This is a genomic window from Bradyrhizobium elkanii WSM2783 (genome assembly GCF_000472865.1).
Lineage (GTDB): Bacteria > Pseudomonadota > Alphaproteobacteria > Rhizobiales > Xanthobacteraceae > Bradyrhizobium > Bradyrhizobium elkanii_A.
This window is the reverse complement of sequence record NZ_AXAP01000002.1, coordinates 1-56,659: the sequence shown is the minus strand read 5'-3', so window position 1 is coordinate 56,659 and position 56,659 is coordinate 1. Positions and strand designations below refer to the sequence as shown.

Genomic DNA, 56,659 nt, shown 5'->3' with positions numbered 1-56,659 from the left:
CGCGCGTCAGTTGCGTGGTATCGATCCTGTTCCAGTACGGAAACTTGTCGTTGCGTACATTGATCGCCATCACGATCTCTTCGAGCGCCGCGTTGCCGGCGCGCTCGCCGATGCCGTTGACGGTGCATTCGACCTGGCGCGCACCGCCGACGATGCCGGCCAGCGAGTTGGCCACGGCCATGCCCAGATCGTTATGGCAGTGGACCGAGAAGATCGCCTTGTCAGAGTTCGGCACACGTTCGATCAGCGTGCGCATGAAGTGGGTGTACTCGTCGGGCGTGGTGTAGCCGACGGTGTCGGGGATGTTCACCGTGGTGGCGCCGGCCTTGATGACGGCTTCCACGATACGGCAGAGGAAATCCATCTCGCTGCGGGTGCCGTCCTCGGCCGACCATTCGACATCGTCGATCTGGTTGCGGGCGCGGCTGACGTTTGCGATCGAGGTCTCGATCACCTGCTCCGGCGTCATGTTCAGCTTGACCCGCATGTGCAGCGGCGAGGTCGCGATGACGGTGTGGACGCGGCCGCGCTTGGCAAATTTCACCGCTTCCGCGCAGCGGTCGATGTCCTTCGGATGGGCGCGGGACAGGCCGGCGATGACGGCATTCTTGGAGCGGCGGGCGATCTCGCTGACCGCCTGGAAGTCGCCCTCCGAGGTGATGGGGAAGCCGGCCTCGATGACGTCGACGCCCATATCGTCGAGCAGTTCGGCGACCTCGAGCTTTTCCTCGAAGGTCATGGTGGCGCCGGGGCACTGCTCGCCGTCACGCAGCGTGGTGTCGAAAATAATTACGCGGTCCTTCTCGGACTTGTTGGCGGTGGTCATCTGCAAAGTTCCTTTGGGTCGATCGCGCTATCTTATCACTGAGCGCTAAAGGGTTTCTGTCGTTCTCACGCAACCCCTGAGTGCCCAGGCGCAACCGCCCAGACGGCCCTCAGGGGCCGATAAGAAGCAGAAGCCCGCCAAGAAGGAGGGTCGGCAGCGACGCAGCCGGAATCGCGGGGGCGACTTGCGCCGTTCCCGTCAGAATTCCATCGATTTCGCTGCGAATCAGCATTGCCAGCACCCTTTGGAGGCCCAAATCCTCGGTCAAAACCATTGATGGTTGGTTGCCGAGGCCACCTCCGCGGGCCGTTTCTAGACGAAGAGAGCGGCCGGCCGCAACGGTAAAAAGATGGTCAGTGGGGCTGACCTAAATACCCGGGCTCCGCCGCCACGCGGCTTCGTAGCCGTCAAGCCATCGTACTCCGTCATGCCCGGCCTTGTGCCGGGCATCCACGTTCTTTGCTGCCACGGCAAGGACGTGGATGGCCGGGACAAGCCCGGCCATGACGGCTGAGACCTACTTCGCCCTGTTTCCTGCCTTCGCCTTCTTCCCCGCCCCGCCCTTGCCTTCCGCCAGCAGGGCCTCGCGGACGCGTTTGAACTCGCTGCGCTCGGACTCGTCGACTTTCGGGAAATGCAGATCGAGCTTCTCGAGTGCGCTGACGATGGTGGAGCCGATCACCACGCGGGCGAACCATTTGTGGTCGGCTGGTACGACGTGCCACGGCGCGGCGCGGGTTGCGGTGTGGCGGATCATGTCCTGGTAGGCGGCCATGTAGCGCGGCCACAGCGCGCGCTCAGTGATGTCGGCCATCGAGAACTTCCAGTTCTTCGACGGCTCCTCCAGCCGCTCCAGGAAGCGCGCGCGCTGCTCCTGCCGGGAGACGTTGAGGAAGAACTTCAAGACCACGATGCCGTTGCGCGAGAGGTAGCGCTCGATCGCCGAGATGTCCTCGAAGCGTTCGCGCCAGATGTTCTTGGTCACCAGCCGCGGCGGAATCTTCTGCTTGGCAAGGATTTCGGAATGCACGCGCACCACCAGGCATTCCTCATAATAGGAGCGGTTGAAGATGCCGATGCGGCCGCGCTCTGGCAGCGCGATCATCGAACGCCACATGAAATCGTGGTCGAGCTCCTTGGACGACGGCTCCTTGAACGAGGTGACCTCGCAGCCCTGCGGATTGACGCCCTCGAACACACTCTTGATCGCGGAATCCTTGCCCGCGGCATCCATACCCTGGAAGATCAGAAGCAGCGACCAGCGGTCCTGGGCGTAGAGCTTCTCCTGGAAATCGTTCAGCCGCCTGCGATTGGCCTCGATGATCTCTTCACCCGCTGCCTTGTCGATGCCGCCCTTCTCATTGGTCTTGAGCGATTTGAGGTGAAACTGCTCCGACCCGTCGATGCGGAACGGTGACACAAAAGGTTTCAGCTCGTCAGCCAGCAGCTTCGATTTCTTGCCCATGGGCCCTTTCTTACCTGCTCAGATGCATCTCGATGAAAGCGGTGACGAAGCGCGGCATCGCGGCAGTGAGGTCGCTAAAATCGCGCACCAGATGGATCGCCGCCAATTCGGGGTCTTCCTGCGAGGCAAGATTGCTTTCAATGCGAGCGCGTAAGGCATCGCCGGGCATGTCGACATAGAGGACCCGCATCATGGCGATGGCGACGCCGGTGAAGACGCAATCCCAATGCGCATCGGGACGATAGTCGGCAGCGGTGAGTCCGGTCTCCTCCTCCACCTCGCGTGCGACGCTGCTGGCAATATCGAGCGTCTCGCCCCTGATGTCATCGAGATCAGGCGTGCCCGACGGGAAGTAGACCCGTCCGGGGTTGGAGGTGTGATGCCCCATTTCGCCAAGCACGAACGCGCCATCGCTTGCCAGCAGCGCGCCCATGCCAAAGCCGTTGAACACGCCCCTATCGGGAAAGCCCCAGTCGCGCCAGGCGAGGAAGCTCGCAAAATCGGTCTCGAAATAGCTCGCGCTCAGGCGCTCGCCTTCGAACGTGGCACTGCGGCCCAGCAGAACACGGCCGTTCCAGAGGTTTGGCCGCTCGCGCTGTGCCTCCGCGAAATGCGCATCGATCTCGGCGCGGCGTTCTTGTGCGAACGGCCACGCCCATGGCTGCACCTTGAGATCGAGCGCGGTAACGCGATGAATGGAAGGTGGCGTCATTGACGAGGGCTTACTTCGCACCCTGCCCTGTGGTCTTCGCCTGCTCGACCAGTCTGTTGGTGTAGGTCTTGCTGACGTCGATATTGGCCTTGGCGACTTCCGGCGACCCCTCGCTGAACACCGCCAGCACCGCGTCGGCGCCCTTCGGATCCATCTTGCCGGTCTCCGAATACATCGGGATCGTGTTCTTCAGCGCGGCGAGATAGAGCGCCTTGTTCTTGCCGACGATCTCGTCGGGCATCTTGGCCATGATGTCTTCCGGCGAATGCGAATGGATCCAGGCGAGCGTGGCCAGGATCGCATTGGTGAGCGCCTGCGCCTCTTTCTCGTGTGACTTGACCCAGGCCGCCGTCGAATAGAGCGCGCCGCCCGGATATTCGCCGCCGAACACCGCAAGCGTATCGTGCTGGGTGCGGGTGTCGCTCAGGATCTTCAGGTCGGCATGGTTGCCCTGCAGCACGGTGACGGAGGGATCGAGCATCACGGCGGCATCGATCTGGCCCTGCTCCATCGCCGCGACCGCTGTCGCGCCCAGGCCGACGCCGATCACGGAGGCGCTGGTGGGATCAAGCCCGTTCTTCTTGAGCAGATATTTCAGGAAGAAGTCAGTCGAGGAGCCGGGCGCGCTGACGCCGATCTTCTTGCCGGCGAGATCCTTGATCGAATTGATCTCTGAGGTGTGCTTGGGCGACACCACCAGCACCAGGCCGGGATAGCGGTCATAGACCACGAAAGCCTGCAATTCCTGCCGCTTGGCGGCGAGATTGACGCAGTGATCGAAATAGCCCGAGACGACGTCGGCGCTGCCGCCGAGCACGGCTTTCAGCGCATCCGAACCGCCCTTGAGATCGACCAGCTCGACCGCAAGCCCCGCCTTCTCATATTCGCCGAGTTGCTTGGCCAGCACCGTCGGCAGATAGCACAGGCAGGCGCCGCCGCCGACCGCGATCGTGACCTTGCTTTGCGCTGCGGCAAGAGATGACGTCAGCACCAGCGCCAGCAGCGCGCCGGTGAGGCGGGCGAACAGTTTCCTCATGATCGACTCCGTTCCGTTGGAAGCAGGATAAAGTAGCGCGCGGGTGTTGAGAAGGCTTCGCCGTCGTTGCGAGGCGCGGCTCCCGTAGGGTGGGCAAAGCGAAGCGTGCCCACCATCCACGGTCGGTGCGAGAAAGGTGGGCACGCTACGCTTTGCCCACCCTACAAGCCTACAATGCGCGTACCGTCGGTCGCCAGACCAGCAGGCGCCGCTCGACCAGCGTCACGGCCATGTCGATCAGGATCACGAAGGCCGACAGCACGAACATGCCCGCGAAGACGCCGGCGACGTCGAACACGCCCTCGGCCTGCTGGATCAGATAGCCGAGGCCGGCAGCGGCGCCGAGATATTCGCCGACGACGGCGCCGACCACCGCAAAGCCGACGGACGTATGCAGCGAGGAGAACATCCACGACAACGCCGACGGCCAATAGACATGCCGCATCAATTGCCGCTCGCTCATGCCGAGCATGCGGCCATTGTCGAGCACGGTCGAGCTCACTTCCTTGACGCCCTGATAGACGTTGAAGAACACGATGAAGAAAACGAGGGTGACGCCGAGCGCGACCTTGGACCAGATGCCGAGGCCGAACCATAGCGCGAAGATCGGCGCCAGCACGACGCGCGGCAGGGCGTTCGTCATCTTCACGTAAGGGTCGAATACCGCGGCGACGCGCGGCTGGCGCGCGAACCAGAAGCCGACCAGAACGCCGAGGGACGAGCCGATCACGAAAGCGAGGATCGATTCCCACAGCGTGATCGCAAGATGCTTCCAGATCACGCCGGTCGAAAACCATTTGACGATCTGGTCGAAGACATCGATGGGATTGGAGAAGAAGAATGGCGGCAGCAGGATGCGGCCGAACAGCGGGACTGTGGTAAAGACCTGCCACAGCGCCAGCGCGACGACAGCGACCAGGACCTGGCAGAGCAGGAGCGCAGCGCGGGACATCACTCGGCTCCCGCAGCTTGCGATGATTGCGCGTAACCCTTCATCACCTCTTCCTTCAGCACGCCCCAGATTTCGCGATGCAGTTCGTGAAACTGCTTGTCCAGCCGCACCTCGAAGATGTCGCGCGGGCGCGGCAGCTCCACGCGCCAGTCGCCGATGATGCGCGAGGAAGGGCCGGCCGACATGATGACGACGCGGTCGGCGAGCGCGATCGCCTCCTCCAGGTCGTGGGTGACGAACAGCACCGCCTTGCGGTCGGCAGTCCAGAGTTCGAGCAGCAGATTGCCCATCACCTGCCGGGTCTGGGCATCGAGCGGGCCGAACGGCTCGTCCATCAGGAGGATCTTTGGATCGCGGATCAGCACCTGCGCAAGGCCGACGCGCTTGCGCTGGCCGCCCGAGAGCATGTGCGGATAGCGGTTTGCGAATGCGCCAAGCCCGACCGAGGTCAGCCAGGCCTGCGCCTGTTCCAGCGCCTTCGCCCGCGGCGTGCCCTTGATCTCGAGCCCGATCGCGACATTGTCGATCGCGGTCTTCCAGGGGAATAGCGCATCGGCCTGGAACAGGTAGCCGGCGTCGCGGTTCAATCCTGTGAGCGGCTGGTCGAAGATCCTGACCGCGCCCGCGGCCGGCTTGAGCAGGCCGGCGGCCACGTTCAGCAAGGTCGACTTGCCGCAGCCGGTGGGACCTACGATCGCGACGAATTCGCCATGGGCGACCGCAAGGCGCGCCTTTTCGACCGCGGTGTAGACGCGGGCATTGGCGAGGCGAAACGCCACCGTCGCATCGTCAAGCGCCACCGCTGTTGGCCTGGCCGTGTCCACCACGTTCCCTCCCTGTTCGGGAGGATGCCTTAGCCTCTCGTGCGGACAAGTTCAACGCAGCATCGCGACATGCTAGTTGATCTGTGATCTCTTAAGGCAGGGCGCAGCGCGAGGTTTGAACGGCATTGTCCAACGGACCACTCATTGCCTACACCAAGGTCGGCAAGACCTTCGCCAATGGCGGCGTGGTCGCGGTCGACGACGTCTCGCTTGATGTCGCCGAGGGCGAGTTCCTCGCCATCGTCGGCGGCTCCGGCTCGGGCAAGACCACCCTGCTGCGGCTCGCCAACCGGCTGATCGAGGCCGACCGCGGCAGCGTCACGGTCGAGGGCGAGGACGTGCGCAATGTCGATCCGATCGGCCTGCGGCGGCGCATCGGCTATGTCTTCCAGAGCGGCGGGCTGTTTCCGCATCTTTCCGTCGGCGCCAATATCGGCATCACGCCGAAGCTGCTCGGCTGGCCGGCGGCGGAGATCGCAGCACGCGTCGACGAACTGCTCGAACTGGTGCAACTCGACGGCGGGCAATATCGGGAGCGGCTGCCGAGCGAACTCTCCGGCGGCCAGCGGCAGCGCGTCGGCGTCGCGCGGGCGCTGGCCGCACGGCCCCGCATCGTGCTGATGGACGAGCCGTTCGGGGCGCTCGACCCCCTCACCCGCGACGCGCTCGGCGATGATTTCCGCGAATTGCATCGCAGGCTCAAATTGACCACGATCATGATCACCCATGACATGACGGAAGCGCTGCTGCTCGCCGACCGCGTCGCTGTCATGCACGAAGGCAGGCTGCTGGCGCAGGGCACCCCAGGGGAGCTTTCCGAAAGCAACGATCCTTACGTCGAAAAACTCCTGCACACGCCGCGGCGGCAGGCGGAACGGCTCGGCAAATTGCTGCCGCGGGACGGCGCCGCATGAACCTGTTTTCCGATCCGCGCTGGAGCGAAGCGCTCGCGCATCTGCCCGATTATCTCGGCAACCATGTGCGCGTAAGCCTCGCCGCGCTCGCGCTCGGGCTGATCGTCAGCCTGCCGCTGGCGATCCTCGCACGCAACCGGCCAGTGCTGCGCGGCGCGCTGCTCGGCTTTGCCTCTATCGTGCAGACCGTGCCGGGGCTGGCGCTGCTGGCGCTGTTCTATCCGCTGCTATTGGTGCTCGCGGCGCTGACGCTGTCCTGGTTCGGCTTCGATTTCTCCGCCTTCGGATTTCTGCCGGCGGTGCTGGCGCTCGCGCTCTATTCGATGCTGCCGGTGCTCCGCAACACCATCACCGGCCTGTCGGGCGTCGACCCGGCGCTGACGGAGGCAGCGCAGGGCGTCGGCATGACGGAACGGCAATCGCTGTTCATGGTGGAGCTGCCGCTGGCGCTGCCGGTGATGATGGCGGGCATCCGCACCGCGGCGGTGTGGGTGATCGGCACCGCGACGCTGTCGACGCCGATCGGGCAGACCAGCCTCGGCAATTACATCTTTGCGGGACTGCAGACCCAGAACTGGGTGTTCGTCGTGTTCGGCTGCCTCGCCGCCGCGGCGCTGGCGCTCGCCGTCGACCAGCTGCTGGCGCTGATCGAGAACGGCCTGCGCCACCGCAGCCGGCTGCGTGCCGCGCTCGGCGGCGTCGGCATCGCGGCGCTTGTCGCAGCGACGCTGGTGCCTGCGATGGCGCGCTCGGCATCGAGCTATGTCGTCGGCGCGAAGACCTTCACCGAGCAATATGTGCTGGCGGCGCTGATCGCGCAGCGGCTGAACGCGGACGGGCTTTCCGCGACCACGCGCGCAGGCCTCGGCTCCAGCGTGATCTTCGATGCGCTCAAGGCCGGCGATATCGACGTCTATGTCGACTATTCCGGCACGCTGTGGGCCAACCAGTTCCACCACACCGACATCCGGCCGCGCGAAGAGCTGCTCGCCGACTTGAAGTCGATCCTGGCGAAACAGGACATCACCCTGCTCGGCGACCTCGGCTTTGCGAACGCCTACGCTCTCATCATGCCGAAGCAGCGCGCGGAAGCGCTCGGCATCCATACCATCGCCGATCTCGCCGCGCTTGCGCCGTCACTGTCGATCGCCGGCGACTACGAATTCTTCTCGCGGCCGGAATGGGCCGGCATCAAGCAGGCCTACGGATTGTCGTTCCGCACGCAGCGGCAGATGCAGCCGGACTTCATGTATGCCGCCGTCGCCTCCGGCGAGGTCGATGTGATCGCGGGCTATACCAGCGACGGGCTGATCGCGAAATACGATCTCATGGTGCTCGGCGATCCCAAGCACGCGATCCCGCCCTATGACGCAGTGATGCTGCTGGCGCCCAAGCGCAAGGATGACACCAAGCTGCGCGCGGCATTGCAGCCACTGCTCGGGCGGATCGACATCGCGACGATGCGGGAAGCGAATCTGCGCGCCGCCGGCAATGATGGCTCGTCCTCGCCGGACGCCGTCGCGCGCTGGCTGTGGGAAAAGATCGGGAAGAAGTGAGGCATTGTAGGGTGGGCAAAGCGCAGCGTGCCCACCATCAAGCACTCCGCTAGGAGTGGTGGGCACGCTTCGCTTTGCCCACCCTACGCGGCTGCGTGCCCTACAACCCCTTGATCACACCCGCGTCGATCAGGAGGCGGTTGAAGCGGCGGGCCTCGGCGCCGTCCTTGCAGGCATAGAACAGGCCGTTGCAGCGGAGCATGATGTGCTTCTGCTCCTCGAACGAGGGATCGAGCGGAATGCCGGCGGCTTCCTGGATCACCAGCGGCAGATAGGCCGCATCGATCGTGTCCATTACGGCCGCTGATTTCACCGGTTCGAAATTGATGGCATCGATCGCGTAATAGGTCGCGAAATAGCGCGGGTCATACGTCTCGAGCTTCTTGCCGATGCCGGCCGCATCGAGGCTCGGGTCGAGAAGATGCGGCGCGAATTCCGGCTGGTGATCGCCGTAGCGAACGATCAGGAACGGCTGCGCCGGAAACTTCTTCTTCAGTCCCGCGACAAAGGCGGCGTAGTCAGTCGCGCTCATCACCTGCCGGCGCAGATATTCATCGATGACGGGCGCGTTGCCGAGCGGGCGCCAGGACGGCGTCAGGTCGGGGCGCAACGCCGTCTTCCACGGGAAATGGTTGGCGGCGAGATAGACGAAGGTGAACTGCGGCGCGCCGGGCGGCTGCTCGGCCATCAGCCGCAGCGCCTTGTCGTAGAAAAAGCGGTCGGGCTCGACATCCTTGGCGCGGAGATCGCGCGCATCGTAGAAGCGCTGGATGCCGGTCGTGGCCTGGAAGCTGCGCGCGCTCATGAACGCGCCGAACGCCGGATAGAGCGAAAGCGTGTTGTAGCCGCAGCGGCGGAGCGCAAGCGGCAGCCCGCGCTCGACGCGGCCGGAGGCGATGCGGGTGACGAAATAGGCGAAACGGCCGAAGGAGCGCGAAGAGAGCCCGGCGAGCACGTTGTATTCGGTGAACCAGCTCGGCCCGCCATTGCTCTCGGCCAGGAATTTTCGCTCGACGCCGTCATAGGACCTGAACTGCGCGCCGTAGCCCGGCGGCACCTTGACGCCTTCGGCCGCGCGGATATCGAAGCTCGATTCATCGTGGATCAGGATGATGTTCGGCCGGCGGCCGGCCGGATGGCAGGAGTCCACCAGCGGAATCTTGAGGTGCTCGCTCGCGACCGCGTCCGACTCCATGAAGCCATAGTTGATGAAATCGGAAGCCGCCGTGACGGCGGAGCGGGCGAATTTCGAGAGATAGCCGTCGTCGTAATAGCCGCGCCAATCCTCGTCCGGCCAGGTGACGGCGTATCCTGCCAGTGCGGCAAGGCACGCCAATTTGCAGGCCAGCGCCGGCAGGCGGCGGACGCGGAACGGATCGAGCCACCACAGCGCATACATCAAGGGCAGCGTGACGGCGCCTGCGCCGATCAACGACCAGCGCAGGTTCGGGAAGATTGTCAGCAGGAAGGACGCGGTGTCGTGGTCGACCACCATCAGGTCGACGAAGTTCGCAGTCATCTGCACGACTTCGTGCTTGAACCGCGAGAGCAGCACCAGCGCCACCACCAGCGTCAGCGACAGCGCCCCCGATAGCGCCGGCCGCCGCAGCAGCGCGATGAAGAAGAAGTTCAGGATGCCCCAGGACAACAGGAAGCAGAGTCGCGAGCCGAAATCGGTCTCGGTCTGCACCATGATCCCGAGCGCCGCCATCTGTGGCGCAGCGACGGCGAGCAGCCGCCAGATGCCGATCGCGGCCAGGCCGCCCGCGATCGCAGCAATCGAAGAGCCTTGATTTGGCGCGGGCGCCATGGTGACGACGCAACATTCCCCGGCGCGGTAGTTCGCCTTGGCTGGAGGTGACCAGGAGGCGGACGACGCAGCCGGAACCCGCGTCGTGTCACAAAACCGTAATGTAAGCGTCATGAATGCGCAATGAATTTGCGGCGACGGCGTGACGCCGCGCGGTTCAGCGCTTCGCGATCCCGTCGATGAAGAGATCGATGATCGCCTCCGCGGTACGTTCGGCATCGTCATCCGCGACGCCCCAGCGCGGGAAATGACCATCGATGTTCATGCGGGCAAAGCCATAGACCAGCGCGCGGCCGGCGATCTGAACCTGCTTCAGGTCGGACGCGCGGAGCTGGCCTTGGACAAAGGCTTCCGCCAGCGTCCGTTCAGTCAGCGCAATCAGCTCGGCATTGTCGCGCGAAACCCCGCCCGACCGGTCATGATCAAAAAAGCGGCGGCTGGAGATGATCTCGAAATGGGCTGGGTTCTTCATCGCCCAGCGCACATAGGCCAATCCGAGCGCGCGAAATCGCGCCAAGGGGTCGCCGGCCGAAGCAGTATGCAGCGCCGCCTGGATCTCGGCCCGGAAACGCCGCTGCGCCTCTTCCGCCACCGCGTTCATCAGCGCGTCGCGGCTCGGGAAATGACGGAACGGAGCGCCCGGCGAGACCCCGGCGCGGCGCGCCGCCTCGCGCACGCTGACGGCGTCCGCCCCGCCCTCGTCCACCAATTGCAGCGCGGCGTGGACCAGCGCGTGCCGGAGGTCGCCGTGGTGATAGGGCTTCGCGACGGCCGCGGACGGATTGCGGCGGCGCGGCTTTGCGGCTGAGGATTTCGTGGCGCGGCGCATGCCTTTCCCTAACATCACCGGCTCGTGAATGTAAGCGGTGATTACACGGATTGACCACATCTCGGCAGGCAATGTAACCAGTGATTACATTAAACAACAGCAGGGAGGCGAAACATGCCGATGGGGCCACGCTGGTTCGAAGGGTGGCGGCTGTTCGCCATCCTCACATCGATCCTGGTCGCGCTCAGCCTCTGGATCGCTGGCATGCGACAGTTCGAGGTCGACGGCGTCAGGATGGTGATCCGCTTCACGGCGCGGACTTCGCTGCTGTTGTTCTGCCTTGCCTTCTCGGCGTCCGCACTGGCCCAGCTCTGGCCGAACGCATGGACGCGCTGGCAGCGCCGCAACCGCCGCGCGCTCGGCGTCAGCTTCACGGCGTCGCACGCCATCCATGCTGCGGCGATCGGCTGCTTCGCGCTGATGGACCCAGCCGGCTATGCGGCTGCGACCTCGGCCGCGTCCTACATCTTCGGCGGCATCGCTTACGCCTTCATCATCGCGATGACGGCAACCTCATTCGACCGCACCGCGGCTGCACTCGGCGCACGCGCCTGGCGGACGCTGCACCTGGTCGGCGGCTATTATCTTCTGGTGCAGTTCACGGTCTCATTCGGCAAGCGGATTCCGGAGATGCCGCTTTATGCGCTGTTCCTGATCCCGCTCATAGCGGTGTTCGGTTTGCGAATGATCGCGATGGCATCAAGGCGGACGCCGCGCGCCCTCGAGACCCCGATAGCTTAAACCACGCTCATAAAGCGTGACGCAACGAAGCTAATGTCCGCTTGCCACTAAAAGCGACGCAGTTGCTGCGCAACAGCGAAATGACGCGATGGGCCGGAAGGCGACATGGCCCCGAGGGCTGGCCTTCTTACCTGCGCCACCAGAAGGGCGGTGACACCGTTTGTCGAAGGCGTCAGATATGGTGATGCGCGCTCTGGGCTATCTGATATTCTCAGCACAGGCCCGTCCCCGACTGCGACGACCAGCATTGGACGGCGTCTGGCACGGGAGGTGATCTTGGTGCGCAACTGGGCAAAGAGTCGAACGCGAGGTCGCAAGCTTCATTCGACCGGCGCGAAGGCGCGCGCCGGTCGAGCTAGCAAAAGCCGCGCCGATCTCGAGCGACAGCTTAAAACATGCAAGCAGGAGATCGCTAACGCGCGGGAGCGCCTAGTCGAGGCTACGAAGCAGCAAACTGCCACCTCCGAGATGCTGCGCATCATCTCGGATTCGCCGCTTCAGTCGGTGCTGGACGCGGTGGCCGAACATGCCGCACGCCTGTGCGACTCGAATAATGCCGAGATCTATCGCCTGGATAACAACGTTCTCCGCTTGGTGGCTTCATACGGAGAACTTCCAGTGCATATTCAAGCCCGTGGGGGATTTCCCGCAAATCGCGACAGGGTGATAGGACGAGCTGTATGTGATCGGCGGTCGGTCCATGTCCACGATCTCGCCGCCGAGGATAGCGAGTACCCGTTGGGCAGCAGTGACGCAAAACGCCAGGGCCATCGCACTACACTCGGAACACCGTTGCTGCGCGAGCGCACCCCCATTGGAGTAATTCTGTTCCGGCGATGGGAGGTCCGACCATTCTCCGACAACCACATCGCGCTTCTCGAGACCTTTGCCGACCAGGCGGCGATCGCGATCGAAAACGTGCGCCTGCTCGAAGCCGAGAAGCAACGCGCACAGGCGCTTGCGCACGCCAACCGCGATCTCGCACAACGCGAAGCGAAGGTACGGCGTCTGGTCGACGCCAACATCATTGGCATCTTCATTTTTGATCTTGAAGGTCGCATTGTGGAGGCCAACGACGCATTCCTACAGATGGTGGGATACGACCAGGAGGATTTCGTCGCGGGTAGCGTTCGCTGGGCGGACCTCACCCCACCGGAATGGCGCGACCGCGATGAGCGGGCGGTGACCGAGCTAAAGAAGACCGGAACGGTCCAACCGTACGAGAGGGAGTATTTCCGCAAGGACGGCAGCCGAGTGCCGATACTGATTGGCTCGGCCGCGTTCGACGAACAACGAGGCCATGGCGTCGCTTTCGTACTCGATCTGACCGAGCGCAAGCAGGCCGAAGCAGAAGCGCGACAAAGTGAACAGAAATACCGCGAGATGCAGACAGAGTTGGCGCACGCCAATCGCGTCGCCACCATGGGCCAACTCGCAGCTTCTATCGCCCATGAAGTGAAGCAACCGGTCGCCGCGATGGTGACCAACGCGCAGGCCGGACTGAGCTGGCTGAGCGCTCAACCGCCAAATCTGGAAAAAGCCTGGCAGACGTTCGGTTATATCGTTAGCGATGGTATGCGGGCGCGCGATGTCGTCGACCGGATCCGGGACATGATCAAGAAAGCGCAACCGAGGAAGCAACTCCTGAACATCAATGATGCAGTCCGCGAGGTCATTGAGCTCGTTCGCGGCGAGACGATGAAGAATGGCATTTCGGTGCACACATTTCTAACAGAAGGCACACCACCGTTGGAAGGCGACCGGGTGCAACTCCAACAAGTGATGCTGAATCTCGTGATGAATGCAGTCGAAGCTATGAATGCTACCAGCGAGGACGCGAGAGAGTTGCTCATCAGCACCCGACAAACGGAACGTGACGTCGTTCTTGTCGAGGTGCGAGATACGGGACCAGGGCTGGCACCAGCGACTCTCAATCAGCTTTTCGACGCCTTCTACACGACGAAGCCCGGCGGTCTTGGACTGGGACTGTCGATTTGTCGCTCGATCATCGAAGCGCATGGGGGCCGATTATCCGCGAAGGCCAATGTGCCTCGCGGCGCGATTTTTGAGTTCAGCCTTCCCGCCGCGCCAGACGTTGCCAAGCAACCAGCTGTCGTGAGTGCAACCTAATCCCGGTGCGGCGATGGCTATCCGCCAAAGCATGGCTGTCCAAACTAGCTCGGAGAGCCGACTCGTCGGTTAGGCAGCTTTGGGGGCATTTTCGACCGATTGAGCGGAGGTAGTCTGCTGGCTGATGTCCCCTCCGGGATTCACTCGCCCCCAACGAGATGGAATCTGCGGCCGAGCTGGTGATGCACGGTGATGACGGCGCGGTCGACGTCGCTGATCAGGCTGTCGCCGAGGACGACGTTCGGAATTTCCCAATTGCGGCCCGCACTCGCATGCGGGCGATTGGAGACGGCGACAACCTGCGCTGTCTCGCAGCCGGGCTGGCTGCGCAGCGCATCATTGGCGATTGCGGTCAGTTCCGCAGGGGTCTTGCCGATAGTGGACATGCAAGCTCTCGTGACGGGCGAATGCGGCAAGGGCATGTCGCCAGCATGCTCACGGTGATGGCATGAGGCCGAGGCGCTTGCCGATGATCCGGTCGAGCGTACGCTTCGGCAGGATTGACGCCACGATATGCTGCATCCGGTCCGGCGCGATCTGGTAACGCACCTTTGGGTTCGGCGCCGTCAGCGCATTAAAGATGATCTCAGCGATCTTCGCCGGCGGCAGGCCGGCATTGTTGACGAGGCCCGCAAGCGTCTCGCCATTCGGCGCGTCGCGAACCTGGCGCGCGGAAGCAAATACCGCAGCCTCATCGGTGACGTCGAAGATCAACGGCATGAAATTGGCCCCGAACTCGGCTGTGAGCCGGTCAGCATCGGCCTGCTTGCGCACGCTGCCGAACACGCGGAAGCCGGGGTCGAGCAGAAACCTGGCCGTCGCCCAGCCGATGCCGGTAGGCACGCCGGTGATCACGACCGATCTCATGACCTGATCTCCCCCGATGTTCCCGGGGACATCTACAGCGTTTTCGAGCGTAGTGGATACCGGCTTCGCGTGAAGAAAACGCTGCATGCTTGATCCAGCCGAGCGGCTGGCACGATCCGGCGATCTTGAGTTGAATTGGTTATGTCTTGCTAACCTTCTCCGCGAGCACAGCCGACGATCGGGTTCCAGCTTAACGCAGGCGTAAGACCACGCTTGCCATCTTCCGGACCAACCAGAGAACCTGCAACAAGAACAATTCCAATGATGGCGCAACAGCCGGCCCACTCGATCATCGCCGAACTCGAGGAAGCCGTGAGAGACGGCTCGTCGGCGAAGCGGATCAAGACCCTTCGGCGGGTGACCGATCTCTTCCTGCACGACGGCGAACGCTTGAGCGACGAACAGGTCAAGGTGTTCGACGACGTCCTGTGCCTCCTGATCACGCGCGTCGAGAGCCGGGCCAAAGCCGAGCTCAGCAAGCGCCTCGCGCCGATCGACTACGCGCCGTTCGAGGTCATCCAGCACCTGGCAAAGGACGACAAGATCGAGGTCGCCGGCGAAGTGCTGGCGCATTCGATCCGCGTCTCGACGGAGACCCTGGTCGAGGTTGCCAGCACCAAGGGGCAGGACCACCTGCTTGCGATCTCCGGCCGCGCGAGCCTCCCCGAGGAGGTCACCGACGTGATCGTCGATCGCGGCGAGGTGCGCGTGATCCGCCGGCTCGCCAACAATGCCGGCGCGCGCTTCTCGGAGGCCGGCTATTCCGGCATCGTCGCGCGCGCGGAAAGCGACGACGAGCTGGTCGAAATCCTGGGACTGCGCATCGATCTTCCGACCAAGTTCCTGCGCGAGCTCTTGCACCGCGCCAAGGACGCCGTGCGCGCACGCCTGCTCTCGGTCGCACCGCCGACGCTGCAGGAGGAGATCCGCGAGGTGCTCGACGAGATCGCGCGCGAGGAGCCTGCGGTGCGGCGCAGCTTCGGCATTGCCGAACAGCTCGTCAAGCTGATGAAGGAGCTGAACGAGCTTGATGACGCGGCGGTATTCAAGTTTGCCGAAGCGGGCAAGTTCGACGAGGTGATCGTCGCGATCGCCCTGCTCAACGACGTCGAGCCCGAGATGATCGCGCGGCTGATGGAGGGGCACCGCTCCGACCTGATCCTGATCCCCTGCCGCGCAGCCAGGCTGAACTGGCCGACGGTGGAGACGATCCTGAGCAACCGGCCGGCCGCGCAACCGATCTCGGCGCAAACCATGGAGCAGGCCCAGCGCGATTTCCGCCGTCTGTCGATCGAGACCGCCCAGCGCACCGTGCGCTTCTGGCAGCTCCACAACCGGATCGAGAAGCCGGCGGAAGGGCGTGCGGCGCCGTAAACCGCAACGGCGCCGTCATTGCGACCGCAGCGAAGCAATCCATCTCACCGCTTGTGGGCATGGATTGCTTCGCTGCGCTCCCAATGACGTGGAGAGGGCACAGAGCACTCGCAGAAGCCGTAGGGTGGGCAAAGCACAGCGTGCCCACCATCACGAGCGGAGTGCTGAAGGTGGGCATACTTGCGTTCTGCCCACCTTACTTCTTGATCGCGGCTTAGTTCTTCGTCTTGTCGACCAGCGCGCCCTTCTTGATCCAGGGCATCATGTCGCGCAGCTTGGCGCCGACTTCCTCAATCGGGTGCTGTGCGAGCTTGGCGCGGGTGGCCTTGAACGAGGTCTGGTTGACCTTGTTCTCCAGCATCCAGTCGCGGGCGAACTTGCCGCCCTGGATGTCGGCGAGAACGCGCTTCATCTCGGCCTTGGTCTCGGCCGTCACGATGCGCGGACCGGTGACGTATTCGCCGTATTCGGCAGTGTTTGAGATCGAGTAGTTCATGTTGGCGATGCCGCCTTCATAGATCAGGTCGACGATCAGCTTCACTTCGTGCAGGCACTCGAAATAGGCCATCTCCGGCGCATAGCCGGCTTCGACCAGCGTCTCGTAGCCGCCCTTGATCAGCTCGACCAGGCCGCCGCAGAGCACCACCTGCTCGCCGAACAAATCGGTCTCGCATTCCTCTTTGAATGTGGTCTCGATGATGCCGGCGCGGCCGCCGCCGATCGCGGAGGCGTAGCTCAGGCCGAGATCATGCGCGTTGCCGGAGACGTCCTTGGCGATCGCGATCAGGCAGGGCACGCCGCCGCCACGCTGATATTCGGAGCGCACGGTGTGGCCGGGGCCCTTCGGGGCAATCATCAGGACGTCGAGATCGGCACGCGGGTCGAGCAGGTTGAAGTGGACGTTGAGGCCGTGCGCGAACACCAGCGCGGCGCCCTTCTTCATGTTGTCGTGCAGGTGCTCGCGATAGATGTCGCCCTGCAATTCGTCGGGGGTGAGCATCATCACGAGGTCGGCCCATTTGGCAGCATCCGCAACGCTCAGCACCTTGAAGCCGGCAGCCTCAGCCTTCTTGGCCGAGGCCGAGCCCGGACGCAGCGCGATCGACACTTCCTTGACGCCGGAATCCTTCAGGTTGAGCGCATGGGCGTGGCCCTGGCTGCCATAGCCGACGATGGCGACCTTCTTGCCCTTGATCAGGTTCAGGTCGGCATCGCGATCGTAATAAACTCGCATCGTAGTTTCCTCTTGAGGGGGCCGAACATCGGCCGATGGATTTGGGCTTGCAGGTGGATCAAGACCGCCGGCGCCCGCGAATTTCCGGCGTGGTCTAGAGCATTTTTCCCGTCAGGGGAAACCCTGTTCTCGCATGGCGCGGTGCGGCATCATGCGTCCATGAAGACCGGGTAGAGCGAGGCGAGCAACAGGATCGCCATCACGATATTGAAAGCGCGGACCGCCTGGCGCGAGGTCAGGATCGGCCGCAGCGCGGTGCCGAACAGCGCCCAGGCGATGCAGGACAAGGTGCCGAGGATCAGGCTCAAGCCGACCTGGATCGCAATATTCCAGGGGAATGCGGCAATCGCCGCATAGGCGGTGATGGTACCGATCACCATCACCCAGCCTTTGGCGTTGACCCATTGGAACATGGCCGCGCCCCAGAAGGTCATCGGGCGGCCGCTTCCGTCACCGGACTCCGGCGAGGATGGCTCGGCCATCGCGATCGCGGCGGCAAGATAGATCAAATAGGCGACGCCGATATATTTCAGGATGGTCTGCAGCGCGGGATAGGCGATGAAGACTGTGCCGAGGCCAAGCCCGACGGCGCCGACCATGAACGCAAATCCGACCGTGATGCCCGCCATATGCGGCACCGTGCGGCGGAAGCCGTAAGTCAATCCCGAGGACAGCAGCATGATGTTGTTCGGCCCCGGCGTGAAGAACATCACCACGGCGAACATCACGAAGGCGATCAGAACCGACTGCGACATGACACCACTCATGCGATCTTCGTCTGGGGTTGCGGACGTCGCGAGAACAGCATGATGGCGATGCCGCCGATGACGGCGGCCATGCCCGCTAGCCGCAGCGGCCCGAACCGTTCGCCGAACACGATGCTGGAGGCGGCGGAGCCGACGAACGGCACCAGGAGCGCGAACGGCACCACCTGCGCCGCCGGATAGTCGCGCAAGAGCCGACCCCACAGCCAATAGGCGATGCTGGTTGAGACGGCGCCGACGAACAGCATGCAGGCGATACCGGCCATCGACATCTGCGACAGCGCCTGCCAGGTCGGCTTCACCCCGAGGGTGACCAGCGACAGCGCGAACAGGGGAACGGCGGCGCAGAGGCACAGCCATGCGAACAGATCGAACATGCGCGCACCCTGCGCGGGCCGCAGCAGGAGATTGCCGACCGCGAAACAGATCGGGGAGATCATCAGGATCGCGAACGCGCCGGCACTGAAATCATGGCCGACGGTGCCGGAGATCATCAAGAGGCCGATCGCGGCAACGCCGATGCCGACCATCTGCATCCGGCTCGGCCATTCGCTGAACACGATAGCGGCGAACGCGATCGTGAACAGCGCCTGGCTCTGCACGATCACGCTGGTGAGCCCGACCGGCATGCCATGCGCAATGGCGATCGACTGCGCCAGGAACTGGCCGAGGAACAGGTTCAGGCTGATGGCGATCAGAAGCGGCCAGGACACTTTCGGCTTGCGCAGGAACAGGCACGGCACCGCCGCGATCCCAAAACGCAGCGCCGTCATCAATTCCGGCGGCAATTCGTCAAGCGCGATCCGGCTGGCGACGAAGGCAAGCCCCCAGATCACCGCGACCATGACGGCGATGCAGACGTCGGCCGGTTTCATTGGCTCGTCTTTTCCAGCTCTTTGGTTCTAGCTCTTCTGTTCCGGCTTCGGCTTGCGCAGGAGATAGGTGCCGTGCAGCGGCGCGTGGTAGTCGGCGGAGACCAGGGTGAAGCCGACCTCGGTCAGCATGCGTTCCATCACCCAACCGAAGGTCGAATATTCGTCGCGCATGTGCGTCACCACGCCCTCGCGCTCGAAATCGTGGTTCTTGATGGAAAAATCGGCCCAGCCCTCGACGTCGCGCTCCACGCCGTCGGGCATGCTGACGAACACGATATCGCGCAGATAGAACTCGCAGCCCGGCTTCAGCGCGTTGAAGATCCGCGACAGCGCCACCGCTTTCCAGAAATCCGGCAAATGATGCAGCGTGAATTCGCTGACGATCAGGTCATAGGAATTCGGCTGATAGGCGAAGCTGAGAAGTCCCGCCGGCTGGGTGCGGATGCGCGCCCTGCGGTCGCGTGCATAGATATTGGCGAGCGTCAGCATCGCCGGCGAGATGTCGATCGCATCGACGTCGGCGCCCATCAGCGCCGCTTCGCAGGCGAGCACACCGTTGCCGCAACCGATATCGGCGACGCGCCAGCCCGGCTTGACGCCGAGCATGTTGAGCGTCTGGCGGGCGCGGACGTCGCTGTCGTCATCGCGGCCATAGATCGAGGCGACCGCGGTATCGATGCCGACCCTACGTCTTTGCGTGTAGTACCAGTCGCGCGCCAACATGGTTCACATCCCTTCCGGCCCGCGTCCGATCGCGGCGACGCCCGTGCGTGACACCTCGACCAGGCCGAGCGGGCGCATCAGGTCGATGAACTGATTGATCTTGGCGGTATTGCCTGTGATCTCGAACACAAAACTCTCGGTGGTGGCATCAATGACCCGTGCCCGGAACGCATCCGCGAGCCGCAGCGCCTCGACGCGGTGGTCGCCGGTACCGCGCACCTTCACCATTGCGAGCTCGCGCTCGATCGAGCGTCCCGACAGCGTCATGTCGACGACGCGGTAGACGGGGATCATGCGGTCGAGCTGATGCTTGATCTGCTCGATCACCATCGGCGTGCCCGTGGTCACGATGGTGATGCGCGAAAGATGTTTCTGGCTCTCGGTCTCGGAGACGGTGAGGCTTTCGATGTTGTAGCCGCGGCCGGAGAACAGCCCGATGACGCGCGCGAGCACGCCCGGCTCGTTCTGCACGAGCACGGAGAGAGTGTGCGACTCGTTCGGATCGTGGCGCTCTTCGAGGAAGTAGGCGGATGCGGGCTGGTTCATGGTCGTCCCCTCAAGGATTGCTCTGTCACGCCATCGCCCGCTCGGCGATGGCGGCGTCCGTCCCGACCCACCGGCGGAACAGGTCGAAATCGATATTGCCGCCGCTCAGGACCAGGCCGACGCGCTTGCCTTGAATCTTGTCCCGCTCCTGCAGCGCGGCCGCGAGCGGCGCGGCGCCGGCGCCTTCGGCGAGGTTGTGCGTATCGGTCCAGTAATAGCGGATGGCGGCGCCGACCTCGTCGTCGCTAACCTGCACGATGCGGGAGGCACCCTTGCGGATCATCGCGAGCGCATCGGCCTCGGGAATCCGAGTCGCCATGCCGTCGGCGCGGGTGTTGGCGGTCTCGGTGGTGACGAGGGCGCCGGCTGCGAACGACAAAGCATAGGACGGTGCCTCCGTCGACTGCACGCCGACGATCTCGGTCTGCAGGCCGAGGAGATCGCGGACACGGATGCAGCCGCAGATGCCGGAGCCCTGCCCGATCGGCACATAGAGCAGGTCGAGGTCCGGTGCGGCCTTGAACAGCTCCAACGCATAGGTCGCAACGCCCAGCACCAGGTCGGAATGGAACGCCGGCACCATGTGCAGGCCCGCGCTCTCGGCGCGCCGCACCGCCTCCTCCCGCGCCGCCTGAAAATCCTCGCCGTGTTCGACCAGCTCGGCGCCGAAGGCGCGCATGGCGCGGTTCTTCTCGACCGAATTGCCATGCGGCACGTAGATCGTCGCAGGGACACTATTACGACGCGCGGCGAAGGCGAGACTCTGGCCGTGATTGCCGCGCGTCGCCGAGATGATCCCTCGCGTATCGGGCTGCTCGCGCTTCAGCCGATCGAGATAGACGACCCCGCCGCGCACCTTGAAGGCGCCGGTCGGCGTGTGGTTCTCATGCTTGACCAGGACATTCGCACCCAGCCGCTCAGCGAGCAGCGGCCAGGCATACACCGGCGTCGGCGGCACCGCCGTGCCGACAATCGCCTGCGCGCGCTCGAGCTGTCCAAGGTCGAACATCAGTCCATCTCACACCAGCGCCTTGCCGCCGGCGAAGGCGGTCGCGGTTGCCTCGTCGGTCGCCTCCTCCGGCAACAACATCTCGTTGTGCGCCTTGCCGGAGGGGATCATCGGGAAGCAGTTCTCGAGCGCGGCGACGCGGCAGTCGAACAGCACCGGGCGCTTGATCGCGATCATCTCCTTGATCGCGCCGTCGAGATCGGCCGGCTTGATCACCTGCAGGCCGACGCCGCCATAGGCCTCCGCGAGCTTGACGAAGTCAGGCAGCGCCTCGGTATAGGAATGCGACAGGCGGTTGCCGTGCAGAAGCTGCTGCCACTGCCGCACCATGCCCATGTACTGGTTGTTCAGGATGAAGATCTTGATCGGCAGCTCGTACTGAACCGCCGTCGACATCTCCTGGATCGTCATCTGCACCGAGGCGTCGCCGGCGATGTCGATGACGAGGCTGTCGGGATGCGCCACCTGCACGCCGACCGCGGCCGGCAGGCCATAGCCCATGGTGCCGAGACCGCCGGAGGTCATCCAGCGGTGCGGCTCCTCGAAGCCGTAGAATTGCGCCGCCCACATCTGGTGCTGGCCGACTTCGGTCGTGATGTAGGTGTCCTTGCCGCGCGTCAGCTCGAACAGGCGCTGGATCGCATATTGCGGCAGGATGATATCGTTGTTCTTGCGGTAGGACAGCGAGTTGCGCGCGCGCCATTGCGCGATCTGCTGCCACCACGCCTTGATGTCCGGCCGCTTCGCTTCGGCCTTGAACGCCTGCAAGAGGTCGCCGAGCACGTTGCCGCAATCGCCGATGATCGGCACGTCGACGCGGATGTTCTTGTTGATCGAGGATGGATCGATGTCGATGTGGATCTTCTTCGAGCCCGGCGAGAACGCGTCGGTGCGGCCGGTGATGCGGTCGTCGAAGCGCGCGCCGACGCACAGCATGACGTCGCAATCATGCATGGTCATGTTGGCCTCATAGGTGCCGTGCATGCCGAGCATGCCGAGCCAGTTCTTGCCCGAGGCCGGATAGGCGCCGAGGCCCATCAAGGTCGAGGTGATCGGGAAGCCGGTGAATTCGACGAGATCGCGCAGCAGCTTGGAGGCCTCAAGGCCGGAATTGATGACGCCGCCGCCCGAATAGATCACCGGCCGCCTGGCGGACGCGAGCAGTGCCACGGCTTTCCGGATCTGGGCCGCATCGCCTTTGACGCGCGGCGCGTAGGAGATGTGAACGTCGGATTTGCGCGGCGGATGATAGGTGCCGACCGCGAACTGCACGTCCTTCGGCACGTCGACCACGACCGGGCCCGGACGGCCGGAGGTCGCCACGTAGAACGCCTCATGCAGGACCTTTGCGAGGTCGTTGACGTTGCGGACCAGCCAATTGTGCTTGGTGCAGGGGCGCGTGATGCCGACCGTGTCGCATTCCTGGAACGCGTCGTTACCGATCAGATGGGTCGGCACCTGGCCGGTGATGCAAACCAGCGGGATCGAATCCATCAGCGCGTCGGTGAGCGCCGTCACCATATTGGTGGCGCCGGGGCCGGAGGTCACCAGCACCACGCCGGGCTTGCCGGTCGAGCGCGCATAGCCCTCGGCCGCGTGGCCGGCGCCCTGCTCGTGCCGCACCAGGATGTGCTCGACCTCGCTCTGCTGGAAGATCTCGTCGTAGATCGGCAGCACCGCGCCACCGGGATAGCCGAAAAGGTGCTGCACGCCATGATCGATCAGCGCGCGGACGATCATCGCGGCTCCCGTCATCTGGTTCGGATCGTGGCTCTTGTCTTTCATGGCTGGCTCCGGATGCGCGGTTTCTTGCGCGGCGTTAGGTCTTTGATTTGGGAAATAAAAAAGGGCCCGAGAGGCCCCATGCACACCGCCTGTCTGTCAGATGGCCGCTAGCCATCCCCGGCGGTGTGCCTGGGTACGACGACGATGAGTTTGGTAATAATGTTACGCATGGACCGGCTCAGGCTTCCCAAAGGTTGCGCGACCATACCGACCAATGCCCGAATGTCAAGGCAGGGACGCGTTCAGCGCGACTTTTCGCAATGTAGCGGGGTTCCTGGCATTCGGCGAGTGCGAAATTGTTGTTCCCAGCCATGCGAGATTGGCCCCACAACGCGGGTGCGCGCAGCGCGAACCCGGAATCTCGAGGTTCCGGATTCGCTCCTTTCAGTCGCGCCCCGGAACGACGCTGTCCACCCATCCCCTCGCCGCTTCCGGCGCGACCCATTCGAATTCCGGCAATTGGTGGCGGAACCAGGTGAATTGGCGCTTGGCGTAATGGCGGGTGTCGGCGCGGCCGATCTCGGATGCCTCCTCGCGGCTGATCTCGCCCTTGAGGTGCCGGATCACGGCCGGCACGCCGTGGGCCTTCATCGCCGGCAGCAAGGGATTGAGATCGCGCGCGGCGAGCTTTGCGACCTCGTCCAGCGCGCCAGCGTTCAGCATCGCCTCGAACCGGGCATCGATCCGGGCATAGAGCTTGTCGCGCTCCGGCGCGAGGAACAGCGCGGAGAACTCGCCCGGCGGCAATAGCGGCGGCAGGCCGTCGCGATGCCAATCGGTCAGCGAGCGGCCGGTCGCCTCTACGACTTCGAGCGCGCGGGCGATGCGGGTGCGGTCCCGCGGCTTCAGGCGCTCGGCATAGGCGGGATCGCGCCGGGAAAGTTCCGCATGCAGCGCCTCGACGCCGTCACGCTCGAGCCGCTCGCGCACAACCTCGCGCACCTCGGCAGCGATCGGCGGCACCGCCGACAGCCCGCGGGTGAGCGCCTTGAAATACAGGCCCGATCCGCCGATGAAGATCGGCAGCCGGTTCTCGGCGCGCACCTCGGAAAGCACCTTCGCGGCATCCGCGACCCAGGCGCCGGCCGAGAAATTTGTAGCTGGGTCGACATGGCCGTAGAGCCGGTGCGCGACCAGCGCCTCCTCCTCGACCGTCGGCCGCGCCGTGATGATGCGGAGGTCGCGATAGACCTGCATCGAGTCGGTGTTGATCACGACGCCGCCGGCTTTTTGCGCGAGATCGAGCGCCAGCGCCGACTTGCCGCTGGCGGTCGGCCCTGCGATAAGCACCGCTCTTGTCCCAGCTTTCGAAGCCGCCGCCATGTCGCTTGTCGCCACCCTCATCTGCAATCCCGCCAATCCGGCGCTCGATTCCACCATTGTCGACGGCGCGCTGGCCGTCCTGCCGTCGCCCGGCGCGGCAGAGTGGCTGTTCGACGAAGTCGCCATCGACATCCCCTTTGACGGCAGCGAGGATATCAAGGCGATCGAAGCCCGCCTGCAAGAGGCGCGCGGCGACCTGCCGATCGATATTGTGGTGCAGCCTCGCGCCTTCAGGCGCAAGAAACTTTTTCTCGCCGACATGGATTCCACCATGATCGGCCAGGAATGCGTCGACGAGCTCGCCGATTTCGCCGGGATGAAGGAGCACGTCTCAAAAATCACCGAACGCGCGATGCGCGGCGAGATCGCCTTCGAGCCGGCGCTGCGCGAGCGCGTCGCGCTATTGAAGGACCTGCCGGTCAGCGTGGTCGACGAGGTCCTGAAGAAGCGCATCACGCCGACGCCGGGCGGCCGCGAACTGGTGATGACCATGCGCGCCAATGGCGCCTGGACCTGCCTGATCTCGGGCGGCTTCACGCTGTTCACGAGCGCCATCGCCGCCAAGATCGGCTTCCAGGAGAACCGCGCCAACGAGCTGATCGCGCAAGGCGGCAAGCTCGTGGGCGAAGTGAAGGAGCCGATCGTCGGCCGCGCCGCCAAGCTCGCCACGCTGATCGAGCTGCGCGAGGCCTTCGACCTCGATGCCATCGACACGCTGGCCGTCGGCGACGGGGCCAACGACCTCGGCATGATCGAGGCCGCCGGCCTCGGCGTCGCCTACCACGCCAAGCCCGCGGTCGCAGCCGCCGCGGCGGCGCGGATCGACTACGGCGACCTCACCGCGCTGCTCTACGCACAGGGCTATCGGCGGGATGAATTCGTGGAGGGGTAGGCTCCTTGACCGTCATGCCCGGGCTTGACCCGGGCATCCATCCACTTGAAAGAAGGCGATGGATTGCCGGGTCAAGCCCGGCAATGACGAGCGCTACTGCACGCTCAGCGCCACGAAGCGCAGTTCGCCGTCGCCGTTGGAGACGAGCAGGAGGACCGACTTCTTGCCGTCCTTCTTCAACTGGTCGACGCGCTTCTTGATGTCGGCGGCGTTGGCGACCGCTTCCTGCGCGACCTCGACGATGACGTCGCCGGCGGACAGGCGCTTTTCGGCGGCATCGGAGGAGCCATCGACGCCGGTGATGATCACGCCCTTCACGCTGTCCTTGATCTTGTACTTGGTGCGGAGATCCTTGTTCAGCGCCGCAAGATCGAGCCCGAGCGCCTTCTGCGTCACCGGCTTCTCCGCCGGCTCATCCTTGGTCTTGGCGTTGGCCTGCTGCACCTTGTCGGTGTCCTCGAGCCGGCCGAGCGTGACCCGCTTGGTCTCCTCATTGCCCTTGCGGATGACGACAACGTCGACTTCCTTGCCGACGGCGGTGTCGGCGACGACGCGCGAGAGATCCTTGGGATCCTTGACGTCCTTACCGTCGAACTTCACCACGACGTCGCCAGGCTCGATGCCCGCGGGTTTCGCCGGCCCCTTGTCGTCGACGCCGGCAACCAGCGCACCACGCGCCGGCTTGATGTTGAGGCTGTCGGCGATCTCGTCGGTGACCTGCTGGATTCGCACGCCGAGCCAGCCGCGGCGCAGCTCGCCAAATTTCTGCAGTTGATCCACGACGGCAGCGACCGTCTTCGACGGCACGGCAAAGCCGAGGCCGATCGAGCCGCCGGTCGGTGAGATGATCAGCGTGTTGACGCCGACCACTTCGCCTTCGAGGTTGAACAGCGGTCCGCCCGAATTGCCGCGGTTGATGGCGGCGTCGGTCTGGATGTAGCTATCATAGGGACCCTGGCTGATGTCGCGGTTGCGCGCCGACACGATGCCGGCGGTCACCGAGCCGCCGAGGCTGAAGGGGTTACCGATCGCGATCACCCATTCGCCGAGCCTGAGCTTGTCGGAATCGCCGAACTTCACCGCGGTCAGCGGCTTCGGCGGCTTGAACTTCAGGACGGCAAGATCCGTCTTCTTGTCGACGCCGACCAGTTCCGCCTTCACCTTGGTGCCGTCGTTCATGATGATGTTGATCTCGTCGGCATCGGCAATCACGTGGTTGTTGGTCACCACGATGCCAGCGGTGTCGACGATGAAGCCGGAGCCGAGCGAGTTGGTCTTGCGCGGCTGAAACTCGCCATTCTTGTCCCCGCCCTTGCCGCCACCGGGGCCACGGCGGTTCTTGAAGAAGTCGTCGAAGAACTCCTCGAAGGGCGAGCCCGGCGGCAGTTGCGGCATGGCGCCGCCGCCCTTGGCCTCCACCGTCTGCGACGTCGAGATGTTCACGACCGCATCGATCACCTTTTCGGCAACGTCGGCAATGCCGTCGGGTCCTCGCGCGAAGGCCGCTGGCACCGAGGCAAACATGCCGGCGGCGCCGATGGCGATCGCGGCTCCCATCAGGCGCAGGCGACGGCTCAAGGCGGGTCTGGCACCGGTCATGTCAGCTTCTCTCCAGGAAGTATAATACAGGGCCACAGTGCGCCCGAACGGGGTGGCCGCGCAAGCATTTGAGACAACCATTTCGGCGAAAAACCGGCGCCTTGCGGCTCACGATCGCGTTGGACCGACAAGTTCCGGGCGGCCAATTTTTTTCGTCATGCCCGGGCTTGTCCCGGCCATCCACGTTCTTCGCCGCTCTCACAAAAGGGCGTGGATGGCCGGGACAAGCCCGGCCATGACGACGCCTGTGTTCGCGGCGATAGCTCCTACATTCGCGGCGACCGCTACCGCCGCACCAGCCAGATCAGGATCAAGCCAGCCACCGCCGATCCGATCCCGACCACGCGCAAGACATTGTCCGGGGTTGCCAGCGCGCTTTTCATCGCGCGCCGCATCCAGGACGGGCTTGCCGCGAACATCAGGCCCTCGAGCACGAACAGAATTCCCACACCGATGAGGAAGTCGGTGAACGCTATGGACCTCATCGGATGGCGACCTCTCGTCCGGGCGTTTCTTCTTGGCTAAGGGGCGAAGCGGATGCCTCGCCCTCGTGATGCGGTTACTGCTGCCTCGGCGCGGCGGCCGCTGCCGACGGACCGACGGTTGGCTGACGGCCGGACGCGCTGCCGAAATATTTGAAGAAATCGGAGTCCGGGCGCAACAGGAAACGGGTGTCGTTGGCGCGCAGGCCGTTCTCATAGGCAGTCATCGAGCGGTAGAAGCTGAAGAAATCCGCGTCCTTGCCATAGGCTTCGGCGAACAGCCGGTTGCGCTCGGCGTCGCCCTCGCCGCGTACCTGCTCCGCGGACGAATTGGCCTCTGCGACGATGACGGTTGCCTCACGATCCGCCTTGGAGCGGATCTCCTGCGCCTTCTGACCGCCCTGGGCGCGGAATTCGGCCGCCTCGCGCTGGCGCTCGGTCTGCATCCGCTGGTAGACCGCCTGGCTGTTCTGCTCCGGGAGGTCGGCGCGGCGGATGCGGACGTCGACGACCTGGATGCCGTAGCCGTCGGCCTCGTGGTCGAGCTGGTCGCGGATCCGCGCCATCAACCTCTCGCGCTCGTCGCGGACGACGTTGATGAAGGTGACCTCGCCGAGCACGCGGCGCAGCGCCGCGTTGAGCAGCGTCGTCAACTGCACGTTGGCCGCCTGGATCGTGCCGACGCTCTGATAGAAGCGCAGCGCGTTCTTGATGCGGTAGCGAGCGAAGGCGTCAACCACCAGTCGCTTCTGGTCGGAGGCGATCACTTCCTGCGACGGGTTTTCCAGGTCGAGGATGCGCTTGTCGATCGAGATCACGGAATCGATGAACGGCGCCTTGAAGTTGAGGCCGGGCTCGGTGACGACGCGGACGGGTTCGCCGAGCCGGACCACCAGGACCTGCTCGGTCTGCTGCACGGTGAAGACCGAGCTGTAGCCGATGATGACCAGCACCAGCAGAATGATCAGCGCGGCAATGCCGGTGACGGGGGACCTCATCGCGTGCCTCCGCCCTGCTGCTGACCGGTGGTGGCGGACGGACGCCGCGGCGTCAGCTCGCTCAGCGGCAAATAAGGCACGATGCTGTTCTGGCCCGACGCGCCGCCGTCATAGACCAGTTTCTCGGAGCCACCGAGGATGCGTTCCATGGTCTCCAGATAAATGCGTTGCCGCGTCACGTCGGGGGCCTTCTTGTACTCGTCATAGACCTTCAGGAAGCGCGCACTCTGGCCCTTGGCCTCCGCCACCGCCTGCTCCTTGTAGCCTTCGGCCGCCTGCACGATCTGGGCAGCGCGGCCGCGCGCCTCCGGGATCACACGGTTGGCATAGGTCTGTGCCTCGTTCTGCAACCGCTCGAGGTCGGCCCGCGCGGCCTGCACGTCGCGGAACGAGTCGATCACCTGCTGCGGCGGATCGACCTTCTGCATTTGCACCTGGGTGATCAGGACGCCGGCGCCGTAGGTATCGAGCGTCTTCTGCATCAATTCCTGCACGTTCTGCTCGGTGGTGGTGCGCGCGCCGGTGAGGATCGGCTGGATCTGCGACCGGCCGATCACCTCGCGCATGGCGCTCTCCGCCACCGCCTTCACGGTGCCCTCGGGATTCTGGATGTTGAACAGGAAGTCGCCGACGCCGTCGGGCTTGATCCGCCACAGCACGGTGAAATCGACGTCGACGATGTTCTCGTCGCCGGTCAGCATCAGGCTCTCTTCCGGAACGTCGCGCATGGTGCGGCCGCGCCGCGCCGGGTCGTCGATCAGGGTCATGCCTATCGAAATGGTGGAGACGCGCAGCGCCTTCGGCAGCAGCACTGTCTCAATCGGATAAGGCAAATGATAGTTCAGGCCCGGCTGCACCGTGCGCACATGCTTACCGAAGCGCAGGACGACGCCGAGTTCTTCCGACTGCACCCGGAAGAAGCCGGACAGGCCCCAGATCGCGAGCGCGCCGACGACGACAAGCGCGATCCCCATGCTGCTGAAATGACCGCCGGGCAGGAGCTGCTGCAGGCGGTCCTGGCCGCGGCGCAGGAGGTCCTCAAGATCCGGCGGGCGCGGTCCGGGCGATTGCGGTCCGGTGCCCCATGGTCCCTTCGGACCCGAGCCCCACGGCCCCCCGCCTTGATTCTTCCACGGCATTAACGCTTCTCCTCGGCAAGCCCGGGATGGATGATGGACGCCCGGCCTCGTCAGTCGCCCGGCTTTATAGGGGACCGGATGGCCCCTTACAACGCAAGCTTCCAAGCTGAACGAGCTATGCCTGCGGACATAATTGTCAATGCAAACATTGGCTAGCGGGGTTAACGCTTGATCCGCCGGCGATATGTCACATAGGAAAAATCGACGCTGTCATGCGGCCCGGCCGGATTTCGCACCCGCGCCACTTCTTCCCATTTCGCCGTGTCAATTGTGGCGAAATACGTATCGCCTTCCGGCCGCGCATGCACTTCGGTGATTTCGAGCCGATCGGCACTTTCGATCCACTGCGCGTAGATCTCGGCGCCGCCGATGACGGCGATCTCGGTGGCGAAACGCCGCAGCGCATCGCCAAGCGCGATCGCGCGGGCGTCCTCGAACGACTGGGTGACGATCGCGCCGGGAGCGCGATAGTTCGCGTCGCGCGTCACCACGATGTTGGTCCGGCCGGGGAGCGGCCTGCGCAGGGACTCGAAGGTCTTGCGTCCCATCACCACCGACCTGTTCATGGTGATGGCCTTGAAGCGCTGCTGGTCGCTCTTCAAGCGCCACGGGATCGCATTGTCGCGCCCGATTACGCCGTTCTCGGCAACCGCTGCGATCAGCACGATCTCCATCAGCGCGCCCCGTCCGCCAGCGCCTGTAGCGCCGGACCGGTGACGCGGCACAGCGTCCATTCGTCCATCATCACGGCGCCGAGCGATTTGTAGAATTCGATCGAGGGCGTGTTCCAGTCGAGAACCGCCCACTGCAATTGCGACCAGCCGTTGGCGACGCATTCGCTGGCAAGATGCACCAGCAGCGCCTTGCCGATGCCCTTGCCGCGCAGCGCCGGGCGGACGAACAGATCCTCGAGATAGATACCGTGGCTTCCAGCGAAGGTGGAGAAATTGACGAACCAGACGGCAAAGCCCGCAGGTTCGCCGTCCCACTCCGCGATATCGCAAATGAGCCGCGGATTGTCGCCGAACAGCGCGCCGGCGATGTCGGCTTCGCTGGCCTTCACCTCGTGCAGCAGCTTCTCGTATTCGGCAAGCTCGCGAACCAACGAATGGACGAGCCCGGCTTCATCGACGCGCGCGCGGCGGATCGTCAGCGACATCCTTAAGCGCTCATACCGCGACTTCCGCTTTGATATGCGGGTGCGGGTCGTAGCCCTCGAGTTTGAAGTCCTCGTAGCGGAAGGCGAAGATGTCCTTCACCTCGGGATTGATCTTCATCACCGGCAGCGGCCGGGTCGGACGCGTGAGCTGCAGCCGCGCCTGCTCGATATGGTTGGAATAGAGATGCGTGTCGCCGAGCGAGTGCACGAAATCGCCGAGCTTCAGTCCCGTCACCTGCGCCACCATCATGGTGAGGAGCGCATAGGACGCGATGTTGAAGGGCACGCCGAGGAAGACGTCGCCGGAGCGCTGGTAGAGCTGGCAGGATAGTTTGCCGCCTGCGACATAGAACTGGAACAGGCAGTGGCAGGGCGGCAGCGCCATCTTGTCGACGTCGGCCGGATTCCAGGCGCTGACGATCAGGCGGCGCGAATCCGGATTGCGCTTGATCATGTCGATCACGTTCGCGATCTGATCAATGCTGCGGCCGTCGGGTGCCGGCCAGGAGCGCCATTGCGAACCGTAGACCGGGCCGAGATCACCATTGGCGTCGGCCCATTCGTCCCAGATGGTGACGCCGTTGTCGCGCAGATATTTGATGTTGGTGTCGCCGGCCAGGAACCAGAGCAGTTCATGCACGATCGCCTTCAGCGGCAACCGCTTGGTCGTCAGCATCGGGAAGCCGGCCGACAGGTTGAAGCGCATCTGGTGGCCGAAGATCGATAGCGTCCCGGTGCCGGTACGGTCGTGCTTCTCCGCGCCATCGGCGAGGATGCGTTCGAGCAGGTCGTGATACTGGTTCATGGCGTGAGCTTCGGGCCTTTCGGGAACGGCGAATGTACCGGCCGCAAACGGCCGTCGACACGGCGATTCGGCCTTCCCTGGCGATTATACCCCGAAAAATGATGGCCCATTCTTAAACGACAAGGGCGGAACCTGCGTTCCGCCACTTGCTTTTCTCGCCGTCATTCCGGGGCGCGCGGAGCGCGAGCTATGATGTGCAATTGCACATCAGAGAATCCATTTCGCCGCCGGCGCATGCCGCCCGATGGATTCCGGGCTCGTCCTTCGGACGCCCCGGAATGACGGCGAGATGTCCCGGGTTGCGCTGCGCTCCACCCGGGTTACGGGGCTCTAGCCGGCCGGCTTGAGCACCGGGGTCCACTTCTTGATCTCGTTGTTGACCAGCGTCCCCAGCGCCTCCGGCGTGCGGTCGGCTGGCTGCGGGATGACGCTGCCGAGTTCGAGCAGGCGCTTGCGGACAGTCTCGTCGTCCAGCGCCTTGACGGCTGCCGCGTTCAATTTGGCAATGATCGGCGCCGGCGTGCCCTTGGGCGCGAAGATCGCGTTCCAGGCCTGGGCCTGGAAGGCCGGCAGACCAGCCTCCGCCGTGGTCGGAACATTCGGCAGCGACGGGTTCCGCTCCGGAGTCGCGATCGCATAGGCCTTGATGGTGCCGGCATTGATCTGCGGCACGGCGTTGACGATCTGGTCGCACATATAGTCGACCTGTCCGGCCACCAGCGCGTTCATCGCCGGGCCCGTGCCGTTGAAGGGCACGCCGACCGGCTCGATGCCGAGGACCGAGTTCAGGAGTTGGCAGGAGACGTGGGAGACCGATCCGACGCCGGCATGCGCCGCGTTGACCTTCTCGGCGTTGGCCTTCACGTAAGTCACGAATTCCTTCAGGTCCTTCGGCGGAAAGTCCTTGCGCGCCAAGATCAGGATCGGCGTGCCGGCCAGGAGCCCCACCGGCTCGAAGCTCTTCTCCGGATGGTAGGCCAGATTGGGATAGAGCGGCACCGAGGCCGCGTGCGTCCCCATGTGCCCCGTGATCAGCGTATAGCCGTCATTGGCGGCGCGCGCCGCGCGTGCGCTCGCCGTGGTGCCGCCAGCTCCAACCACGTTCTCGATGATGATGCTCTGGCCGAGCGTTTGCGCCATATGGCCGGTGACGATGCGCGCGATGACGTCGGTCGGGCCGCCAGCCGCGAACGGCACGATCATGGTGATGCTGCGTGTCGGATAGTCCTGCGCGCGCGCCGGCGCGACAACAGCCGACAGCAAGGCTGCCAGCGCGAGAGAAGCACTCGCAAGCGAGCGACCACACCAATTCATCGTACTCCCCCCTGAGAAGGCTCGTTAAAGAAAATGCCGGCCAACCGGCCGGCATTTCTTTTCATACCGAACTTTGGGGAGTCGATACGACTTCCGCCTGCGACACGCCGACGCAGGCGAACGTCAGCCTTCGGACTCCACGAACACCTCGTCGCGCTTGGCGCGCAGGGTCGGCAACACCGCCAGCACCAGCAGGCCGGCGGCGATCGCCAGCAGCACCGCCGACAGCGGGCGGCTGACGAACACGCTCCAGTCGCCGCGCGAGATCAGGAGCGCCCGGCGCAGGTTCTCCTCCATCAGCGGCCCGAGCACCATTCCGAGCAGCAGCGGCGCCGGCTCGAAATCGTGCTTGATCAGCCAATAGCCGACCAGGCCGAACACGCCGGCCAGGATGACGTCGACCGGGGCGTTGTTCACGGAGTAGATGCCGATCGCGCAGAAGATCACGATCGAGGGGAACATCAGCCGGTACGGCACGCGCAACAGCCGCACCCAGATGCCGACCAGCGGCAGGTTGATGATGACCAGCATCAGATTGCCGATCCACATCGAGGCGATCATGCCCCAGACCAGATCCGGCTGCTTCTGCATCACCTGCGGTCCCGGCACGATGCCGTGGATGGTCATCGCGCCGACCATCAGCGCCATCACCGCGTTGGGCGGGATGCCGAGCGTGAGCAGCGGGATGAAGGAGGTCTGCGCCGCGGCATTGTTGGCGCTCTCCGGCGCCGCCACGCCCTCGATCGCGCCGCGGCCGAACCGCGACGGATTCTTGGCGAGCTTCTTCTCCAGCGTATAGGCGGCGAAGGAGGCAATGACGGCGCCGCCGCCCGGCAGGATGCCGAGGATCGATCCCAGCACCGTGCCGCGTCCGATCGCTGGCGCGGAGTCGATGAGGTCCTTTCTCGTCGGCATCAGGCCGGTGATCTTCTGCTGCACCAGATCGCGGCTCATCTCGGCGCCGTGGTCGAGGTTGCGGATGATCTCCGCGAAGCCGAACACGCCCATCGCCACGGTGGCGAAGCCGAGGCCGTCGGCAAGCTCGGGGATGTTGAAGGCCATGCGGGACGCGCCGGTCTCGATGTCGGAGCCGACCATCGACAGCAGCAGCCCGAACACGATCATCGCGATCGCCTTCAGCACCGAGCCCTTTGCGAGCACCACCGCGAAGATCAGGCCGAGCACCATCAGCGAGAAATATTCGGCCGGCCCGAACGCCAGCGCGAGTTTTGTCAACGGCGCTCCCAGGATGGCAATCAGGACGGTGGCGACGCAGCCGGCGAAGAACGAGCCGATCGCGGCGATCGCCAGCGCCGGGCCGGCGCGGCCCTGTTTCGCCATCTGGTGGCCGTCGAGGGCGGTGACGACCGAGGTCGCCTCGCCCGGGATATTGACCAGGATCGAGGTGGTCGAGCCGCCATATTGGGCGCCGTAATAGATGCCCGCGAGCATGATCAGCGCGCCGACCGGCGGCAAGCCGAACGTGATCGGGAGCAGCATCGCCACCGTGGCGATGGTGCCGATGCCCGGCAACACGCCGACCAGCGTGCCGACAAGCGCACCGATCAGACACATCAACAGATTGATCGGCGAGAAGGCGACGGCAAAACCGTGGGCGAGATTAGCAAAAAGATCGACCATCACGCCCTCACTGGATCAGGAAACGCGGGAACATCGGCATCGGCAGTCCGAGCACATAGGGGAAGAGGAGCGCGCAAGCGAGCGTCAGGCAGGCGCCGACGATGATGGCCTCGACCCATCGCGTCTCATGCGATCCGGTCGCCGCGATCATGAAGCTTGCAAACGCCGACACCACCAAACCGAGTGGACGGATCGCGAGAGCGAAAAAGAGGATTGCGGCCATTACGAACAGCGGTCCGCGCCAGGAATAATGCGCCAATCCCGGTCCCTCGCTGAACAGCCCCGTCACCGCAATGCCGGCGCCGAGCGCAACCAACAGCACGCCGAACATCCGCGGAGCGGTGCCGGCGCCGAAGGAGAAGCCGCGCATGCCCTGCAGGTCGCTTGAAGCCCATAGCGCCAGCAGCGCAAGCGCCATCAGCACGATGCCGCCGATATAATCCTGCGGCGCGCGGATCTTGACGAACAGCGTGACGATCGCAACCGCAAACAACGGATAGGAATAGATCAGCGCCAGCAGCACATCCGAGGAAAAGCCCTTCTTGGCGTCGGCGGCGACCGATCCGAACACCGCGTTGGGTGCGGCGGATAGTAGCGCCCCGCCATGGGCGAGCAGCACCTGTGCCGGCCCGCGGCCGGTACCCAGTCCGAAGATCGTGCCGAGCGACCACACAAGCTCGAAAAGCTGCGGCGCCAGGGCCAGCACGAAAATGCCGATGGCGGCGTTCGTGTTACGTGTGCTTGATGCGGTTTGGCCCATCGTTTCGGCCATGCATGTCTCCTCCGTGCCCGCACCGCGGGCCCTGTTATTCTATCGGCTGGATTTGCAACCTGCCCCGGCCTTGCCTAGCGATTTTCGTCAAATAACGCCAGCGAAACCGAGGACGCCCCCGGCCAGTAGCAGCCAAAAAGGGTTGAGTCGCGTCGCAAAGGCAACAATGGCCGTTATCACCGTCGTCAGAGCGGCAATCCAACTTTGGTCGGAGGTCCGGGCCAAAATGAACCCGCTCGCGGCCATCAGCCCGATCGAAAGCGGAACCAGTGCCGCCTGGATGATCGCCGGCCAGCGCGAATGGCGCGAGCGCGCAAGCAGCCCGCTCACATAATAGGCAAGCAGCGCGGTCGGCCCGCACATCGCAAGCGTCGCCGCCAGCGCACCGGCAACGCCGGCGACGGAGTAGCCGATCAGGGTCACGATCAGCACGTTCGGCCCTGGCGACAATTGCGAGATCGCGAAGACGTCGGCGAACTCCTTGTCGGTCATCCAGTGCCGGACCTCGACGGCGATCCGGTGCATTTCGGGGATGGCCGCATTGGCACCGCCGACGGCAAACAGCGACATCAGGCCGAACGTCCAGATCAGCGTCGCAATCGGATTCGTATGCTCGTTCATGCCCGCCCCCGTTGGCGAATCAACAGTGTCACGGCCAGGCTTGTGGGAACGGCGACCAGCAGCACCTCTGCCAACGGCAGCCGCAACACCCCGATGGCGACGAAGACCGCGACGAGGACCACGAGGCCGGCGATATCGCGCCGCTTGACCAGTGGCATCGTCATCTTGAGCATCACGGACAGCAGAAGGCCGACGGCGACGCAGGCTACGCCGGCGAGCGTCCGCCGCAGCGCTTCGATCTCGCCATAGTTCTTGTAGAGCGCCGCGAGCACGATCGCGATCAGCATCGGCGGGCCGACCAGCCCGGCAAAGGCCGCGATCCCGCCGGCAAGCCCCCGGAAGCGGGAGCCGAACACGAACGACAGATTGACGATATTCGGCCCCGGCAGGAAATGGCACAGGGCGAAGGTCTCGTTGAACTCGTCAGCGGTCATCCAGCGATGCTGCTCGACAATGCCCCGGCGCGCCCAGACCAGAACCCCGCCGAACCCGGCCAGGGACATTTTTGCAAAGGCCACGAACAGTTCCCCCAGGCTGGGCTGGATGGGCGGGGTCGAGGCAGGAAGGTCCGCCACGGGAGCGGCGGCCGGCGGAGAATCGGAGGACATGGCAAGAGCCTAAAATGCCGCATCCTGCCGGCCAAGGCGATAAACCGAAGCCGTTCCATGCACGAAACGCCGGGATGGGGCCGCCAAGGGTCTGTTTTTCCGTCGCTTTGCAGCCTATATTGGGGCTGCCGGCTTGCCGGCTATGGAAATAAACGACCGTCGAAATAAACCATTCGGACCCGGGGGCGGTACCCGGCGCCTCCACCAGAGCCCATGCGGAACGCAAGCCGTGGGTTCCGGCGGGGGCGAAATAGGATCGACGAGGGCGTAAAGGGCGTGTTTTTTCTCGGTATGGTTCCGCCGATATCGGGCCAATGCAATAGTTGCCAACGACAACTATGCTCCGGTTGCTCAGGCTGCGTAACGCAGTTTGAAAGACCACTTTAAAGCCCTAGCGGGTTAAGCTCCGCTAGGCGGGGTTCGGAGGCACCTGGCAACAGAAGCCTCCACTTCACATTCGCATGGTAAAGTGCGTGCATCCCAAGCGGGTGCTTGTGCCGCAAATTCGATCCGGAAGGCCTGCTGACCTTGGCTTGTGGCCGGGATAGCATAGAGCTAAAGGCGAGTCGGGCGACCGGCATGCGGCCGGCCATTTTTGAACGCGACAGGACCATCATGGCGACCGATCACATCCGATATGACGTGCTGGCGCGCGACGCGCTGCGCGGGGTGGTACGCCACGTGCTGGCGGACGCCGCGGAGCACGGACTTCCCGGCGAGCATCATTTCTACATCACCTTCATCTCCAACGCCGACGGCGTGAAGATATCGCCGCGGCTGCTCGCGCAATATCCGCAGGAGATGACGATCATCCTGCAGCACCAGTTCTGGGACCTCGTGGTGACGGACGATCGTTTCGAGGTCGGACTTTCGTTCGGCGGCATTCCGGAACGGCTCGTCGTGCCCTTCGCCGCCATCAAGAGCTTCCTCGATCCCTCCGTGAAGTTCGGCCTGCATTTCGAACCGTCCGAGGAGGACGTCGCGCCCGAGAAGCCCGAGCCCAAGCTGCCTGCGGCTTCGCCTGCGCCACCGCCGCCTGCTCCGGCGGCCGAGACTGCTTCGCAAGAAAAGGAAGACTCGGACAAGCCGAGCGAAGGCGCCGAGGTGGTTCGGCTCGACCGCTTCCGCAAGAAATAATCTAAACACGCACCAATCATCGACGCTGTAGAATGAACGTTACGCCGCTTCACGGCGCAACGGACATTGGCAATGGCTCGATCAACATCCTCTTCACAAAAAAACAAAACCATCCGCGTCGAGACCGACAGTTTCGGTCCGATCGACGTCGCCTCCGATCGCTATTGGGGCGCGCAGACCGAACGCTCCCGGCAGAACTTCCGCATCGGCCGCGACCGCATGCCGATCGAGATCGTGCATGCGCTCGGCATCGTGAAACTGGCGGCAGCGCTCACCAACCGCGAGCTTGGTCTGATCGACGCGCGCCGCGCCAATGCGATCACGCGTGCCGCGAAAGAAGTGATCGAAGGCAAGCTCGACGATCATTTCCCGCTGGTGGTGTGGCAGACAGGCTCGGGCACGCAGACCAACATGAACCTCAACGAGGTGATCGCCAACCGCGCCAACGAACTGCTCGGCTTTGAACTCGGCGCGAAGAAACCGGTTCATCCCAACGACCACGTCAACATGAGCCAGTCGTCGAACGACTCGTTTCCGACGGCGATGCACATCGCGGCGGCGCAGGGAATTTTCGAGAGGCTGATTCCTGCGCTCGGCGAATTGCATCGCGAGCTGCGCCGCAAGGAGAAAGCGTTCGCGAAGATCGTCAAGATCGGCCGCACCCACACCCAGGATGCGACGCCGCTGACGCTGGGTCAGGAATTCTCCGGCTATGCCGCGCAGGTCGAGAGTGGCATCGCGCGGCTACGCACGGCGGCGAAGGATCTGTTGCCGCTCGCGCAAGGCGGCACCGCCGTCGGCACCGGCCTCAACTCCAAGCCACGCTTTGCGAGACTGTTCGCAAGGCACGTCGCCAAGATCACGAAGCTGCCGTTCATCAGTGCGCCGAACAAGTTCGAGGCACTGGCCTCCAACGACGCCTATGTGCTGGTACACGGCGCGATCAATTCGGTGGCGACCGGGCTGTTCAAGATCGCCAACGACATCCGCTTCCTCGGCTCGGGTCCGCGCTCAGGCCTCGGCGAACTGATCCTGCCGGAGAACGAGCCGGGCTCATCGATCATGCCGGGCAAAGTGAACCCGACGCAATGCGAGGCGATGACGATGGTATGCACGTACGTCTTCGGGAACGAAACCGCCGTCACCATCGCGGGCAGCCAGGGACACTTCGAGCTGAACGTCTACAAGCCGGTGTTAGCATATTGCATGATGAGTTCCGTTCAGCTCCTGTCGGATGTTGTCCGCTCCTTCACCGAGCATTGCGTGGTCGGGATACGTGCCGACGAGAAACGCATCGCCGAGTTGATGCAGCGATCGCTGATGCTCGTCACTGCGCTTGCACCGAAGATCGGATACGACAACGCCGCGAAAGTCGCGAAAGCAGCACATGCGCGCGGCACGACGCTCAAGGAAGAGGCGCTGCGGCTCGGCTATGTATCGGAACGTGAATTCGACTCCCTGGTGCAGCCGGACAAAATGACACATCCGGGTTAAGTGAAACTGCAAATTGCATAATTTTCCCGGGAAAAAACGGTGATGCGTTGCGCTGACTCGCTACGAATTAGCGCTCGCCCCACGCGTGATATAATTATGGATCATAACGCCTAAAGAATAAGATCGGTTGCAGCGGGCGTTGCGTTGACGCATGGGACAGCAGCGAAATATATGGTTTTCGTGGGGCGAAGCTGACCTTTTGATGCTTATCACTAGGCGCTATATAGGGATTTCGGATGGGCATGTGCAGTGCTTGCGCGCAACTTGGCTGCGGCCTGTTTCGCCAACAGGCATTTGCGCCTTCGGATCGCTGGATGATGGGGCGAGCATGGGGGACGTGATCAACTTGAACCGAGCAAGAAAACAAGAGCAACGCAAAGAAGCTGCGAAGCAAGCTGAAACCAACCGCGCACGATTTGGTCGCACCAAGTCCGAACGGAAAGCGGACGAGCTTCGCAAAGCGCGCGACGAGAAGCTGTTGGATCAGCATCGTATCGACGGCGGAGACGCATCATGAAATCGCCCGTCGTCAAACGTTCGATCGTGGTCGCCGGCCACAAGACCAGCGTCAGCCTGGAAGAAGCGTTCTGGAATGGCATGAAGGAAATCTCGGGCCTCCGGAACATGACGCTGTCGGAGCTGGTCGGCGAAATCGACAGCAATCGCCAGCAGGGCAACCTGTCGTCGGCGATCCGACTTTTCGTGCTGGAGTATTTCCGTTCGCGCGCAGTCGCCGCGACGACGGTCCAGGCACCGGACAACAGGCCGCAAGCCTGATCCGTTGCAGATAGCCGGTGCTCAGGCACCGGCTTCACCGACAAACCTGAGTGGAGAGCGAAATGGATATCGCCAAGCTAACCGCGCCGCGAAACCTGTCCATTTCGGAAGCTCTCCATGCCTGCCTTTGTCGTCCTGGATTCCATCTCGCTTCACGCGCCTGACGGCCGCTCACTGTTCGATGAGCTGACGCTCGCGATTGGACGCGAGCGCACCGGCATCGTCGGACGGAACGGCTGCGGCAAATCGACACTGCTGCGCCTGATCGCGGGCGAGATCGAACCGGCAGCCGGATCGGTTTACCGTGCAGGATCGATCGGTATGCTCGCGCAGATCGCCGACGAACGGGCGACGGTGGCGCAAGCCGTCGGCGTCGATAGCGAGCTCGCGTGCCTGCGCCGGCTCGAGCGCGGCGACGGCACACTCGAGGACGTCGCCGCGGCTGACTGGACACTGGAAGCACGACTACAGACCGCGCTGACGGAAGCGGGCCTGCCCGCGCTATCGCTCGATCGCGCGGTGGCATCGCTCAGCGGCGGCGAGCGAACGCGCGTCGCGCTGGCGCGCCTGTTGATCCAGGCACCTGACGTGCTGCTGCTGGACGAGCCCACCAACAATCTCGACGCCGACGGCCGCGAGGCGGTGGCGCAATTGCTCGGGCGATGGCAAGGCGGCATCGTGGTCGCAAGCCACGACCGTACGCTGCTCGAGCATGTCGACCGCATCGTCGAACTGACGCCGGTTGGCGTCACGATTTTCGGCGGCGCGTGGCCTGATTTCGCCGAGCAGCGCGACGCGGCGCGCTCGCGTGCGGAAACCGAACTGGAGCGGGCGACTGACGCGCTGCGCAGCGCCGAGCGCGCGACGCAGAAGGCGCGCGAAAGAAAGTCGCGCCGCGACAAGGCCGGCCGAGCCTGGCGCGCCAAGGGCATCGAAGACAAGATGTTCATGGACCGCGAGAAGGAACGCGCGGAGGCCAGCGCCGCCCGCGAAGGCCATCTCGCCGAGCGCCTGATCGGCGAGCGCGCGGATGCCTTCGAGGAGGCCCGCGCGCGGGTGGAGATCGTGACGCCGCTGTCGATCGACCTGCCGAAGACCGCCCTTCCCTCCAATCGCGAGCTCGTCGCCTTCGACGGCGTGGCGATGGCCTTTGCCAACCGCCGCCTGTTCGGGCCGCTGTCGTTCGAACTGCGCGGCCCCGAGCGCGTTGCGATCGACGGCGCCAACGGCACGGGCAAGAGCACATTGCTGCGCCTGATCACCGGAGAGGCGCAGCCGACCGCCGGCATGATCCATCGTCGCACCGAGCGGATCGCGATGCTCGACCAGCATGTGGGCCTGCTCGATGCTGGCACCGGCATCTTGGATAATCTGCGCCGGCTCAACCCGGAATTGTCAGCCAATGAAGCGCATGCCGCACTGGCGCGATTTGCCTTCCGCAACAGGGCCGCATTGCAGATCGTGGATACGTTGAGCGGCGGCGAGCGCCTTCGCGCAGGTATGGCTTGTGTGTTCGCACGGCCGGAGCCGCCGCTATTGCTGCTGTTGGACGAACCCACCAACCATCTCGACCTCACCGCGATCGAAGAACTGGAAAGCGCGCTGCGCGACTTCGATGGCGCGCTGGTCGTCGTCAGCCACGACAGGGCATTCCTGCAGGCGATCGGGATCGAACGGGAGATTACGCTGTGAGGCGGCGAGCCCCGGGTTCACCTCGCCCCGCTTGCGGGGAGACGTCGAAATTCGAGCACAGCTCGAATTTCGGGTGAGGGGAGCCTCCGCGAGTCCTTCTGTCACCGTGCTCGCGGAGAGAGCCCCTCACCCCAACTCTCTCCCCGTAAGAACGGGGAGAGGAAGCGCAGCCCCGGTCGCGAACGCAGTTCGACCCTGACCTTAATCGCGCTCTAATTCTGCGCCGCCGGACGCGATGGTGGGTTGGCGACCTGGGGCGTCAGTGCGAGCGGCGGACGGGGTTTTGGTTTCGTAGCGCCCGGCGGCGGCTTGACGACGATCGGCGGCGGCAATGGCGCGAGCTGCGGTTGGCTCGCGACTGACGCGGGCGGATTGGCGGCTGGCGCGCTGACCGGAGGTTGGACCTGCGGCGGACGCGGTGCGCTCGTTTTCGGCTTTTGGGCTCCCTTGCGCGGATCGCGGCCCGGGATCGGCACGTCAGTTGCTGTCGGTGGGATCGTCGCGCTTGCATCGGGAGCTTCCGCCGGCTCCTGCGGCGGGATCAGCGGCGGCGTCGGCTGGAACGTTGGAGGCGGCTCGCCGCGCTCAATCGCATCCAATCGCCTGGTCTCGCGGTCGATCGCGCGCACCGCGAGCCACGACGATAACGCCGCGACATCGACGCTGCGGGTGAGCCCGTCGGGCGTGCCCACCGCGAGCAACTGGATTTCCGGCCGGCTCGCCGCGGTGATCGCGGTCGGCACCAGCACGGCGCGGATGTCGGCCTGATCGGCCGGAATGTCGTAGCCGCCGGAGATCGTGGCGTTGACGCCATTGGCCGCCAGCGTGCTGGCGCCAACGCGGATCCGCCCGTCGCGAATGTTGAACGGAAGCTGGGCTGAGGCGACCGACAGCACACCGTTTGCCAGCGCCTGCTCGACGATCTGCTTCAGCCTAGCGTCATCCGAAACCTGCCCGTTCTCGCTGGCGCGGATCGCAACGTCGAAGGCGCGCGGATCGAGCCCGGCAATGCGCGCACTTTCAAGCGCGACCGTGCCGCTGCCGGACAGCGCGCCAGCCAGCGCCGACGCGCTGCGGCCCTGGCTCATCAATGTCATCTGCAAGGAGGCGCGCCCCTTGGGCATGCCGAGATTTCGGTAGCGCAACGCCGTGCCATCGACGCCGCTAAGCTGCACGCTCCCATTGACGGTGATGCCATTCGCACTCGGCCTTGCATCGACGGCGGCGCTGAGATCGCCGCCGCCGATCTTGCCCTTGAGGGCCTCAAAGGTCAGCGCCTGGCCATCGCTCTTGATCGTGCCGCTCACCGGCTGCACTTCGCTGCCGCCCGGCAACTCGCCGCGCAACGCCTGGAAGACGATGTTGCCGCGCCAGCCCTTGATGATGCCCCCGCCGAGCGGCTCGGTCGAATCATGTCCGCCGGCACCGATCGCAAACGCAAACACCGGTGCAAGCGCGACCTGGTCGAGCCCGATCTCACCCTCGATGTTCTTCTCCTCCCCCATGGCGAGCGCAACCCGGCCACGCAGTCGCGAGCCGCCGATGATGCTGTCGAGATCGTCGAACGAGAGCTTGTTGCCGGCGAGTGAGACGCGCGACGACAGGCGGACGCCGTTCACCGGCGCGTCCGACGGCTTGAGATCGAGCAGCGGACTGATGTCGGCGCTCCTGACCCGCAGGTTGATGCTGGCCTTCTTCGCCTCGTCCCATGGCTCGGCTGCGCCTTCGGCGTCCGCATCAAGCCCCGCGCCCCAGATCCTCGCCTTCAGCCGCAACGGCACGCGCCAGGCGCCGTTGATCGAGCCTTCGAATTGCGCGGGGCCGTCGCCGATGGCGATGACTCGATCGAGGTTGAGCAGCGCGAGCATTGCACGCCCCTGGCCCGCTGAAAATCTGGCGTCGACCCCGAGATCGCTGCGGCTGAGGGCATCGAGATCGGTGCTGCGGATCGCTGCGATCTGCGGCTTCGCTGTCACCGTAGCGGTGCCCTTGAGCTGCACCGCGTCGAGCTCCAACGCGGCGCGAAGGCTGCCGCGATCGGCCTGTCCCTTGTCGAGATCAAGCGCGAACTTCAGTCGCGCCGGACCGGGGATCGCAGCCAGCGTGTTGAAGCGCGATGCGGCTGACGGTGCGAACGATGAGACCAGACCAGTCAACTGGCTGAACGAGGCCGCGTTTGCGTCGAGCGCGAGCTTTCCGGTCGCGTTGATGCGATCGAAATTACCGGTGCCCTCGATCGTCACGCTGTCCGGCTGCCCGATCTTAAGTCGCTCGAGCGAGACCATCTTCGGTCCAAAGGCAAGCTTGGCCTGCAGCGGACGCAGCTCCTGCCCGGCCGACATCGCGCGAGCGATGTCAAGCGAGAGCTGCGCTTCCTCCGGCCATTCGGCCTGCGGTCCCGCCAGCGAGCGTATGACCGCGGTGGCCGCATCGAGATCCAGCCGGTCGGCCTTCACGGTGGCGTCGACCTTCGCGCCACGATTGCCGGTCGGATACGACACCGCGACTCGTCCGGTGATCGCACCGCCGTCGATCTCGGCCTTCATGGCATCGACCGCAAAGCCGGTTGCGGCGAGCGTGACGTCGCCACGCAGCTTGAGCGGTTTTTGATTGCGAGACGGCGGATCGCTACGGCCCTGCAACCACACCATCAGCGCATCGGGATCGGACGACTCGACATTGAGCGCCGCCTTGAAGCTGTCCGACTGGGCGCTTTGCGGGCCAGCACCGCTGAGCGAGACGCGCGTGGCGCCCGGTGCACGGAAGTCGAGCCGCCGCACTGTCCAGCCCTTGTCGTCGCCGTGAAGGTCGGCGGCGATATCCTGCAAGGGCCGCCCGCCGAGCATGATCTGCTCGGACGAGAATTCGATCTGCGACGGCAGCGCGATGTGCGGAACGCCCGACAGCAGAGCGCGCAGCGCCGGCAGCGCATGAATCGGCTCAGCATTGTTGTCCTTCGCGGCAAAGCGGTCGACATCGAGTTGCCGCGCCGAGAGTGAGGCGCGCAGCAGCGGCGAAGCGCCGAAACGGATGTCGCCTGCGCCCGCGAGCTTCAGCGCGCGCTCGTCATTGCCATAGCTGACCTCGATCTGGTCGAGCCGCGCGGCCGAATAATCCGCTTTGATCCGGGCTCCGACACGCCAGGGCGTCGGCGCGGCCGCGCCGTTCTTTGATGCGGGCGGAGAGGCCAGCGCCAGCACGCCTTCGAAGCGCGGCGCGCGGGCCTCGAAGGTGAGTATGCCGTCGAGATCGGCCGAGAGCGGGCGCTGGCCGGGGTCGATGTTGACATGCACGCGGGTGCCATTGCCGTCGGCGCTCTGGCCGGAGGAGATCCGGAACGGATAGCGGGAGCCGTCGAACGTGAAATTGCCGTCGCCGCGGATCGCGCCGGCAAGCGAGCGGACATCGCCGCTGAACGCGATGTCGCTCAATTCCAGCGTGGCACGGCTCGCGGCGTCATGCAGGGCGATGTGGCCGGTGAGGTTGACGCGATCGATCGCCAGCGAGGCGAAGTCGAACGTGCCCTGCGAGGCCGGCCAGTCGATCCGTCCCTTCTGGTCCAGACCGAGATCCACCGACATGCCATTGACGGTGAGCTGCGTAGCGCGCCATTCGCCGCGCATCAGCGAACCCAGGCTGAATTCGACGTCGAGCTTGTCGGCCCGGATCTTGCCGCGATCATTGCCGCCACCGACCACGGCCGAACGCAGCCGAAGCTGCGGCGCCGGCAGCAGCCGCGCGTCAAGCTCGCCGCCGATGCGCACGGGCGCGCCGATGATTCGCGTCGCCTCTGCCTCGAATTGCGGACGGAACTGGTTCCAGTCAATGAAGTACGGTCCGACCAGCGCGGCGATCAGCGCAAGAATGAACGCGATTGCCAGGCCGAGCAGCGTCGTCTGCACGGTGTCTCCCTTTGAGCCCCGCCCCGCGGCGCACGTGGCCAATACAGCGCCGGAGCAGCCCAGTATATAGAGCGAAGTATGGCGAAGTCACAGCGGTATCGCGCTGCACCCGCTGGCGAGGGTCGAGAAGGTTACCAGCTCGCCGGCAGGCGTCGTAGCCCCCGCAGCACGAAGGTCGGCCGCCACTGTGGATTTTCCGCGTCATCCAGCCGCAGGTCCGGCAGGCGGCGGAGCAGCGTCGAGATCGCGATCTCGGCCTCGATCCGCGCCAATTGGGCGCCGAGACAGAAATGGATGCCGCCGCCGAAGGACAGCGGTTTCACGTTGGGCCTGGTGATATCGAGCCGTTCCGGGCGGTCGGGATAGACAGCCGGATCGTGGTTGGCCGAGCCCAGCAGGCACAGCACGGCCTCGCCCTTGGGTATGCGCTTGCCGCAGAGATCGATGTCCTCCAGAGCCGCGCGCCCGGTCATTTGCACGGAGGAATCATAGCGCAGGAATTCCTCGATCGCGTTGGTGATCAGGTCGGGATTGGCCTTGAGCAGCGCGAGCTGATCGGGATTGCGGTGCAGCGCCAAGAGGCCGTTGCCGATCAGGTTGACGGTCGTCTCGTGCCCGGCCCCGAACAGAAGGATGATGTTGGCGGTCAGCTCTTCGTTGCTGAGCTTGTGGCCATCCTCCTCCGCCTGCACGAGCTGCGTCGTCAGGTCGTCGCCGGGCTGCTTCCGCCGCAGCTCGAAGAGCTGCTGGAAATACATCTCCGACATCTTGGTCCTGGCGTTGCCCTGCTTGATCTCCTCAGGCGACAACGGCACCGGTTCGAGGATGCGCCCGCTGTCGCGCGCGCCGGTATAAAACGTTTCGCGATGCTCCTCGGGGATTCCGAGCATGTCGCAGATCACCGTCACCGGCAGGCGGAACGCAAAGTCCTCGATCAGGTCCATCCTGCCCTGCGGAATGACACGATCGAGCGTCTGATCGACGATCTCCTGAATCCGCGGCCGCATGTCCTCGACCCGGCGCGCCGTGAATGCCTTCACCACCAGGCCGCGCAGACGGGTGTGATCGGGCGGATCCTGCTGCAGCATCATCTGGCTCATGCTGCGGAAGACCGGGTCCTCCATGGCTTTTGGCCCATAGCGGCGTATGGCGCGGCCGGCATAGTCCTTGCCAAAGTGCTTGTCGCGCAACACGAAGCTCACCTCCGCGTGACGGCTCGCGACGAAAGCGCCGAACGGCGTGACATGCATCGGGTCCTCGGTGCGCAGCCGCTCGTAATGGGGATAGGGATTGCGGATGAATTCCGGCGCCAGGGGATTGAACAGCGGATCGCTGTTCGCCGGCCGAGCTTGCTCGTTCATGGTGACCTCAATCGGTTGCCGCGTTGCGACGATTTCACATTGAACGCTACCGTCCGCCGCTTCGTGCGGACCCAAGCGTTTCCCCCCTGAAACTCGATACACTCTTGTATCGAGTTGCATTGTGGCCTAAACAGGGCCGATGTCAAGAGTCAGGACCAGACCGACCAGGGACGACACCTGCGAAAAGCTGTTCGAGGCGGCGGCGCGCGTGTTCGAGGAACAGGGGATCGGCGGCGCCAGCATCGAGGCGATCGCGGCCGCCGCCGGTTTCACGCGCGGGGCGTTCTATTCGAACTTCAAGAGCAAGGAAGAGCTCATCATCGCGATGCTCGAGGACCATGTCGAGCAATCGATCCGGCGCAACCTCGACCTGCTTGCTCAACACACCAACCTCGCCGACTTCATCGACGCGTTGAAGCACATGGACCGCACCAGGCAGGATCCGCTCGGCCGCTCGCCGCTTCTGCACATGGAGATGATCCTGTTCGTCGCACGCGCGGAGAAGCGCCGGCCCGAACTTGCAAAGCGCCTGCGCGCCCGGCGCAAGCTGGTCACCGACATCATCGAGACCGCGCGGAAGGATAGCGGCAGGAACGGCCGGCTGGATGCGGCGTGGACCGCCGCAATCGTGCTGGCGCTCGAGGACGGCTTTCGCCTGCACCGCCTGATCGATCCGGAGACCACGCCCGCCGACAGCTTCCTGCGCGCGATCGGCGATCTGCAGCGCACGATCGGGAGCGCCGACCGCGCCGTAGCTGTAGCCCGGGTGGAGCGCTAGCGTAACCCGGGACCCTGCGTCAGCGCTTGCGAGCGGCCCCGGGTTACGCTGACGCTTCACCCGGGCTACGGCTCTGCAACGTGTGCAAACGCCCCGCCACCGCACGGACCTTTCCCGGCGAAGCCTGCCAGATCGCGAAGGCGGACAACGCGCTCACGGCAATGCTGATCGCAAAGGCCGCCGTGTAGCTGCCGGTGAGATCATACAACAGCCCCGTCGCCCACGGGCCGGCGGCGCCCCCCGCAAGCGCGGCCAGCATGATGGTGCCGAAGATGCTGCCGTAATGCCTGCCCTGGAAGATCTCCACCACGACCGGCCCCATCACCGAGGTCAGGCCGTAGCCGAGCGCGCCTTGCGTGAACACCATCAGATAGACCAGCGGCAATAGCGGCGCATATTTCAGTGCGACCAGGCACGCAAAGCAGATCGCAAAGCCAGCGCAACTGATCGCCCACACCGTTTCGCGCCCGATCCGGTCGGAGAGATGGCCAAGCCAGATCTGGCCGGGAATGCCGAGCAGGCTGACGACGCCGAGCGACCACACGGCGACGCCAGGACTGAAGCCGATGTCGAGCAGGAATTTGGTCTGATGCACCTGCACCGCGTACCAAATGTAAAGTCCGCAGAAATAGCCGAGCGCGATCCACCAGAAGCGCGCGGTGCGGAGCGCCCGGGACAGCGTCCAGTCGGTGCCGGCCCAGACCGGATCGACGATGTTCGACACCGGCTTTGCCGAAGTGGCGGTCGGCGCGGCGTCGCCGTCCGGCAGTAGCCCGATATCTTCAGGGCGTTTTCGCACCAATAGATTGATCGGCGCGAGCACGACCAGCACGAGGATGCCGATCGCGGTGCAGGCAGTGCGCCAGCCGGTGCCCTCGATCATGTGCTGCACCCACGGCAGCAAGGTCACCGAGCCGATGCCGACACCGGCAAAGGCGATCCCGATCGCGAGACCGCGACGGCGGATGAACCAGTTCGGCAGAAAGAATGATTGACCGGAATAGCCGAGGCAGACGCTGCCGGCGCCGACGAGAACGCCGATGCTGAGATAGAGATGCCAGGGCTGCGTCGTCAGCGGCGCCAGCAGGAACCCCGCGCCCATCAGCACGACGCCGAGCTCCATCACCGCGCGCGGGCCGGCGCGGTCCATCAGGCGGCCGATCAACGGACTGGCGATGCCGGAGGCCACGAAGCCGAACGAGAACGCGCCGGCGGTGACGCCGCGATCCCAGCCGAACTCGCTGAGAACAGGCGGATAGAACAGCGAAAAGGCCGTGCGCGCATTGACGCCGATCGCCATGGTGACGAAGGTCACCGCGATGATGATCCAGCCGTAGAAGAAGGGAAGCCGCATCAAGGGGTCACCAGCGCGTGGCTCTCATGGCCGAAATAGGCGCGCTCCAGCCGCTGCGCCAGATTGCTTTCCTCGGTCGATGCTTCCAGCACGATATTCCCCTGCACCAGGGCGTAGACGCGGTCCGCCGTGGCCAGCGCCTTCTCCAGCAATTGCTCGACCAGCAATACCGCGGTGCCCTGTGCGCGCAAGCGGCCGATGACGTTGAGGACCCGATCGACCAGCACCGGCGACAGGCCGGCCGAGGGCTCGTCGAGCATCAACAGCCGCGGGCGGCGTACCAGGCCTTGCGCGACGGTGAGCATCTGCTGTTGCCCGCCCGACAGCGCGCCGCCGCGCTCGTGACGCTTCTCGGCGATCTCGGGGAAATACGCCAGCGCTTCCTCGACGCGCTGCGCACGCTCGGCGCGCGGCACGTCGTAGCCGGCAAGCAGCAGATTGTCGGTGACGGAGATTTGCGTGAACATACGGTGGCCCTCGATCACATGCACGAGGCCGGCACGCGCGGCGTCCCGCGGCGTCGCGTTGGTCATGTCGCGGCCGTCGAAGCGCACCTGTCCCGCGGTCACGGGCAGCAATCCGGACAGCGCGCGCAGCATCGTGGTCTTGCCGGCGCCGTTGGGTCCGAGCAGCGCCACCACCTCGCCGGCGGCGACCTGGAAATCGATGCCATGAAGCACGCGGATCTTGCCGTACCCGGATTCCAGCGCGGTCACGGAGAGCAGAGGTTCAGCCGCCGAGGTACGCACTGACCACCTCCTTGTGAACGCGGATCTCGGCCGGCGTGCCCGCCGCCAGCGTGCGGCCGAGATTGAGCACGGTGACCTGGTGGCAGATGTCGAAGATGAGGTCGGCGTGATGCTCGACCAGCAGCACGCCGGTGCCGCGGGCGCTGATCGCCTTGATCAGGGACGCCAGCCGCTCGATCTCGTCATTGGAAAGACCGGCCGCGGGTTCATCGAGCAGCAGGAAATCGGGATCGAGCATCAAGGCACGCGCGATCTCGATGAAGCGGAGTTCGCTGTGCTGCAGGCGGTCGGCGCGCACCTCCGCCAGCGTCTCCAGTCCGACCACGCCGAGCAGCGCCCGCGCCTTCGCCGCGAGCATCCGCTCGTCCTCGCGATTGCGCGGGGCCGACAGCATCGCCTCGACGAAGGTCGCCCTGCCCTCCACCGAGCCGCCGATCATCACGTTCTCCAGCACCGAGGCCTCGCCGATCACGCGCGGGGTCTGGAACGTCCGCGCAATGCCGCAAGCTGCGCGCAATGCCGGCTGGCCCGGCGGCAGCATGTCATCGCCCAGCGTCATCGTGCCGGCCTTGGCGGCGTAATAGCCGGAGATGACGTTGAGCGTCGTGGTCTTGCCGCTGCCGTTCGGGCCGATCAGACCGTGGATCTCGCCTGGCGCTACGTCGAGGTCGAGACCGTCGATCGCCTTCACATTGCCGAAGCTCAGCGCGATGTCGCGCAGCTTCAGGTGCTTGCCGCCGCTGCGGCGGCGGACGATGTCGGCGAGAACGGCCGGACGCGGCACGATGGCGCGGTTGCTGGCGAGCGGATGGCGGTTGCGGAAGTCGAGCAGCGCCGCGATGCCGCCGGGCATCACCAGCACGATCACGAGCAGCAGCACGGCGTACAGGAATGTCGACCATGCCGCCAGCGGCGCGGCAATCTCGGGCAGGATGGTCAGGATGATGGTGCCGAGCATCGGCCCCAGGATCGAGCCGCGGCCGCCGATCAGGATCGCGATGAAGAACAGGACCGACAGGTCGAAGGTGAAGGCATCGGGCGTGATGTAGGTCTGCAGCGTGGCGAACAATCCGCCGGCGATCGCGGCCAGCGCGCCCGCGAACAGGAAGATCGCGATCAGCATCTTCGGCTTGGAGATGCCGGTCGCTTCCGCCGCCACCTCGGCATCGCGCACCGCGATCAGTGCGCGGCCGAACCGGCTGCGGGCGACGTTGGCGCTCATCCAGGTGGCGACCGCCGCAAAGGCGACGCAGAGCCCGTAGAAGCCCCAGGGCGTATCGAACGGCGCCGGAAATTCCGGGCCGGCGATGCCGATGCCGCCGCCGGTCACGCTCTGCCAGGCCAGCGCGATCTGCGTCACGATGGTGGCGAAACCGAGCGTCGACATCGCGAAATAGAAGGTGCGCAGCCGCAGCGCCGGCAATCCGACGATCACGCCGAACAGCGCACCGACGCAGCCGGCAATCGGCAGCGCGAGGAACACCGGCACTGCCGGCGTGACATTGCCGGCGACGAGCACGCTCGTCGTGTAGGCACCTAGCGTCAATAGCGCGACATAGCCGATCGCAAGATGGCCCGCGAAGCCGACCACGAGGTTGAGGCCGGAGACCAGCACCCAATAGATCGCCATGCGCGTGCCGATCAGCGCCCAATAGTCGTTGCTGACGAACGGCAGCAGCAATGCGAGCGCGAGGATGCCGAGGAACGGCGCGACGTGCGGCAAGGCGGCGCGCCAGGCGCCGCTTTCAGTTTGGGCAGAGGTTGCAGTGACAGCCGTCATCACACCCTCCGCGCCGTGGTTCCGCCGAACAGGCCTTGGGGCGCCGCCAAGAGGACCACGATGAACAGAGTGAACACGGCAACCGAAGAGAAGATGCCGCCGACCAGGAAATTCGCCGCCTGCTGGAACAGGCCGAGCGCGAGCCCGCCGAAGATGGCGCCGCGATTATTGCCGAGGCCGCCGAGCGCCACCGGCACGAAGCCGTAGAAATTGAGCAGCGCGCCATTGGCGAAGAACGCCAGCAGAAGCTGGCCGCCGGAGAAACCGGCGATGCCGCCGATCACGCCAGCGAGCGCATAGCTCGCGACCCGCAGGTTGCGCTCGGGAAGACCGAGCGCGCGCGCAGCGAAATTATCCTCCGCGATCGCGACGAAGGCGCGGCCGACCAGCGTGCGGCGGTAGAGATATTCCAGCGCCACGATCGTCACCGCGCAGGCAACCACCGGCAGCCAGAACTTCTCGTCCCAGACGCCGCTGCCGAGCCCGATCACGCGCGGGAACGGCTGCGGCTCGGTGCCCCATTTGATCGCCGCGACCTGCTGGATCATCAAGGCCAGCGCCAGCGTCGAAAGCACATAGAGATGCTGGTCGAGACTCTTCAGAACCGGCCGCACCGCGACGAATTCGGTGATGATGCCGACGATCGCGCACGCGGCCAGCGTCAGCACGAAGCCCACGATGATGGGCATGCCCATCTTCAAGGTGAACATCGAGCCGAGCACGCCGCCCAGCATGGCAAGCTGGCCTGCGGTGAAACTCATCACCCGCGAGGTCGAGAACATCGTGTTGTAGGTGACGCCGACGAGCGCGTAGATCGCGCCCGCCGCGAGACCGGATGCGAGGATCGAGGCGAGCATCGGATGCACCCTCTGCCGCCGGCCTATGTATAGCCCGGCGCGAGCGCGAACGTCCCGTTCTTGGCGGTAGAGGCCTCCGACATCACGATCTCTTCGGTCGGATAGCCGTTATGCTGCGTCGGCGTGAAGGTGTAGGTGCCGAAATAGCCGGGATATTTCGACAGCGTGTTCCAGTATTTGATGAGTCCGGCGCTTTCGGTCGAACCGCTCTCGGCAACCGCCTTGGCGATCAGCTCGATCGCGTCGATGCCACCAGCGACCCACCACAACAGCGTGTCGTTGAGCGCAATATTCGCCTTGGCCAGGCGCGCCACCAACTCCTCACTCTTTGGCGGCAGCTTGCCGGCTGCATCGTAGCTGCAGCTCTTGTAACCGACCGCGTAAACCTTCTTCCAGTTCTCCGGCTTCTCGACGAGGCCGGCGAGCTCTCCCGAGGCCAGCGAGGGATGGCCGACGAACGGCACGTCCCAGCCCATGGCGGCACGGGTGTTGAACATCCGCGCCTCCATGCCGGTGGTAACGCTCCAGACCACGATGGCCTCGGAGCCCGCATTCTTGGCGCGCAGCATGTCCGGCGTCATGTCCGGCTGGGTCGCATCGATATTGGCCTGGTAGACGACGTCGGCGCCGTCCTTCTTGAACGCCGCCACCGAGGCGCCGACGGCGGTCACGCCATAGCCCGTGGTATCGCCGATGACGGCAACCTTCTTCACCTTCAGCACGTTGAGACAGTAATTGCGGACGGCGTCGTCCCACTGGCTGTTGGACGGCGCCATGCGGAAGGCGTTCGGATATTTGGTGGTGTCGATCAGGGTTTCGACCACGCAAGGATGAATGTCCGGAATCTTGGCTCGCGCCATGATCGGCGTGGTGGCGAGCGCTTCGCCGGAATTGACCGGCCCCCAGATGGCATGAACCTTGGCCTGGCTGATCAATTCCTGCGTCGCGTTCACCGCCTTGGTCGGATCACCCTGCGTGTCGCGCATGACGAGCTCGATCTTGCGACCCTTGACGCCGCCACCCGCATTGATGCTGTCCACCGCAAAGTTGATGCCGCGGTTGAAACCGACGGTCGGCGCGGAACTCGGGCCCGTGATCGCCGCGAGGCACCCGATCTTGATTGGCTCGGATTGGGCAATGGCAGGCTTCGGGAATGAAAATGATGCGGCGCCCAAGGCGCCGGCGCTTCCCAACAGCAGGTTGCGGCGTGAAACAGCCATGTGATGCTCCCGTTCGTTTCCTTTTTGCGGCGCCCATCTCTGAATCGCAGGCGTCCGCATGATTTTTATTTCCCGGCTGACGGCCGAGGCTTGTCGCGGGATTGAAGTTTGAGCCTGACGGCACCGGCTTGTCCAGCGTTTATCCCGTAGAATTGCGGAGACGATTCGCGAACATTGCCCGGACACGGGCCTGTGACCGATCTCTTGGGCTTTGAGCGCATGAAATCTCTGGAAACTTGTCGCCGTCCACGTCAATAGGTTGCCACGCCAGATGTCGCTCTCGAAGGTCAGTTGATGCACGATGTCTCGATCCCGGCAGCCTTGATCGCCGGACTAGTCAGTTTCCTGTCGCCCTGCGTGCTGCCGCTGGTGCCGCCCTATCTGGTGTATCTGACGGGCGCGACCATCGAGCATGTCGCCCATGACGAGAGCATGAAGGCCTCGAGGCGCGCGGTGATGTCGGCGGCCTTGATGTTCGTGCTCGGCTTCTCCACCGTGTTCGTCGCACTCGGCGCCAGCGCCTCACTGATCGGTGGGCTGGTCCGCGCCTGGTCGGCGCAGCTCTCCATCGTCGCCGGCATCGTCATCATTGTGATGGGGCTGCACTTCCTTGGGCTGACGCGGATCGGGTTATTGATGCGCGAGGGACGGATGAGCATGCCGAAGCCGGTCGGGCTGTGGGGCGCCTATGTGATGGGGCTCGCCTTTGCCTTCGGCTGGACGCCCTGCATCGGCCCAATCCTCGCCGCCATCCTTTCGGTCGCCGCAGCCGAGGCGACGGTGACCAAGGGCGCCATGCTGCTTGCGATCTATTCCGCCGGGCTCGGCATCCCGTTCCTGCTCGCGGCATTCGCGGTCGAGCAGTTCTCGTCACTGTTCACGCGGATGAAGCGACATCTCCGTACGGTCGAGCATGTCATGGGCGTGCTGATGATCATCACCGGCATCGGCTTTCTCACTGGCGCCGTCACCAATGTCAGCATCTGGCTGCTCGAGACGTTTCCTGCGCTGCAGAATATCGGCTGAGGCTTGTGCCAGCGCCAAAGCAAGGCTGGCCTTTGGCATCACGATGTCGAATAGTGGGCGGCCCTTACGCTACCGCTGATCGCACCGAGGACCGATGGCCGAGGATACGCCCGGGACAGCAGGCCGCTCCTGGCCGATCTTCCGCTCGCTGGCCGCGTTCCGGCCGGCCGATTTGCCCGGCGACCTGATCGCGGGCCTGACGCTGGCCGCGATCGCGATACCCGAGCAGATGGCGACGGCGCGCCTCGGCGGCTTCGCGCCCCAGATCGGCTTTTTCGCCTTCATGGCAGGTTCGCTCGGTTTTGCCATGCTGGGCAGCAACCGTCTTCTGTCGTGCGGCGCCGACTCCACGATCACGCCGATCTTCGCCGGCGGGCTTGCGCTGATGGCAGCCGCCGGCTCCCCGGAGAATCTCGCGCTTGCCGCGGCCCTGGCGCTGATGGTTGGATTGATCCTGGTCGTCGGTAGCCTGTTTCGCCTCGGCTGGATTGCAAATCTGCTGTCGACCCCGGTCACCGTCGGCTTTCTTGCCGGCATCTCCATCCACATCATGGTTTCGCAACTCCCCGTCGTGCTCGGCGCACCGCCACCGAAAGGACCGATGCTCGAGCGGATCGCCGAGATTGCGGAGCATCTTCCTGCCGCCAATCTCTACAGCGTCAGCATCGGGCTTTTCGTGCTGGCCTTTGTTGCCGGATCCGAGGCCATCAGCGCCAAGATTCCCGGCGCACTCGTCGCGCTGGTGGCGGCAACCGCTGCGGTGATCTGGGGCGGATTGGAGAGCAAGGGGGTCAGCGTGGTCGGCACCGTACCGGGCACGCTGCCGATGCCATCGTTTCCTGAAATCTCGCCGGAACGATGGGTCAAGCTGTTGCCATTGGCTCTCCTGATCGCAATGGTCGTGATGGTGCAGACCGCGGCGACGACGCGGGCATTTCCTTCCGATCCGGACCAGCCTGCCGATGTCGATCGCGATTTTCTCGGCGCCGGGGCCGGCAGCCTTCTTGCAGGCCTGTTCGGTGCCTTTCCGGTGGACGCGAGCCCGCCGCGAACCGGCATCGTGGCCGCGACCGGCGGACGCACGCAGCTATCGGGACTGTTCGCCGCATCGATCGTGCTGGCGCTGCTGGCGTTCGGCGCCGCGCTGCTCCATCACGTTCCGGAGGCTGCGCTGGGCGGCGTCCTTCTTTTCGTGGCGTTGCGCATCATTCGCTTCAGGCAGATTAAAGCGATCTTTCACCAGTCGGTCGGCGAGTTTCTGCTGGTGGTGGCAACGGCAGCTTCGATCATCATCCTGCCGATCGAGCAAGGCGTCGCCGTCGGCATCGCGCTCTCGCTCCTCCATGGCATCTGGAGCACGACGCAGGCGCGGCTTGTCGTGTTCGACCGCGTATCGGACACCACGATCTGGTGGCCGGCCAATCCTAGCATCAAAGGCGAGCGCGACCCGAAAGTTGCCGTGGTCGGCCTGCAGGCGCCGCTGTCGTTTCTCAATGCCTCGAGCTTTCGTGCCGATGCGCTGAAGGTCATCAGGACGGCGACACCGAAGCCAGCACTGCTCGTGATCGAAGCCAGCGGCATCGTGGAGATCGATTTCACCGCCGCACAAACGCTGCTCGCGCTGTTCCGTGAATGCAGCGAGGAAGGCGTGACCGTTGCGATCGCTCGCCTCGAATCGACCCGCGCCCAACAGGCGTTCGAGCGCTTCGGCCTCTATCGCGCTCTACCGAACAACCACGTCTTCCATAGCGTCGCCGAGGCCGTTCGCGCGCTGGCAGGCTAGAGCGCGATGTCATTTGGTGAATCGGCTTGGCCGCAAGTTCACCTCTCCCGAAGGGAGAGGTCGCGCCGGAGGCGCGGGTGAGGGGTTACGGTCCCTCGATAGAGCAGATCCCCTCACCCGGCGCTACGCGCCGACCTCTCCCTATGCAGGGCTGTCCGGGGAAAATCAGCCATAGCAAAATGCCAATTGGTTCGGGGAAGTTCGCGATTTGGGCTTACTGGGATTGATAGGTGGCGGCTCGTTGATCGCGGCCAGGGATCGACGGGTGAACAGAAACTGGCGGATCAGTTCGGCCAGCCTGAGAGGGAGCATCTTGACGCAGTTGGCGCGCGCGGCGATGCGCAACAACAGGTAGGCAATCATCGCAGCGAGCACCTGCAGGCGGATAGCATTGTCGTTGGTGCCGAGGAACTTGCGAATATCG

Annotated in this window: 52 protein-coding genes, 1 other RNA gene and 1 pseudogene (1 of these 54 cut by a window edge); 15 read left to right on the top strand and 39 right to left on the bottom strand. The window is 64.6% G+C overall.

Going from position 1 to position 56,659, the window contains the following annotated elements; all coding sequences use genetic code 11:
• The 7 genes from YY7_RS0102310 to YY7_RS0102280 form a co-directional block, all read right to left on the bottom strand.
• On the bottom strand, positions 1–826 hold the 5' portion of the coding sequence (locus YY7_RS0102310; protein WP_028161822.1) for a 2-isopropylmalate synthase. The gene continues 734 nt to the left of window position 1, outside the view; 826 of the gene's 1,560 nt are visible here — the first part of the coding sequence; it begins with the start codon at positions 824–826; its stop codon lies off the left edge, out of view.
• A gap of 109 nt (positions 827–935) precedes the next feature.
• The gene (locus YY7_RS64315; RefSeq protein ID WP_283806980.1) at positions 936–1,058 is read right to left on the bottom strand and encodes a hypothetical protein; all 123 of its coding nucleotides are present in this window, start codon (positions 1,056–1,058) and stop codon (positions 936–938) included.
• 285 nt (positions 1,059–1,343) lie between these two features.
• A complete protein-coding gene (locus YY7_RS0102300; protein ID WP_028161821.1) occupies positions 1,344–2,291 on the bottom strand; it encodes a polyphosphate kinase 2 family protein in 948 nt (315 codons plus the stop codon).
• A 10-nt stretch (positions 2,292–2,301) separates the two neighbouring features.
• Positions 2,302–3,003, bottom strand: coding sequence for an NUDIX hydrolase (locus YY7_RS0102295; RefSeq protein WP_028161820.1), 702 nt, complete (start codon positions 3,001–3,003; stop codon positions 2,302–2,304).
• A 10-nt stretch (positions 3,004–3,013) separates the two neighbouring features.
• A complete protein-coding gene (locus YY7_RS0102290; RefSeq protein ID WP_028161819.1) occupies positions 3,014–4,039 on the bottom strand; it encodes an ABC transporter substrate-binding protein in 1,026 nt (341 codons plus the stop codon).
• Positions 4,040–4,208: 169 nt separating this feature from the next.
• Positions 4,209–4,991: an ABC transporter permease gene (locus YY7_RS0102285; protein ID WP_028161818.1), complete on the bottom strand. Its 783-nt coding sequence runs from the start codon at positions 4,989–4,991 to the stop codon at positions 4,209–4,211.
• Positions 4,991–5,815, bottom strand: coding sequence for an ABC transporter ATP-binding protein (locus tag YY7_RS0102280; protein WP_051396455.1), 825 nt, complete (start codon positions 5,813–5,815; stop codon positions 4,991–4,993). Before YY7_RS0102280 ends, YY7_RS0102285 begins: the two co-directional genes overlap by 1 nt.
• A gap of 125 nt (positions 5,816–5,940) precedes the next feature.
• Between YY7_RS0102280 and YY7_RS0102275 the strand changes: the two genes are divergently transcribed.
• Both YY7_RS0102275 and YY7_RS0102270 read left to right on the top strand, forming a co-directional pair.
• A complete protein-coding gene (locus tag YY7_RS0102275) occupies positions 5,941–6,729 on the top strand; it encodes an ATP-binding cassette domain-containing protein (protein ID WP_028161816.1) in 789 nt (262 codons plus the stop codon).
• Positions 6,726–8,285 (top strand): ABC transporter permease/substrate-binding protein, encoded by a 1,560-nt coding sequence (locus YY7_RS0102270; RefSeq protein ID WP_028161815.1) that lies wholly within the window; start codon positions 6,726–6,728, stop codon positions 8,283–8,285. The genes YY7_RS0102275 and YY7_RS0102270 overlap by 4 nt, the downstream gene beginning before the upstream one ends.
• 100 nt (positions 8,286–8,385) lie before the next feature.
• On the opposite strand, the gene YY7_RS0102265 is transcribed toward YY7_RS0102270, so the two are convergent.
• Positions 8,386–10,095, bottom strand: a complete 1,710-nt coding sequence (locus YY7_RS0102265; protein ID WP_028161814.1) for a sulfatase-like hydrolase/transferase — start codon at positions 10,093–10,095, stop codon at positions 8,386–8,388.
• A gap of 157 nt (positions 10,096–10,252) precedes the next feature.
• Positions 10,253–10,939 carry a TetR/AcrR family transcriptional regulator gene (locus tag YY7_RS0102260; protein WP_245287166.1) on the bottom strand — a complete coding sequence of 229 codons (687 nt, stop codon included), beginning with the start codon at positions 10,937–10,939 and terminating at the stop codon, positions 10,253–10,255.
• Between the two features lie 99 nt (positions 10,940–11,038).
• Here YY7_RS0102260 and YY7_RS0102255 point away from each other — a divergent pair, with 99 nt between their 5' ends.
• Both YY7_RS0102255 and YY7_RS50375 read left to right on the top strand, forming a co-directional pair.
• Positions 11,039–11,665 (top strand): hypothetical protein, encoded by a 627-nt coding sequence (locus tag YY7_RS0102255; protein WP_028161812.1) that lies wholly within the window; start codon positions 11,039–11,041, stop codon positions 11,663–11,665.
• A 279-nt stretch (positions 11,666–11,944) separates the two neighbouring features.
• Positions 11,945–13,795 carry an ATP-binding protein gene (locus tag YY7_RS50375; protein WP_245287186.1) on the top strand — a complete coding sequence of 617 codons (1,851 nt, stop codon included), beginning with the start codon at positions 11,945–11,947 and terminating at the stop codon, positions 13,793–13,795.
• A gap of 140 nt (positions 13,796–13,935) precedes the next feature.
• Here YY7_RS50375 and YY7_RS0102245 read toward each other — a convergent pair whose 3' ends face one another.
• Both YY7_RS0102245 and YY7_RS56340 read right to left on the bottom strand, forming a co-directional pair.
• A complete protein-coding gene (locus YY7_RS0102245) occupies positions 13,936–14,181 on the bottom strand; it encodes a hypothetical protein (protein ID WP_028161811.1) in 246 nt (81 codons plus the stop codon).
• Positions 14,182–14,230: 49 nt separating this feature from the next.
• On the bottom strand, positions 14,231–14,662 hold the full coding sequence (locus tag YY7_RS56340; RefSeq protein WP_028161810.1) for an SDR family NAD(P)-dependent oxidoreductase: 432 nt from the start codon (positions 14,660–14,662) through the stop codon (positions 14,231–14,233).
• 261 nt (positions 14,663–14,923) lie between these two features.
• On the opposite strand from YY7_RS56340, the gene YY7_RS0102235 reads away from it, so the two are divergent.
• Positions 14,924–16,036, top strand: coding sequence for a DUF2336 domain-containing protein (locus tag YY7_RS0102235; protein ID WP_245287165.1), 1,113 nt, complete (start codon positions 14,924–14,926; stop codon positions 16,034–16,036).
• A gap of 214 nt (positions 16,037–16,250) precedes the next feature.
• Here the strand turns inward: YY7_RS0102235 and ilvC are convergent, their stop codons facing one another.
• The 8 genes from ilvC to miaA all read right to left on the bottom strand — a co-directional run bounded on the left by ilvC (position 16,251) and on the right by miaA (position 24,295).
• Positions 16,251–17,270 (bottom strand): ketol-acid reductoisomerase, encoded by a 1,020-nt coding sequence (ilvC, locus tag YY7_RS0102230; protein ID WP_028161808.1) that lies wholly within the window; start codon positions 17,268–17,270, stop codon positions 16,251–16,253.
• A gap of 149 nt (positions 17,271–17,419) precedes the next feature.
• Positions 17,420–18,025 (bottom strand): LysE family translocator, encoded by a 606-nt coding sequence (locus YY7_RS0102225; RefSeq protein WP_028161807.1) that lies wholly within the window; start codon positions 18,023–18,025, stop codon positions 17,420–17,422.
• An 8-nt stretch (positions 18,026–18,033) separates the two neighbouring features.
• Entirely contained in the window at positions 18,034–18,909 is an 876-nt protein-coding gene (locus YY7_RS0102220) for an EamA family transporter (RefSeq protein WP_028161806.1), read from the bottom strand.
• 27 nt (positions 18,910–18,936) lie between these two features.
• Entirely contained in the window at positions 18,937–19,632 is a 696-nt protein-coding gene (locus YY7_RS0102215; RefSeq protein WP_028161805.1) for a class I SAM-dependent methyltransferase, read from the bottom strand.
• A gap of 3 nt (positions 19,633–19,635) precedes the next feature.
• The gene (ilvN, locus tag YY7_RS0102210) at positions 19,636–20,178 is read right to left on the bottom strand and encodes an acetolactate synthase small subunit (protein ID WP_028161804.1); all 543 of its coding nucleotides are present in this window, start codon (positions 20,176–20,178) and stop codon (positions 19,636–19,638) included.
• A 25-nt stretch (positions 20,179–20,203) separates the two neighbouring features.
• Positions 20,204–21,187: a threonine dehydratase gene (locus tag YY7_RS0102205; RefSeq protein ID WP_028161803.1), complete on the bottom strand. Its 984-nt coding sequence runs from the start codon at positions 21,185–21,187 to the stop codon at positions 20,204–20,206.
• A gap of 9 nt (positions 21,188–21,196) precedes the next feature.
• On the bottom strand, positions 21,197–22,972 hold the full coding sequence (locus tag YY7_RS0102200) for an acetolactate synthase 3 large subunit (RefSeq protein ID WP_028161802.1): 1,776 nt from the start codon (positions 22,970–22,972) through the stop codon (positions 21,197–21,199).
• 384 nt (positions 22,973–23,356) lie between these two features.
• On the bottom strand, positions 23,357–24,295 hold the full coding sequence (gene miaA / locus YY7_RS0102195; RefSeq protein WP_028161801.1) for a tRNA (adenosine(37)-N6)-dimethylallyltransferase MiaA: 939 nt from the start codon (positions 24,293–24,295) through the stop codon (positions 23,357–23,359).
• Between miaA and serB the strand changes: the two genes are divergently transcribed.
• Positions 24,294–25,187: a phosphoserine phosphatase SerB gene (gene serB, locus YY7_RS0102190; protein WP_028161800.1), complete on the top strand. Its 894-nt coding sequence runs from the start codon at positions 24,294–24,296 to the stop codon at positions 25,185–25,187. The genes miaA and serB overlap by 2 nt on opposite strands.
• 93 nt (positions 25,188–25,280) lie before the next feature.
• Here serB and YY7_RS0102185 read toward each other — a convergent pair whose 3' ends face one another.
• The 12 genes from YY7_RS0102185 to YY7_RS0102130 all read right to left on the bottom strand — a co-directional run bounded on the left by YY7_RS0102185 (position 25,281) and on the right by YY7_RS0102130 (position 36,325).
• Positions 25,281–26,786, bottom strand: a complete 1,506-nt coding sequence (locus tag YY7_RS0102185; protein WP_028161799.1) for a Do family serine endopeptidase — start codon at positions 26,784–26,786, stop codon at positions 25,281–25,283.
• Positions 26,787–27,070: 284 nt separating this feature from the next.
• On the bottom strand, positions 27,071–27,271 hold the full coding sequence (locus tag YY7_RS0102180; protein ID WP_028161798.1) for a DUF2065 domain-containing protein: 201 nt from the start codon (positions 27,269–27,271) through the stop codon (positions 27,071–27,073).
• 74 nt (positions 27,272–27,345) lie between these two features.
• A complete protein-coding gene (gene hflC, locus YY7_RS0102175) occupies positions 27,346–28,266 on the bottom strand; it encodes a protease modulator HflC (RefSeq protein WP_028161797.1) in 921 nt (306 codons plus the stop codon).
• Positions 28,263–29,405 (bottom strand): FtsH protease activity modulator HflK, encoded by a 1,143-nt coding sequence (gene hflK, locus YY7_RS0102170; protein ID WP_028161796.1) that lies wholly within the window; start codon positions 29,403–29,405, stop codon positions 28,263–28,265. Before hflK ends, hflC begins: the two co-directional genes overlap by 4 nt.
• Positions 29,406–29,566: 161 nt before the next feature.
• Positions 29,567–30,079 carry a dihydrofolate reductase gene (locus tag YY7_RS0102165; protein WP_028161795.1) on the bottom strand — a complete coding sequence of 171 codons (513 nt, stop codon included), beginning with the start codon at positions 30,077–30,079 and terminating at the stop codon, positions 29,567–29,569.
• Complete coding sequence (locus YY7_RS0102160; protein WP_028161794.1) at positions 30,079–30,564, bottom strand: GNAT family N-acetyltransferase; 486 nt, start codon at positions 30,562–30,564, stop codon at positions 30,079–30,081. The genes YY7_RS0102165 and YY7_RS0102160 overlap by 1 nt, the downstream gene beginning before the upstream one ends.
• Before the next feature lie 10 nt (positions 30,565–30,574).
• Positions 30,575–31,369, bottom strand: coding sequence for a thymidylate synthase (locus tag YY7_RS0102155; protein WP_028161793.1), 795 nt, complete (start codon positions 31,367–31,369; stop codon positions 30,575–30,577).
• Positions 31,370–31,699: 330 nt separating this feature from the next.
• A complete protein-coding gene (locus YY7_RS0102150; RefSeq protein ID WP_028161792.1) occupies positions 31,700–32,683 on the bottom strand; it encodes a tripartite tricarboxylate transporter substrate binding protein BugD in 984 nt (327 codons plus the stop codon).
• A gap of 123 nt (positions 32,684–32,806) precedes the next feature.
• Positions 32,807–34,324 (bottom strand): tripartite tricarboxylate transporter permease, encoded by a 1,518-nt coding sequence (locus YY7_RS0102145; protein ID WP_028161791.1) that lies wholly within the window; start codon positions 34,322–34,324, stop codon positions 32,807–32,809.
• Between the two features lie 7 nt (positions 34,325–34,331).
• Positions 34,332–35,096 (bottom strand): tripartite tricarboxylate transporter TctB family protein, encoded by a 765-nt coding sequence (locus YY7_RS0102140; protein WP_028161790.1) that lies wholly within the window; start codon positions 35,094–35,096, stop codon positions 34,332–34,334.
• 87 nt (positions 35,097–35,183) lie between these two features.
• The gene (locus tag YY7_RS0102135; RefSeq protein ID WP_028161789.1) at positions 35,184–35,717 is read right to left on the bottom strand and encodes a chromate transporter; all 534 of its coding nucleotides are present in this window, start codon (positions 35,715–35,717) and stop codon (positions 35,184–35,186) included.
• The gene (locus YY7_RS0102130; protein WP_028161788.1) at positions 35,714–36,325 is read right to left on the bottom strand and encodes a chromate transporter; all 612 of its coding nucleotides are present in this window, start codon (positions 36,323–36,325) and stop codon (positions 35,714–35,716) included. The genes YY7_RS0102135 and YY7_RS0102130 overlap by 4 nt, the downstream gene beginning before the upstream one ends.
• An 88-nt stretch (positions 36,326–36,413) precedes the next feature.
• Here YY7_RS0102130 and ssrA point away from each other — a divergent pair.
• The 6 genes from ssrA to YY7_RS0102105 all read left to right on the top strand — a co-directional run bounded on the left by ssrA (position 36,414) and on the right by YY7_RS0102105 (position 41,425).
• Positions 36,414–36,776: a transfer-messenger RNA gene (ssrA, locus tag YY7_RS57425) on the top strand.
• A gap of 164 nt (positions 36,777–36,940) precedes the next feature.
• The gene (locus YY7_RS0102125; protein ID WP_028161787.1) at positions 36,941–37,462 is read left to right on the top strand and encodes an SspB family protein; all 522 of its coding nucleotides are present in this window, start codon (positions 36,941–36,943) and stop codon (positions 37,460–37,462) included.
• Between the two features lie 72 nt (positions 37,463–37,534).
• The gene (fumC, locus tag YY7_RS0102120) at positions 37,535–38,956 is read left to right on the top strand and encodes a class II fumarate hydratase (RefSeq protein ID WP_028161786.1); all 1,422 of its coding nucleotides are present in this window, start codon (positions 37,535–37,537) and stop codon (positions 38,954–38,956) included.
• Positions 38,957–39,284: 328 nt separating this feature from the next.
• Positions 39,285–39,473 carry a DUF4169 family protein gene (locus tag YY7_RS0102115; protein ID WP_028161785.1) on the top strand — a complete coding sequence of 63 codons (189 nt, stop codon included), beginning with the start codon at positions 39,285–39,287 and terminating at the stop codon, positions 39,471–39,473.
• Entirely contained in the window at positions 39,470–39,733 is a 264-nt protein-coding gene (locus tag YY7_RS50365; RefSeq protein WP_035688975.1) for a ribbon-helix-helix domain-containing protein, read from the top strand. Before YY7_RS0102115 ends, YY7_RS50365 begins: the two co-directional genes overlap by 4 nt.
• Before the next feature lie 117 nt (positions 39,734–39,850).
• Positions 39,851–41,425 (top strand): ABC-F family ATP-binding cassette domain-containing protein, encoded by a 1,575-nt coding sequence (locus YY7_RS0102105; RefSeq protein WP_028161784.1) that lies wholly within the window; start codon positions 39,851–39,853, stop codon positions 41,423–41,425.
• Between the two features lie 212 nt (positions 41,426–41,637).
• Here YY7_RS0102105 and YY7_RS0102100 read toward each other — a convergent pair whose 3' ends face one another.
• The gene (locus YY7_RS0102100) at positions 41,638–45,327 is read right to left on the bottom strand and encodes an AsmA family protein (RefSeq protein ID WP_028161783.1); all 3,690 of its coding nucleotides are present in this window, start codon (positions 45,325–45,327) and stop codon (positions 41,638–41,640) included.
• Between the two features lie 131 nt (positions 45,328–45,458).
• The gene (locus YY7_RS0102095; protein ID WP_028161782.1) at positions 45,459–46,688 is read right to left on the bottom strand and encodes a cytochrome P450; all 1,230 of its coding nucleotides are present in this window, start codon (positions 46,686–46,688) and stop codon (positions 45,459–45,461) included.
• A 139-nt stretch (positions 46,689–46,827) separates the two neighbouring features.
• On the opposite strand from YY7_RS0102095, the gene YY7_RS0102090 reads away from it, so the two are divergent.
• Positions 46,828–47,466: a TetR/AcrR family transcriptional regulator gene (locus YY7_RS0102090; RefSeq protein WP_028161781.1), complete on the top strand. Its 639-nt coding sequence runs from the start codon at positions 46,828–46,830 to the stop codon at positions 47,464–47,466.
• Between the two features lie 43 nt (positions 47,467–47,509).
• On the opposite strand, the gene YY7_RS0102085 is transcribed toward YY7_RS0102090, so the two are convergent.
• The 5 genes from YY7_RS0102085 to YY7_RS0102065 are packed head-to-tail and all read right to left on the bottom strand — an operon-like array spanning position 47,510 to position 53,426.
• Positions 47,510–48,820 (bottom strand): MFS transporter, encoded by a 1,311-nt coding sequence (locus tag YY7_RS0102085; protein WP_028161780.1) that lies wholly within the window; start codon positions 48,818–48,820, stop codon positions 47,510–47,512.
• A complete protein-coding gene (locus YY7_RS50360) occupies positions 48,820–49,569 on the bottom strand; it encodes an ABC transporter ATP-binding protein (protein WP_035688972.1) in 750 nt (249 codons plus the stop codon). Before YY7_RS50360 ends, YY7_RS0102085 begins: the two co-directional genes overlap by 1 nt.
• Positions 49,550–51,349 carry a branched-chain amino acid ABC transporter ATP-binding protein/permease gene (locus YY7_RS0102075; RefSeq protein ID WP_028161779.1) on the bottom strand — a complete coding sequence of 600 codons (1,800 nt, stop codon included), beginning with the start codon at positions 51,347–51,349 and terminating at the stop codon, positions 49,550–49,552. The genes YY7_RS50360 and YY7_RS0102075 overlap by 20 nt, the downstream gene beginning before the upstream one ends.
• Complete coding sequence (locus tag YY7_RS0102070) at positions 51,349–52,206, bottom strand: branched-chain amino acid ABC transporter permease (protein WP_035689052.1); 858 nt, start codon at positions 52,204–52,206, stop codon at positions 51,349–51,351. Before YY7_RS0102070 ends, YY7_RS0102075 begins: the two co-directional genes overlap by 1 nt.
• A gap of 23 nt (positions 52,207–52,229) precedes the next feature.
• Positions 52,230–53,426, bottom strand: a complete 1,197-nt coding sequence (locus tag YY7_RS0102065) for an ABC transporter substrate-binding protein (protein ID WP_245287164.1) — start codon at positions 53,424–53,426, stop codon at positions 52,230–52,232.
• Between the two features lie 294 nt (positions 53,427–53,720).
• Here YY7_RS0102065 and YY7_RS0102060 point away from each other — a divergent pair, with 294 nt between their 5' ends.
• Both YY7_RS0102060 and YY7_RS0102055 read left to right on the top strand, forming a co-directional pair.
• A complete protein-coding gene (locus tag YY7_RS0102060) occupies positions 53,721–54,452 on the top strand; it encodes a cytochrome c biogenesis CcdA family protein (RefSeq protein WP_155254999.1) in 732 nt (243 codons plus the stop codon).
• Positions 54,453–54,546: 94 nt separating this feature from the next.
• Positions 54,547–56,235, top strand: a complete 1,689-nt coding sequence (locus YY7_RS0102055; RefSeq protein ID WP_028161775.1) for a SulP family inorganic anion transporter — start codon at positions 54,547–54,549, stop codon at positions 56,233–56,235.
• Positions 56,236–56,400: 165 nt separating this feature from the next.
• Here YY7_RS0102055 and YY7_RS61755 read toward each other — a convergent pair.
• Positions 56,401–56,659 (bottom strand): annotated as a pseudogene (locus YY7_RS61755) (IS4 family transposase); the annotation flags it as partial.

Coding starts and splice junctions, on each gene's coding strand:
- YY7_RS64315 (WP_283806980.1), bottom strand. CDS start 1,058: ATGCTGATTCGCAGCGAAATCGATGGAATTCTGACGGGAACGGCGCAA.
- YY7_RS0102300 (WP_028161821.1), bottom strand. CDS start 2,291: ATGGGCAAGAAATCGAAGCTGCTGGCTGACGAGCTGAAACCTTTTGTG.
- YY7_RS0102125 (WP_028161787.1), top strand. CDS start 36,941: ATGGCGACCGATCACATCCGATATGACGTGCTGGCGCGCGACGCGCTG.
- miaA (WP_028161801.1), bottom strand. CDS start 24,295: ATGGCGGCGGCTTCGAAAGCTGGGACAAGAGCGGTGCTTATCGCAGGG.
- YY7_RS0102095 (WP_028161782.1), bottom strand. CDS start 46,688: ATGAACGAGCAAGCTCGGCCGGCGAACAGCGATCCGCTGTTCAATCCC.
- YY7_RS0102185 (WP_028161799.1), bottom strand. CDS start 26,786: ATGACCGGTGCCAGACCCGCCTTGAGCCGTCGCCTGCGCCTGATGGGA.
- YY7_RS0102290 (WP_028161819.1), bottom strand. CDS start 4,039: ATGAGGAAACTGTTCGCCCGCCTCACCGGCGCGCTGCTGGCGCTGGTG.
- fumC (WP_028161786.1), top strand. CDS start 37,535: ATGGCTCGATCAACATCCTCTTCACAAAAAAACAAAACCATCCGCGTC.
- YY7_RS0102235 (WP_245287165.1), top strand. CDS start 14,924: ATGATGGCGCAACAGCCGGCCCACTCGATCATCGCCGAACTCGAGGAA.
- ilvN (WP_028161804.1), bottom strand. CDS start 20,178: ATGAACCAGCCCGCATCCGCCTACTTCCTCGAAGAGCGCCACGATCCG.
- YY7_RS0102090 (WP_028161781.1), top strand. CDS start 46,828: ATGTCAAGAGTCAGGACCAGACCGACCAGGGACGACACCTGCGAAAAG.
- YY7_RS0102200 (WP_028161802.1), bottom strand. CDS start 22,972: ATGAAAGACAAGAGCCACGATCCGAACCAGATGACGGGAGCCGCGATG.
- YY7_RS0102060 (WP_155254999.1), top strand. CDS start 53,721: ATGCACGATGTCTCGATCCCGGCAGCCTTGATCGCCGGACTAGTCAGT.
- YY7_RS0102055 (WP_028161775.1), top strand. CDS start 54,547: ATGGCCGAGGATACGCCCGGGACAGCAGGCCGCTCCTGGCCGATCTTC.
- hflC (WP_028161797.1), bottom strand. CDS start 28,266: ATGAGGTCCCCCGTCACCGGCATTGCCGCGCTGATCATTCTGCTGGTG.
- YY7_RS0102220 (WP_028161806.1), bottom strand. CDS start 18,909: ATGAAACCGGCCGACGTCTGCATCGCCGTCATGGTCGCGGTGATCTGG.
- serB (WP_028161800.1), top strand. CDS start 24,294: ATGTCGCTTGTCGCCACCCTCATCTGCAATCCCGCCAATCCGGCGCTC.
- hflK (WP_028161796.1), bottom strand. CDS start 29,405: ATGCCGTGGAAGAATCAAGGCGGGGGGCCGTGGGGCTCGGGTCCGAAG.
- YY7_RS0102075 (WP_028161779.1), bottom strand. CDS start 51,349: ATGACGGCTGTCACTGCAACCTCTGCCCAAACTGAAAGCGGCGCCTGG.
- YY7_RS0102270 (WP_028161815.1), top strand. CDS start 6,726: ATGAACCTGTTTTCCGATCCGCGCTGGAGCGAAGCGCTCGCGCATCTG.
- YY7_RS0102130 (WP_028161788.1), bottom strand. CDS start 36,325: ATGTCCTCCGATTCTCCGCCGGCCGCCGCTCCCGTGGCGGACCTTCCT.
- YY7_RS0102135 (WP_028161789.1), bottom strand. CDS start 35,717: ATGAACGAGCATACGAATCCGATTGCGACGCTGATCTGGACGTTCGGC.
- YY7_RS0102260 (WP_245287166.1), bottom strand. CDS start 10,939: ATGTTAGGGAAAGGCATGCGCCGCGCCACGAAATCCTCAGCCGCAAAG.
- YY7_RS0102085 (WP_028161780.1), bottom strand. CDS start 48,820: ATGCGGCTTCCCTTCTTCTACGGCTGGATCATCATCGCGGTGACCTTC.
- YY7_RS0102265 (WP_028161814.1), bottom strand. CDS start 10,095: ATGGCGCCCGCGCCAAATCAAGGCTCTTCGATTGCTGCGATCGCGGGC.
- YY7_RS0102070 (WP_035689052.1), bottom strand. CDS start 52,206: ATGCTCGCCTCGATCCTCGCATCCGGTCTCGCGGCGGGCGCGATCTAC.
- YY7_RS0102180 (WP_028161798.1), bottom strand. CDS start 27,271: ATGAGGTCCATAGCGTTCACCGACTTCCTCATCGGTGTGGGAATTCTG.
- YY7_RS0102140 (WP_028161790.1), bottom strand. CDS start 35,096: ATGGCCGAAACGATGGGCCAAACCGCATCAAGCACACGTAACACGAAC.
- YY7_RS0102205 (WP_028161803.1), bottom strand. CDS start 21,187: ATGTTCGACCTTGGACAGCTCGAGCGCGCGCAGGCGATTGTCGGCACG.
- YY7_RS0102115 (WP_028161785.1), top strand. CDS start 39,285: ATGGGGGACGTGATCAACTTGAACCGAGCAAGAAAACAAGAGCAACGC.
- YY7_RS56340 (WP_028161810.1), bottom strand. CDS start 14,662: ATGAGATCGGTCGTGATCACCGGCGTGCCTACCGGCATCGGCTGGGCG.
- YY7_RS0102105 (WP_028161784.1), top strand. CDS start 39,851: ATGCCTGCCTTTGTCGTCCTGGATTCCATCTCGCTTCACGCGCCTGAC.
- YY7_RS0102285 (WP_028161818.1), bottom strand. CDS start 4,991: ATGTCCCGCGCTGCGCTCCTGCTCTGCCAGGTCCTGGTCGCTGTCGTC.
- YY7_RS0102255 (WP_028161812.1), top strand. CDS start 11,039: ATGCCGATGGGGCCACGCTGGTTCGAAGGGTGGCGGCTGTTCGCCATC.
- YY7_RS0102150 (WP_028161792.1), bottom strand. CDS start 32,683: ATGAATTGGTGTGGTCGCTCGCTTGCGAGTGCTTCTCTCGCGCTGGCA.
- YY7_RS0102155 (WP_028161793.1), bottom strand. CDS start 31,369: ATGAACCAGTATCACGACCTGCTCGAACGCATCCTCGCCGATGGCGCG.
- YY7_RS0102160 (WP_028161794.1), bottom strand. CDS start 30,564: ATGTCGCTGACGATCCGCCGCGCGCGCGTCGATGAAGCCGGGCTCGTC.
- YY7_RS0102215 (WP_028161805.1), bottom strand. CDS start 19,632: ATGTTGGCGCGCGACTGGTACTACACGCAAAGACGTAGGGTCGGCATC.
- YY7_RS0102145 (WP_028161791.1), bottom strand. CDS start 34,324: ATGGTCGATCTTTTTGCTAATCTCGCCCACGGTTTTGCCGTCGCCTTC.
- ilvC (WP_028161808.1), bottom strand. CDS start 17,270: ATGCGAGTTTATTACGATCGCGATGCCGACCTGAACCTGATCAAGGGC.
- YY7_RS0102245 (WP_028161811.1), bottom strand. CDS start 14,181: ATGTCCACTATCGGCAAGACCCCTGCGGAACTGACCGCAATCGCCAAT.
- YY7_RS0102295 (WP_028161820.1), bottom strand. CDS start 3,003: ATGACGCCACCTTCCATTCATCGCGTTACCGCGCTCGATCTCAAGGTG.
- YY7_RS50365 (WP_035688975.1), top strand. CDS start 39,470: ATGAAATCGCCCGTCGTCAAACGTTCGATCGTGGTCGCCGGCCACAAG.
- YY7_RS0102225 (WP_028161807.1), bottom strand. CDS start 18,025: ATGTCGCAGTCGGTTCTGATCGCCTTCGTGATGTTCGCCGTGGTGATG.
- YY7_RS0102065 (WP_245287164.1), bottom strand. CDS start 53,426: ATGGCTGTTTCACGCCGCAACCTGCTGTTGGGAAGCGCCGGCGCCTTG.
- YY7_RS0102165 (WP_028161795.1), bottom strand. CDS start 30,079: ATGGAGATCGTGCTGATCGCAGCGGTTGCCGAGAACGGCGTAATCGGG.